This is a genomic window from Streptomyces sp. NPDC060184, from assembly GCF_042728795.1.
Lineage (GTDB): Bacteria > Actinomycetota > Actinomycetes > Streptomycetales > Streptomycetaceae > Streptomyces.
This window is the reverse complement of the sequence record NZ_JBHWYX010000003.1, coordinates 178,362-236,032: the sequence shown is the minus strand read 5'-3', so window position 1 is coordinate 236,032 and position 57,671 is coordinate 178,362. Positions and strand designations below refer to the sequence as shown.

45 protein-coding genes (1 of these 45 only partly in view) are annotated in these 57,671 nt (G+C 73.2%); 15 read left to right on the top strand and 30 right to left on the bottom strand.

Features of this window, described 5'->3' with window-relative positions; translation table 11 throughout:
• Nucleotides 1-876, bottom strand: partial view of a metallophosphoesterase gene (locus ACFWEE_RS03960; protein WP_386886112.1) — the 5' portion only. The gene continues 375 nt to the left of window position 1, outside the view; 876 of the gene's 1,251 nt are visible here — the first part of the coding sequence; it begins with the start codon at nt 874-876; the stop codon falls past the left edge of the window.
• A gap of 157 nt (nt 877-1,033) precedes the next feature.
• Here ACFWEE_RS03960 and ACFWEE_RS03955 point away from each other — a divergent pair, with 157 nt between their 5' ends.
• Nucleotides 1,034-1,807 (top strand): DNA alkylation repair protein, encoded by a 774-nt coding sequence (locus ACFWEE_RS03955; RefSeq protein WP_386886110.1) that lies wholly within the window; start codon nt 1,034-1,036, stop codon nt 1,805-1,807.
• Between the two features lie 25 nt (nt 1,808-1,832).
• On the opposite strand, the gene ACFWEE_RS03950 is transcribed toward ACFWEE_RS03955, so the two are convergent.
• On the bottom strand, nt 1,833-2,078 hold the full coding sequence (locus ACFWEE_RS03950; protein WP_386886109.1) for an SCO4848 family membrane protein: 246 nt from the start codon (nt 2,076-2,078) through the stop codon (nt 1,833-1,835).
• 229 nt (nt 2,079-2,307) lie between these two features.
• On the opposite strand from ACFWEE_RS03950, the gene ACFWEE_RS03945 reads away from it, so the two are divergent.
• Nucleotides 2,308-3,678 (top strand): D-alanyl-D-alanine carboxypeptidase family protein, encoded by a 1,371-nt coding sequence (locus ACFWEE_RS03945; RefSeq protein WP_386886108.1) that lies wholly within the window; start codon nt 2,308-2,310, stop codon nt 3,676-3,678.
• Here the strand turns inward: ACFWEE_RS03945 and ACFWEE_RS03940 are convergent.
• On the bottom strand, nt 3,626-4,573 hold the full coding sequence (locus tag ACFWEE_RS03940; RefSeq protein ID WP_386886106.1) for a YihY/virulence factor BrkB family protein: 948 nt from the start codon (nt 4,571-4,573) through the stop codon (nt 3,626-3,628). The genes ACFWEE_RS03945 and ACFWEE_RS03940 overlap by 53 nt on opposite strands.
• Before the next feature lie 170 nt (nt 4,574-4,743).
• On the opposite strand from ACFWEE_RS03940, the gene ACFWEE_RS03935 reads away from it, so the two are divergent.
• A complete protein-coding gene (locus ACFWEE_RS03935) occupies nt 4,744-6,099 on the top strand; it encodes an FAD-binding protein (protein WP_386886105.1) in 1,356 nt (451 codons plus the stop codon).
• 45 nt (nt 6,100-6,144) lie between these two features.
• A complete protein-coding gene (locus ACFWEE_RS03930) occupies nt 6,145-6,906 on the top strand; it encodes a decaprenylphospho-beta-D-erythro-pentofuranosid-2-ulose 2-reductase (RefSeq protein WP_386886103.1) in 762 nt (253 codons plus the stop codon).
• A gap of 63 nt (nt 6,907-6,969) precedes the next feature.
• On the opposite strand, the gene ACFWEE_RS03925 is transcribed toward ACFWEE_RS03930, so the two are convergent.
• The 3 genes from ACFWEE_RS03925 to trpS form a co-directional block, all read right to left on the bottom strand.
• Entirely contained in the window at nt 6,970-7,467 is a 498-nt protein-coding gene (locus tag ACFWEE_RS03925; RefSeq protein ID WP_386886102.1) for a hypothetical protein, read from the bottom strand.
• Between the two features lie 197 nt (nt 7,468-7,664).
• Entirely contained in the window at nt 7,665-8,261 is a 597-nt protein-coding gene (locus ACFWEE_RS03920; RefSeq protein WP_386886101.1) for a 2'-5' RNA ligase family protein, read from the bottom strand.
• Between the two features lie 132 nt (nt 8,262-8,393).
• On the bottom strand, nt 8,394-9,407 hold the full coding sequence (gene trpS / locus ACFWEE_RS03915) for a tryptophan--tRNA ligase (protein ID WP_386886099.1): 1,014 nt from the start codon (nt 9,405-9,407) through the stop codon (nt 8,394-8,396).
• A gap of 309 nt (nt 9,408-9,716) precedes the next feature.
• Here trpS and rocD point away from each other — a divergent pair, with 309 nt between their 5' ends.
• Nucleotides 9,717-10,925 (top strand): ornithine--oxo-acid transaminase, encoded by a 1,209-nt coding sequence (rocD, locus tag ACFWEE_RS03910; protein ID WP_386886097.1) that lies wholly within the window; start codon nt 9,717-9,719, stop codon nt 10,923-10,925.
• A gap of 42 nt (nt 10,926-10,967) precedes the next feature.
• On the opposite strand, the gene ACFWEE_RS03905 is transcribed toward rocD, so the two are convergent.
• The 7 genes from ACFWEE_RS03905 to ACFWEE_RS03875 form a co-directional block, all read right to left on the bottom strand.
• Complete coding sequence (locus ACFWEE_RS03905; RefSeq protein WP_386886161.1) at nt 10,968-13,574, bottom strand: glycoside hydrolase family 9 protein; 2,607 nt, start codon at nt 13,572-13,574, stop codon at nt 10,968-10,970.
• A 389-nt stretch (nt 13,575-13,963) separates the two neighbouring features.
• Complete coding sequence (locus ACFWEE_RS03900; RefSeq protein WP_386886096.1) at nt 13,964-16,864, bottom strand: polysaccharide lyase family 8 super-sandwich domain-containing protein; 2,901 nt, start codon at nt 16,862-16,864, stop codon at nt 13,964-13,966.
• Nucleotides 16,865-17,039: 175 nt separating this feature from the next.
• Nucleotides 17,040-18,068, bottom strand: a complete 1,029-nt coding sequence (locus tag ACFWEE_RS03895) for a Gfo/Idh/MocA family protein (protein WP_386886094.1) — start codon at nt 18,066-18,068, stop codon at nt 17,040-17,042.
• On the bottom strand, nt 18,065-19,429 hold the full coding sequence (locus tag ACFWEE_RS03890) for a substrate-binding domain-containing protein (RefSeq protein ID WP_386886092.1): 1,365 nt from the start codon (nt 19,427-19,429) through the stop codon (nt 18,065-18,067). The genes ACFWEE_RS03895 and ACFWEE_RS03890 overlap by 4 nt, the downstream gene beginning before the upstream one ends.
• Nucleotides 19,430-19,446: 17 nt before the next feature.
• Complete coding sequence (locus ACFWEE_RS03885; RefSeq protein ID WP_386886091.1) at nt 19,447-20,328, bottom strand: carbohydrate ABC transporter permease; 882 nt, start codon at nt 20,326-20,328, stop codon at nt 19,447-19,449.
• A gap of 64 nt (nt 20,329-20,392) precedes the next feature.
• Nucleotides 20,393-21,421, bottom strand: coding sequence for a carbohydrate ABC transporter permease (locus ACFWEE_RS03880; RefSeq protein ID WP_386886089.1), 1,029 nt, complete (start codon nt 21,419-21,421; stop codon nt 20,393-20,395).
• Complete coding sequence (locus ACFWEE_RS03875) at nt 21,418-22,752, bottom strand: ABC transporter substrate-binding protein (protein ID WP_386886088.1); 1,335 nt, start codon at nt 22,750-22,752, stop codon at nt 21,418-21,420. Before ACFWEE_RS03875 ends, ACFWEE_RS03880 begins: the two co-directional genes overlap by 4 nt.
• 481 nt (nt 22,753-23,233) lie before the next feature.
• On the opposite strand from ACFWEE_RS03875, the gene ACFWEE_RS03870 reads away from it, so the two are divergent.
• The 4 genes from ACFWEE_RS03870 (at nt 23,234) to ACFWEE_RS03855 (ending at nt 27,461) form a co-directional block, all read left to right on the top strand.
• Nucleotides 23,234-24,778, top strand: coding sequence for a sulfatase-like hydrolase/transferase (locus ACFWEE_RS03870; protein ID WP_386886086.1), 1,545 nt, complete (start codon nt 23,234-23,236; stop codon nt 24,776-24,778).
• A 319-nt stretch (nt 24,779-25,097) separates the two neighbouring features.
• Nucleotides 25,098-25,331, top strand: a complete 234-nt coding sequence (locus tag ACFWEE_RS03865; protein ID WP_386886085.1) for a hypothetical protein — start codon at nt 25,098-25,100, stop codon at nt 25,329-25,331.
• 260 nt (nt 25,332-25,591) lie between these two features.
• Nucleotides 25,592-26,554 (top strand): RimK family alpha-L-glutamate ligase, encoded by a 963-nt coding sequence (locus ACFWEE_RS03860; RefSeq protein ID WP_386886083.1) that lies wholly within the window; start codon nt 25,592-25,594, stop codon nt 26,552-26,554.
• Nucleotides 26,555-26,747: 193 nt separating this feature from the next.
• On the top strand, nt 26,748-27,461 hold the full coding sequence (locus ACFWEE_RS03855; RefSeq protein ID WP_386886081.1) for a GNAT family N-acetyltransferase: 714 nt from the start codon (nt 26,748-26,750) through the stop codon (nt 27,459-27,461).
• A gap of 130 nt (nt 27,462-27,591) precedes the next feature.
• On the opposite strand, the gene ACFWEE_RS03850 is transcribed toward ACFWEE_RS03855, so the two are convergent.
• Nucleotides 27,592-27,969, bottom strand: coding sequence for a VOC family protein (locus tag ACFWEE_RS03850; RefSeq protein ID WP_386886080.1), 378 nt, complete (start codon nt 27,967-27,969; stop codon nt 27,592-27,594).
• A 283-nt stretch (nt 27,970-28,252) separates the two neighbouring features.
• Between ACFWEE_RS03850 and ACFWEE_RS03845 the strand changes: the two genes are divergently transcribed.
• Entirely contained in the window at nt 28,253-29,077 is an 825-nt protein-coding gene (locus ACFWEE_RS03845) for an alpha/beta fold hydrolase (protein WP_386886078.1), read from the top strand.
• A gap of 90 nt (nt 29,078-29,167) precedes the next feature.
• Here ACFWEE_RS03845 and ACFWEE_RS03840 read toward each other — a convergent pair whose 3' ends face one another.
• Nucleotides 29,168-30,565, bottom strand: coding sequence for a PLP-dependent aminotransferase family protein (locus ACFWEE_RS03840; RefSeq protein ID WP_386886077.1), 1,398 nt, complete (start codon nt 30,563-30,565; stop codon nt 29,168-29,170).
• A 47-nt stretch (nt 30,566-30,612) separates the two neighbouring features.
• Here ACFWEE_RS03840 and ACFWEE_RS03835 point away from each other — a divergent pair, with 47 nt between their 5' ends.
• Nucleotides 30,613-31,119 (top strand): carboxymuconolactone decarboxylase family protein, encoded by a 507-nt coding sequence (locus ACFWEE_RS03835; RefSeq protein ID WP_386886075.1) that lies wholly within the window; start codon nt 30,613-30,615, stop codon nt 31,117-31,119.
• 62 nt (nt 31,120-31,181) lie between these two features.
• Here ACFWEE_RS03835 and ACFWEE_RS03830 read toward each other — a convergent pair whose 3' ends face one another.
• The 6 genes from ACFWEE_RS03830 to ACFWEE_RS03805 form a co-directional block, all read right to left on the bottom strand.
• On the bottom strand, nt 31,182-32,282 hold the full coding sequence (locus tag ACFWEE_RS03830; RefSeq protein ID WP_386886073.1) for a serine/arginine repetitive matrix protein 2: 1,101 nt from the start codon (nt 32,280-32,282) through the stop codon (nt 31,182-31,184).
• Nucleotides 32,283-32,285: 3 nt separating this feature from the next.
• Nucleotides 32,286-32,666, bottom strand: a complete 381-nt coding sequence (locus ACFWEE_RS03825; RefSeq protein ID WP_386886072.1) for a hypothetical protein — start codon at nt 32,664-32,666, stop codon at nt 32,286-32,288.
• A gap of 43 nt (nt 32,667-32,709) precedes the next feature.
• On the bottom strand, nt 32,710-34,629 hold the full coding sequence (locus ACFWEE_RS03820; protein ID WP_386886070.1) for a hypothetical protein: 1,920 nt from the start codon (nt 34,627-34,629) through the stop codon (nt 32,710-32,712).
• A gap of 263 nt (nt 34,630-34,892) precedes the next feature.
• A complete protein-coding gene (locus ACFWEE_RS03815) occupies nt 34,893-35,882 on the bottom strand; it encodes a malate dehydrogenase (RefSeq protein ID WP_386886069.1) in 990 nt (329 codons plus the stop codon).
• A 687-nt stretch (nt 35,883-36,569) separates the two neighbouring features.
• Nucleotides 36,570-37,313 carry a DUF3017 domain-containing protein gene (locus ACFWEE_RS03810; protein WP_386886067.1) on the bottom strand — a complete coding sequence of 248 codons (744 nt, stop codon included), beginning with the start codon at nt 37,311-37,313 and terminating at the stop codon, nt 36,570-36,572.
• Nucleotides 37,314-37,349: 36 nt separating this feature from the next.
• Entirely contained in the window at nt 37,350-38,228 is an 879-nt protein-coding gene (locus tag ACFWEE_RS03805) for a bifunctional methylenetetrahydrofolate dehydrogenase/methenyltetrahydrofolate cyclohydrolase (protein WP_386886065.1), read from the bottom strand.
• 229 nt (nt 38,229-38,457) lie between these two features.
• Between ACFWEE_RS03805 and ACFWEE_RS03800 the strand changes: the two genes are divergently transcribed.
• Nucleotides 38,458-39,102 carry an RDD family protein gene (locus ACFWEE_RS03800; protein WP_386886063.1) on the top strand — a complete coding sequence of 215 codons (645 nt, stop codon included), beginning with the start codon at nt 38,458-38,460 and terminating at the stop codon, nt 39,100-39,102.
• Between the two features lie 106 nt (nt 39,103-39,208).
• Here ACFWEE_RS03800 and ACFWEE_RS03795 read toward each other — a convergent pair whose 3' ends face one another.
• From ACFWEE_RS03795 to purN, 3 genes are all read right to left on the bottom strand, one after another.
• Nucleotides 39,209-40,861 carry a DUF2079 domain-containing protein gene (locus tag ACFWEE_RS03795; protein ID WP_386886062.1) on the bottom strand — a complete coding sequence of 551 codons (1,653 nt, stop codon included), beginning with the start codon at nt 40,859-40,861 and terminating at the stop codon, nt 39,209-39,211.
• A gap of 238 nt (nt 40,862-41,099) precedes the next feature.
• On the bottom strand, nt 41,100-42,653 hold the full coding sequence (gene purH / locus ACFWEE_RS03790; RefSeq protein ID WP_386886061.1) for a bifunctional phosphoribosylaminoimidazolecarboxamide formyltransferase/IMP cyclohydrolase: 1,554 nt from the start codon (nt 42,651-42,653) through the stop codon (nt 41,100-41,102).
• The gene (gene purN, locus ACFWEE_RS03785; protein WP_386886059.1) at nt 42,640-43,311 is read right to left on the bottom strand and encodes a phosphoribosylglycinamide formyltransferase; all 672 of its coding nucleotides are present in this window, start codon (nt 43,309-43,311) and stop codon (nt 42,640-42,642) included. The genes purH and purN overlap by 14 nt, the downstream gene beginning before the upstream one ends.
• 256 nt (nt 43,312-43,567) lie before the next feature.
• Here purN and ACFWEE_RS03780 point away from each other — a divergent pair, with 256 nt between their 5' ends.
• Complete coding sequence (locus ACFWEE_RS03780) at nt 43,568-44,656, top strand: hypothetical protein (RefSeq protein ID WP_386886057.1); 1,089 nt, start codon at nt 43,568-43,570, stop codon at nt 44,654-44,656.
• A gap of 766 nt (nt 44,657-45,422) precedes the next feature.
• The gene (locus ACFWEE_RS03775; RefSeq protein WP_386886056.1) at nt 45,423-46,433 is read left to right on the top strand and encodes a glycoside hydrolase family 11 protein; all 1,011 of its coding nucleotides are present in this window, start codon (nt 45,423-45,425) and stop codon (nt 46,431-46,433) included.
• A gap of 133 nt (nt 46,434-46,566) precedes the next feature.
• Here ACFWEE_RS03775 and ACFWEE_RS03770 read toward each other — a convergent pair whose 3' ends face one another.
• Entirely contained in the window at nt 46,567-48,510 is a 1,944-nt protein-coding gene (locus ACFWEE_RS03770) for a DUF6350 family protein (protein ID WP_386886054.1), read from the bottom strand.
• 108 nt (nt 48,511-48,618) lie between these two features.
• Here ACFWEE_RS03770 and ACFWEE_RS03765 point away from each other — a divergent pair, with 108 nt between their 5' ends.
• Nucleotides 48,619-49,977: a helix-turn-helix domain-containing protein gene (locus ACFWEE_RS03765; protein WP_386886052.1), complete on the top strand. Its 1,359-nt coding sequence runs from the start codon at nt 48,619-48,621 to the stop codon at nt 49,975-49,977.
• A gap of 185 nt (nt 49,978-50,162) precedes the next feature.
• Here the strand turns inward: ACFWEE_RS03765 and sucD are convergent, their stop codons facing one another.
• The 5 genes from sucD to ACFWEE_RS03740 form a co-directional block, all read right to left on the bottom strand.
• Entirely contained in the window at nt 50,163-51,047 is an 885-nt protein-coding gene (sucD, locus tag ACFWEE_RS03760; RefSeq protein ID WP_266708217.1) for a succinate--CoA ligase subunit alpha, read from the bottom strand.
• A gap of 21 nt (nt 51,048-51,068) precedes the next feature.
• Nucleotides 51,069-52,250 carry an ADP-forming succinate--CoA ligase subunit beta gene (gene sucC, locus ACFWEE_RS03755; protein WP_386886051.1) on the bottom strand — a complete coding sequence of 394 codons (1,182 nt, stop codon included), beginning with the start codon at nt 52,248-52,250 and terminating at the stop codon, nt 51,069-51,071.
• 490 nt (nt 52,251-52,740) lie between these two features.
• The gene (locus ACFWEE_RS03750; RefSeq protein WP_386886160.1) at nt 52,741-53,952 is read right to left on the bottom strand and encodes a VWA domain-containing protein; all 1,212 of its coding nucleotides are present in this window, start codon (nt 53,950-53,952) and stop codon (nt 52,741-52,743) included.
• Nucleotides 53,953-54,044: 92 nt separating this feature from the next.
• Entirely contained in the window at nt 54,045-56,498 is a 2,454-nt protein-coding gene (locus ACFWEE_RS03745) for a DUF5682 family protein (protein WP_386886049.1), read from the bottom strand.
• The gene (locus ACFWEE_RS03740; RefSeq protein WP_386886159.1) at nt 56,495-57,619 is read right to left on the bottom strand and encodes an AAA family ATPase; all 1,125 of its coding nucleotides are present in this window, start codon (nt 57,617-57,619) and stop codon (nt 56,495-56,497) included. The genes ACFWEE_RS03745 and ACFWEE_RS03740 overlap by 4 nt, the downstream gene beginning before the upstream one ends.
• Nucleotides 57,620-57,671 lie beyond the last annotated feature (52 nt).

Below are 57,671 nucleotides of genomic sequence, written 5' to 3'. Positions count from 1 at the left end.
CACCCGGGCGTTCTCCAGCGGGTGCAGCCCCAGTTCGCGCACGTGGGCGACCCACTCGGCGGCGCCGGAGAAGTACTCGTGGTTGCCGGTGACGAAGAAGCTGCCGTGCCGGGCTTCCAGCTCCGCCAGCGGTTCGGCGGCGGGGCCGAGGTCCGCGACCGAACCGTCCACCAGGTCGCCGACGACCGCGATCAGGTCGGGCCGTGTGGCGTTGACCGCGTCGACCACGCGCCGGGTGTGGGCGCGCCCGAGGATCGGGCCGAGGTGGATGTCGCTCACGACCGCGATCCGGAAGCCGTGCGCGGAGCGCGGCAGCTTGGCCAGCGGCACGGTGATCCGCTTGGTGCGCGGGCCCCGCAGCACCCCGTAGGTGCCGTACCCGACCGTCCCGAAACCGGCGACGGCCGCCGCACCGCCGACCGCCCGCGCGACGAAGAGCCGCCGGGACGGGGCGGGGGCGGACGAGGCCGGGGCGGTGGGGGCGGTGGGGGTCTCCGCCGCCGGGGCCACTGCCTCCGGGGCCGCAGGGACGGGAGCGGCGGCGCGCTCCGGCCGGCGGCGGTCGAGGACCCGGCGGAGCACCGGCCGGACCGCCTCGCCGACGAGCAGCGCGAGCGTCAGGTAGAGCAGACAGGCGAGCCAGAGGTACCCGGGCCAGGCGAGCGCCCGTTGCAGCCGGAACGGGGCGTGGGCCTGGCCGGAGACGAGCGCCCCGACGCTGAGCAGCGGCAGTACCCAGGCGGCGGCCGTGCCGAGGCGCCGGAGCGCCGAGCCCGGGGCGGTGGTGTCACCGACGAAGCGGCGCCACAGGTAGCGGTGCACCCCGGCGAGCAGCGCCACCACCACGATCAGAACCACCGCGAACACCACGGCCACCGCCACTCCCCCGCCCGATGCCGCCGCACGCGTGCTCCGCGCGGCTCGTCCAGCGCATGCTAGAGCGTGGTGCGAGAGCCCCGTCCGGCGGGCGCCGTCCGGCCGAACGCCGACGCGCGAAGAGGCACCCCGAGGTGTCGTGAACAAGGAGGAACGCATGTCCGTGGACGGCACCCCGCCCCTCGGCGGCGCGGCCGAGGAACTGCGCGGCGCGGCCGAGGAACTGCGCGGTGCGCTGCGCTCGGCGGCGGACCCGGTCCGGGCCGGGCAGCAGCGCGCGTACCTGCGCAGCGAACTGTGCCACCTCGGGGTCGGGGTGCCGGAGCTGCGGGCCACGGTGACCGCGACCCGGCGGAGGCTGGGCGCCCTGCCCGGCCCGGAGGTACGGGCGCTGGCCCGGGACCTGTGGTCCGCGCCGGGCGGGTCCGCGGAAGCGGCCGGCCCCGTCCCGGTGTACGAGTACCGGCGGGCCGCCGTGGAGGTGCTGGTGCAGTACGCGGCGGCGCTGGACGCGGGCGACCTGGGAGAGGTCGGGGAACTGCTCCGGGAGTGCGGGACCTGGGCGCTGGTGGATCCGCTGGCCGTGCACTGCGCGGGGGCGGTCGCCCTGCGCGATCCGGCCGCCGGTGCGGTGCTGGACCGGTGGATCGAGGACCCGTGCTTCTGGCTCCGCCGCTCGGCGCTCCTGGCGCTGCTCCCCGCGATCCGCGCCGGGCGCCCGGACACCGCCCGGCTCCTGCGTCATGCGGACGCCCTCGTGGACGAGCGCGAGTTCTTCCTGCGCAAGGCGCTGGGCTGGGTGCTGCGCGAGACCTCGCTCCGCGACCCGCGGCTCGTCCTGGAGTGGCTGGAACGGCACGGTTCACGGGTCGCCCCGCTCACCCGGCGGGAGGCGCTGCGCCGCATCGGTCCGGACGCGGCGGGCGGCTGAAACCGCCCGCCGGACGGGTCGCGCGTTACGCGCGTGCGGTGCGGAGCGCCTTGAGTCCGCGGAACCCGATGAAGCCCACAGCCGTCCCCAGGATGAACGAGGTGATCGCGAGGAGCAGGTGGACCCAGAAGTAGGCGGTCGGATCGCCCGCGTCGTCGAACGCGAGTCCGCTGCCGTCCTTCCATAGATTCTTGGCGAAAGTCACCCAAATCACCCACGACCAGACACCGAACGCGAGCAGGAACCAGGAGACGGGACGGCTGAGCTTCATGGACCCAGTATCGCCGCCCGGCACCCGTTCCCCCGCCGGGGGTGCCCCGGCCCCTCCCGCTCCCGGGGCGGGCCGGACGGCGGATCGGCGGACGTCTCGTTCCTGGCGATACGTCAGGAACGGCACCCCCGGCCGACCCGGTCGCGGGGGTGGGCTGTCCTGGCGGTACGCACGGCGGGTCAGGGGCTCCGGGTCCCCATTCACACCCACGCCCTGTACGTTTCCGACCGTGCCTGCTCTGAAAAAGACCGCGCTGACGGTCATCTGCGCCACCTTGATGTCCACTTTTGCCCTGGGTCCGGTGGCCTTCGCCGCGGACAAGGACAAGGACGACGACAAGCAGCCGAGGCCGACCCTGCCGATGTCGAGCATCGGCGGGCCGCAGCTCGCGAAGGAGGGCACCCAGGTGAACCTGGGGCCGGGCGCCCCGGCGTTGCCCACGGAGCTGACCGGCCGCTCCTGGATCGTGGCCGACGCCGAGAGCGGGGACGTCCTCGCGGCGCACAACGCCCACTGGCGGCTGCCTCCGGCGTCCACGCTGAAGATGCTCTTCGCGGACACCGTGCTCCCGGCGCTCCAGCCCTCGACGCTGACCCACAAGGTGACCGACGCCGAACTGGCCGGCCTCGGCGACGGCAGCAGCCTGGTGGGCGTCAAGGAGGACCAGACCTACACGGTCCACGACCTCTGGCTCGGTGTCTTCCTGCGCTCCGGCAACGACGCGGTGCACGTCCTCGCCTCGATGTACGGCGGCGGACAGAGCGACGGCGGCACGGCCGAGGACGGTACGGCCGACGGGGAGAGCGGCGCCGAGGAGCCCGGCGGCGAGGAGGCCGCCGTCGCGAAGACCGTGGCCGCGATGCAGCAGCACGCCGAGGAGCTCCAGGCCCTCGACACCACCGTGGTCACACCGGACGGCTACGACGCCCCGAACCAGGTGTCCAGCGCGTACGACCTCACGCTCTTCGCCCGCAGCGGCATGCAGAAGAAGGACTTCCGCGAGTACGCGGCGACCGCCACGGCCGACTTCCCGGGGGAGGAGAAGGACGGCAAGCGCGAGTCCTTCGAGATCCAGAACACCAACCGGCTGCTCACCGGGGACGCCGGCATCGACCCGTACAAGGGCATCGCGGGCGTCAAGAACGGCTACACCAGTCACGCGGGCAACACCTTCACCGGAATCGCCGAGCGCGACGGCCGGGTGCTGCTGGTGACCGTCATGAACCCGTCGTCCGACGTGAGCCACGCCGTCTACAAGGAGGCTGCCTCACTCCTGGACTGGGGCTTCTCGGCGAGCGGCAAGGTGACCCCGGTCGGCGAGCTGGTACCGCCGAAGTCGGCGGACACCGGCAGCGGTACGGACTCCGGATCGGACGCCGGTAGCGACTCGGGCACCGGTGCGGGCAAGGGGCCGCAGGCCGCCGCGGGGGCGAAGCCGCAGCAGACCGCGGCGAAGGCCGCCGCCGACGCGCCGTCCGGCGGCGTCGGCATCGCCCTGGCCGTGGTCGGCGGGGTGCTGGTGGCGCTCGCGGCGGGCGTGTTCCTGGTCAACCGGCGCTGGCCGCTGCCGGACCTGGTCCGCCGTCGCCCCCGCCCGTAGCGGGCCCCTCCTTCTCCTTCCGCTCCTCCTTCTGCCCCTCCTCCTCCTTGCTGCCGGTGGCGGTCCAGGCGGCGCAGACCAGCAGCAGCTTGGCGGTGAAGTTGATCCACAGGAGCAGGGCGATGGGCACACCGAAGGCGCCGTACATGCTCTTGGAGGCGACGCCGCTCATGTAGCTGCCGAGCAGCAGTTTGAGGAGTTCGAAGCCGACCGCGCCGACCAGGCAGGCCACCACCAGCCGGCGGCGCGGCGGTTCCACTCCGGGCAGCAGGGTCAGCAGGTAGAGCAGCAGCAGGAAGTTGGCCACCACCGCGACCGCGATGGCGGCGGCCTGGAGCAGGACACCGCCCGCGCCGTCCTCGGGGATGCCGATCCGGTCGGCCGTCCAGCCGACCGCGGTGGAGCCGACGGTGGAGAGGACGAGGCTCAGCAGCGCGGCGCCGCCGAGGCCCACCAGCAGTCCGGCGTCCTTCAGCTTGCGGACGACCGGGTTGCCGTCGTCCTGGTCGTCGATGCCCCAGACCGCGCGCAGGCAGTCGCGGAGCGAGCCGACCCAGCCGACGCCGGTGAAGAGGAGCAGCGCACCGGCGACGACCCCGACGGTCCCGGCGTGCGCGACGAGGTTGTCGATGCCGAGCTGGTCGGAGATGCCGGGCACCTGCTCGGCGGTCTTCTGCTCGATCGTGTCGAGCTGGTCGTCCGTCAGCAGCGCGGCGCCGATGGCGGCGCCGACCGCGATCAGTGGGAAGAGCGCCAGGAAGCTGATGAAGGTGATGGCCGCCGCGAGCCTCGTCCAGTGTTCCCGCTCCAGCGTCTCGTAGGAGCGCCACGCGTGCGTCTCCATCAGCCGGGCGAGCGGCGGGCCGACCACGGGGAGTCTCTTCAGCCAGTCCATGACGTACGCGTACCCTCCGGGACCCCGAAAACCTGTGGACGGGACGCACACTTCCGTGCGGCGGGACAAGTTCGACGCCCGCGCGTGCTGACACTCGCTCCACCACCCGTTCCGGTGAGTCCTGTAACAAATGCCCCAAAGAGGTTTTCTCGGGCGATACGGTCATTCGCATGTCCGTCGACACGGTGTCCTTGAGCGGCTCCGGCCGCACCGCCCCGACCACCGCCGTACGGTTCTCTCCCCGTACGTACGAGGAGGCGGCCGACGTCGTGCGCGGGCGCGGGCCCCGGGGAGCGATCGCCCGGGGGCTCGGGCGCGCGCCGGGGGACGCGGCGCAGAACGCCGGGGGCTCCGTCCTCGACATGGGCGCGCTGGACCGGGTCCGCTCCTTCGACGCGGCCACCGGCACCGTGGTCTGCGACGCCGGTACGCGGCTGGACCGGCTGGCCGAAACGCTGCGGCCGTCCGGCTGGTACCTCCCGGTGGTGCCCGGCGACCGCAGGATCACGGTGGGCGGCGCCATCGGCTCCGACGTGCACGGCCACGACCACCGCACGGCCGGATCCTTCACCCGGCACGTGACGGCGATGGAGCTGCTGACGGCGGACGGTTCGGTCGTCACGGTGCTGCCGGGCACCCCGCTCTTCGACGCCACGGCGGGCGGCCTCGGGCTCACCGGGGTCGTCCTCGCCGCCACCCTGCGCTGCCGCCGGATCTCCACCTCGCTGATCGCCGTGGACACCGAACGGGCCGCCGACCTCGACGACCTGCTCGCCCGGATGGCGGGGAACGCCCCCCGCCCTCCGTACGAGAGCGCCTGGATCGACCTGATGGCGCGCGGGCGGGCCACCGGCCGCGCGGTGCTGGTCCGGGGTGCGCACGCACCGCTCGCCGCGCTCCCGGTCCGCGACCGGCGGGCCCCGCTCGGCGCGCCCGCGCTGCTGCCGCCGCTGCCGCCCGTGCCCGCCTTCGCGCCGACCGGTCTGCTCGGCCGCACCGCGATGGGGCTGGTCAACGAGGTCCGCCACCGCACCGCGCCCCGCGCCCGTACCGGGGTGCTGCGGAGCTTCGACGCCTTCTTCCGCTCCCCCGAGGCGCTGCCCCGGCTGCCCGCGCCCGCCGGGCGGGGCGGCTTCGTGCGCTACCAGTTCACGGTCGGTCCCGGCCGCGAGGAGACCCTGCGCCGGGTGGTGCGCCGGCTCTCCACCCGGGCCTGCCCGTCCTCGGTCGCGGTGCTGGAACGGTTCGGGGCGAGCGGGCCCGGCTGGCTGTCGTTCCCGGCACCCGGCTGGTGCCTCGCCGTGGACGTACCGGCCGGGCCGCCCGGCGTCGGCCGCTTCCTGGACGAGCTGGACGACGAGGTCGCCGCCGCCGGAGGACGGGTCGGCCTGGCCCGGGACTCCCGGCTGCGGCCGGAGCTGCTGGCCGCGATGTACCCGCGAGTGGCGGAGTTCCGCGCGCTGCGGGCCGAGACCGACCCGACCGGCGCGTTCCGCTCCGACCTCGCGCGCCGGCTCGGGCTCTGAACCTCCCCGCCCCCTCCCGCCCCAAGACCAGCCAGGAGTGTTCCCGTGAAGGACGCCTTCGGTGCCCCGCAGTCCCTGCTCGTGCTCGGCGGCACCTCGGAGATCGGGCTGGCCACCGCCCGTCGGCTGATCGCCCTGCGCACCCGCACGGTCCGGCTGGCCGGACGCCCGTCGGCGGCGCTGGAGGCGGCGGCGGACGAGCTGCGCGCGCTGGGCGCCCAGGTCTCCACGGTGGAGTTCGACGCCCTGGACCCGGAGTCGCACGCCCCGGTGCTCGGCAAGGTGTTCGCGGAGGGCGACGTGGACATGGTGCTGCTGGCCTTCGGCATCGCGGGCGACCAGGCGCGCGACGAGGAGGACCCGGCCGCCGCGGCGCTGGTCGCGCGTACCAACTACGCGGGAGCGGTCTCCGCCGGTCTGGTGTGCGCGGGCGCGCTCCAGGCGCAGGGCCACGGGTCGCTGGTGGTGCTCTCCTCCGTCGCCGCCGAACGCGCCCGGCGCGAGGACTTCATCTACGGCTCCAGCAAGGCGGGCCTGGACGCCTTCGCGCAGGGCCTCGGCGACGCGCTGTACGGCAGCGGGGTGCGGGTGCTGGTGGTGCGGCCCGGGTTCGTGCGTACCGCCCGTACGGCCGGGCAGCAGGAGCCGCCGCTGGCCACCACCCCGGAGGAGGTCGCCGACGCGATCGTCACGGGGGTGCGCCGGGGCTCGGAGACGGTCTGGGTGCCGGGCGGGCTGCGGGTGGTGATGGCCGCGCTGCGCCACGTCCCCCGCCCGCTCTTCCGGCGGCTCCCCGCCGGGCTCTGAGGGCCGAGGGCCTGAGTCCGGGCCTGAGGTCCGGGGCCTGAGCCCCGGGGCCTGCGGGAGCGGTCAGTACCCCTGTCTGCGGGACCAGGCGAGCATCCGGGCCGCGCCGATGAGGAAGGTCGCCGACCAGGTCACCACGAAGGCGACCACCACCCAGAGGTTCCCGGTGATCATGCCGGCGCCCAGCAGGACGAACGAGACGACGGCCAGCAGGACGAACGTCCGGCGGGACCTGACCAGCCGGCCGAACCGGCCGGGGCGGTGCGGGGTGTCCGGGAACCCGGTACGTCCGCCGGGTGCGTCCGCCGCGGTCGGTGCGCGCAGCGGTTCGCGGCGGGCAGCTGCGGCGGGGCCTCTTCCGCGGGGACTTTCCCGGCCGGTGCCGGGGCCCTCCCGCGGCGGCTTCTCCAGGAGGTCGCGCTCGCCTCCCCTCTCGCGTTCGCCCTCGACATCGCGCCCGAACTGGACGACGGGATCGTCGGGGAAGTCCCGCGCGAGCGAGGCTTCCAGTTGCGCCAGGATCTGACGTTCACGGCTGGAGAGCGGGACCACGCGGACCACCTCCGCGACAGTGACGGATGACGGAACGGCGGCGGGCCGTCGCTCCTCCCTGTGGAAAAATTTTCCCACTCGAACGGCCCACTGTCCCTCCGGCGCCGGAGGCCCCAGGTCAGGACGGTTCAGGACGGGTCGGGACGGCTCGGAGGACCGTGGGAGGCAGGACGGGCCGTGGAGGTCAGGACCCCAAGGCCTGGAGGTCAGGACGGGCCGTGGAGCGAGGGCTCGTCGGCACAGAACCCGCTCTGGACGGGTACGGCGGGCGTGCCGCCGCCCGCGCCGAACGGGAACTCGTTGATCTTGCGCCAGACGCTGTCGGAGCCCTGCTCGTACAGCGCGAAGGAGGTGCAGGTCCAAGCCGCCTCGAACGCCGCGAGCTCCTCGTAGGCCCGGTCCATCGCCGCCTCGTCGATGGAGTGCGCGACGGTGACGTGCGGGTGGTACGGGAACTGGAGCTCACGGGTCAGCGGACCGGAGGCGTCCCGGACGCGCTGCTGGAGCCAGGCGCAGGAGGAGACGCCCTCGACGACCCGGACGTAGACGACGGGCGAGAGCGGGCGGAAGGTCCCCGTTCCGCTCAGCCGCATCGGGAAGGGCCGGCAGTCGGCGGCGATCCGGGCGAGGTGCGCCTCGGCGGCCGGCACCTCGTCCGCCTTCGCCTCGGTCGGCGGCAGCAGGGTGACGTGGGTGGGGATGCCGTGCGCGGCCGGGTCCCCGAAGCCGGCACGTCGCTGCTGGAGCAGGGTGCCGAAGGGCTCCGGGACCGCGATCGAAACGCCGAGCGTTACGGTCCCCACGTCGTGTCTCCTCTGTCGTCGATCGATGGTGCTCGATGACCGCGCGCGCCGGGCGCCGCGGCACCGGCGGTCGCACGGGGCCGTCGCCGCAAGTGTGCCGCGCGCCCCGTGCTCCCGCCAGGGTCCTTCGACTCAGTGCTTGGCGGGCAGGAGGCCCATCCGGTCGTACGCCTGCGCCAGCGTCTCCGCGGCGACCGTCCGGGCCTTCTCCGCGCCCTTGGCCAGCAAGGAGTCCAGCGTCTCCGGGTCGTCCAGGTACTCCTGGGTGCGGGTACGGAACGGCGTGACGAACTCCACCATGACTTCGGCGAGATCCGTCTTCAGCGCGCCGTACATCTGGCCCTCGTACTTCTGCTCCAGCGCCTCGACGGAGGTGCCGGTGAGGGTGGAGTAGATGGTCAGGAGGTTGCTGACGCCCGGCTTGTTCTCGGCGTCGTACCGGATCACCGTGTCGGTGTCGGTGACGGCGCTCTTCACCTTCTTGGCGGTGGTCTTCGGGTCGTCCAGGAGGTTGATGAGGCCCTTCGGCGTGGACGCCGACTTGCTCATCTTGATCGACGGGTCCTGGAGGTCGAAGATCTTCGCCGTCTCCTTGAGGATGTACGGCGCCGGGACGGTGAAGGTGTCGCCGAAGCGGCCGTTGAAGCGCTCGGCGAGGTCGCGGGTGAGCTCGATGTGCTGGCGCTGGTCCTCGCCGACCGGGACCTGGTTGGCCTGGTAGAGCAGGATGTCCGCGACCTGGAGCACCGGGTAGGTGAAGAGGCCCACGGTCGCCCGGTCGGCGCCCTGCTTGGCCGCCTTGTCCTTGAACTGGGTCATCCGGGAGGCCTCGCCGAACCCGGTCAGGCAGTTCATCAGCCAGCCGAGCTGCGCGTGCTCGGGGACGTGGCTCTGCACGAAGAGCGTGCACCGCTCGGGGTCGAGGCCGGCGGCCAGCAGCTGGGCCGCGGCGAGGCGGGTGTTGGCCCGCAGCTCCTTCGGATCCTGCGGCACGGTGATCGCGTGCAGGTCCACCACCATGTAGAAGGCGTCGTGGGACTCCTGCAACGCCACCCACTGGCGCACCGCGCCCAGGTAGTTGCCGAGGTGGAACGAGCCTGCGGTGGGCTGGATTCCGGAGAGCACGCGAGGTCGGTCAGAGGCCATGTGCCCATTGTCTCAGGTGCGCAACCGATCCCGGGCAGCCGGTACTCGGGAATCCCGTACGGCCCCCGGGGCGGCCCTGCTCAGCGGTGCGCGGGCCCGGTGGGGCGGGTGGTGAGAGGAGAAACACGTTGCCGGGGGCGGGCCCGGCGTGCGTGGCGCGCGGGCACGCCGGTGCGGCGCGGGTTTCCCGGGCCGTACGGCGACGGAACGATACAAAGTGGGCGAGACCCCGCCCGCAGCCCCCGACCCGGGCGCGACCCGCCCGGTCCGCACCGCACCCGCCCGCGCCGCACGACGAACGGAGACCCCGTGTCGACCACGGAGAACACCCTCGCCTCCACCGAGGCCCACAGCGCGCACAACTACCACCCGCTGCCCGTCGTCGTCGCGACGGCGGACGGGGCCTGGATGACCGACGTGGAGGGGCGCCGCTACCTCGACCTGCTGGCCGGGTACTCGGCGCTCAACTTCGGCCACCGCAACCGCCGGCTGATCGACGCGGCGAAGGCGCAGCTGGACCGGGTGACGCTCACCTCGCGGGCGTTCCACCACGACCGGTTCGCCGCGTTCTGCACGGAGCTCGCCGAGCTGTGCGGCATGGAGATGGTGCTGCCGATGAACACCGGCGCCGAGGCGGTGGAGACCGCGGTGAAGACCGTGCGGAAGTGGGGGTACACCGTCAAGGGCGTCCCGGACGGCATGGCCAAGATCATCGTGGCGGCGGACAACTTCCACGGCCGCACCACCACGATCGTCAGCTTCTCCACGGACCCGGAGGCGCGCGCGGACTACGGGCCCTACACCCCCGGGTTCGAGATCGTGCCGTACGGCGACCTCACCGCGATGCGCGACGCGATGACGGAGAACACCGTGGCGGTGCTGCTGGAGCCGGTCCAGGGCGAGGCGGGGGTACTGGTGCCGCCGCCCGGCTATCTCGCCGGGGTCCGTGAGCTGACCCGGGAGCGGAACGTGCTCTTCGTCGCGGACGAGATCCAGTCGGGCCTCGGCCGCACCGGGCGGACCTTCGCCTGCGAGCACGAGGGCGTGGTGCCGGACATGTACGTCCTGGGCAAGGCGCTGGGCGGCGGGGTGGTGCCGGTGTCGGCGGTGGTGTCCTCGGCGGCGGTGCTGGGGGTGTTCCGGCCCGGCGAGCACGGTTCGACGTTCGGCGGCAACCCGCTGGCGTGCGCGGTGGCGCTGGAGGTGCTGGCGATGCTGCGGACCGGCGAGTACCAGGCGCGGGCGGCGGAGCTGGGCGCCCATCTCCACCGCGAGCTGGACCGGCTGGTGGGCGGCGGCGCGGTGGACGCGGTGCGCGGCCGGGGACTGTGGGCGGGGGTGGACGTCGCCCCGGCGCTGGGCTCCGGGCGGGAGATCTCGGAGCGGCTGATGGAGCGGGGCGTGCTGGTGAAGGACACCCACGGTTCCACGATCCGGATCGCGCCGCCGCTGGTGATCGAGCGGGAGGACCTGGACTGGGGGCTCGACCGGCTCCGCGCGGTGCTGAGCGGGAAGTGAGACCCGGCACCGCCGCCCGGGAGCGGCGGTGCCGGGGCGCGGTCAGCCGGTGGAGCAGGCGTGGCCGCCGAGCTTGAACACGGCCGGATCGGGACCGGTGTTCGCGGTGGTGGTGTTGAACCCGAAGTCGGCGCTCGCACCGGGGGCGAGGCCGCGGTTCCAGTCCAGCGGCTTCGCCGTGACCGTACGGCCGCTCTGGGCGAGCTCGGCGCTCCAGGTCTGGCCGATCCGCTGTCCGCCCGGGAAGAGCCAGCTCAGCTGCCAGGCGGGGAGCGGGGCGGTGCCGGTGTTGCGGACCCGCACGGTGACGGTGGAGCCGCCGGTCCAGGCGTGCGAGGCGTAGGAGACCGCGCAGACGCGGTCGGCCCGGTCCGCCGCCGTACGGCCGTCGCCCGCGTCGTCCAGGTAGGACGCGATGAAGGCGAGCGGGGCGTTCCAGTTGATGGTGACCTCGTTGGTGGCCCAGGAGCCGTTGTCGTCGAGGTAGCACATGGCCGGGGCGCAGCCGCCGAGCTTCTCGGCGGCCACCGGGTCACCGGCGGCGACGGCGGTCAGGTTGGGTCCTCCGGCGACGGTGCCGGGAGGCGGGTGGGGCAGGTCGGGGTTGCTCTGGTGGGCCCAGAACCGGTGGTGCTGGTTCTCGGAGTACCGCTCGCCGTACCCGGTGACGTACGACAGGCCCAGCGGGTTGCGGCCGAAGAGGTAGTCCGCGCCGCGCAACACGGCTTTTTGGTAAGCGGGTTCGCCGGTGAGGTCGTGGGCGACGGCGAGCACCACCATGTTGTTGAGCACCTGGCTGTTGGAGCCCCAGACGTAGTCCTCGCCGGGCGGCGCGTAGGGCACTCCGTAGAGCTCGGCCGCCGACTGCGCGGCGTAGCGGTCGGCTCCGGCGGTCACGACCGCGCGGACACCGGCGAGTTGGGCGGCGGTGAGGTCGTTGGGGACGGTGGCGAGGGTGAGCACGCCGAGCCCGGCGGTGGAGCCCCAGGAGATGCCGCCGCCCGCGGGGAAGATCTTGTCGGCGTCCCCGTGCAGCGGGGAGGCGAGCAGCGCGGTGCGGTAGGCCGACTCCCCGGTGGTGGCGAAGAGTTCGGCGGCGGCCCAGTAGAACTCGTCGGTCACGTCGTTGTCGCTGTACGTCCCGCCGCCGGTGCCGTCCGCCGGGTCGGCGTAGACGGCGGGGTGGGCCAGGGCGGCCTTCCAGGCGGTGGTGGCGGCCCGGAGGCAGCGGTCGGCGAACTCCTGGTCGTACGGGGCGAAGAGGCGGGCGCACTGGGCGCCGGTCGCGGCGACGTTGAGCGTCGCGGCGGTGGACGGGGCGTGCAGTTCGCGCGGTTGGGTGTCCTGGTCCGGGCGGGTGGGGATGCCGGTCCAGGCGGCGTCGTGCACCTTGTGGTGGACCATGCCCGCGAGCGGCTCACCGGCCGGTACCTGCATGCGGAGCAGGAAGTCCAGCTCCCAGCGGGCCTCGTCGAGGATGTCGGGCACGTCGTTGCCGCGTTCCGGGACGCGCAGGGAACCGTCGGCGAGCTGGGCGCCCTCGGCGTCGGCCGCCGTCAGGGTCCGCTCGTACGTGTCCATCAACTGGGCCACCGCGATACCGCCGTTGACCACGTACTTGCCGTGGTCGCCCGCGTCGTACCAGCCGCCCTGGACGTCGAGGCGGTAGTCGCAGACGCCGGGGACGCAGGGCACGTCGGTGTCGCCCTGGTTGGGGGCCGTACCGGCGTGTCCGGCGGGGCGCGCGTACTCCTCGCCGACGAGGTCCGCCTCGATCGGGATGCCGCTGCGGTTGTGGTAGAAGTACGCCAGCGCGTCGGAGCGGAGCCCGTCGTAGAGGTCCGCGCGCACCGAGAAGGGCTCGCTGACCTGCCCGTCGACGTCCACGGTGTAGCCGTCGCCGACGGTGGTGAGGGCGCTGAAGTCGAAGGTGTGGACGCGCTGCCGGGAAGTCGGGTCCTCGCCGCCGGGGACGGTCGTGCCGGTGGCGGCGGTGGTGCCGTCGGCGGCCTTCACCGTCCAGGTCAGAGGCGCGTCGGCGTCCGTCACCACGGTGCCGCTCTTGGTGCCGTACGGGAGGTAGCCGACCTGGTTGACCCGGACCGGGGAGCCGGTGTCGGGGACGTACACGGGCGGTTCGGCGCCGCCGCGCAGGGAGACGTCGTCGAGGCAGAAGGTGGTGGCCCGCCCGCCGCCGATCTGGAGGGCGACCTGGGCACCGGGCCGGTCGGCCGTGGCGGTGAACGCGTGGGTGACCGTGACCGGTTCGGCCCCGACCGGGTCGGCGGTGGCGAGTTCGGTGGTCCAGGGCTCGACGGCCTCCTGGACGCGGGTCTGCACGGTCAGCGGAGCGGTGGAGGTGGCGGTGTAGCTCAGCAGGTACGTCTCCCCCGCCACGAGAGGGACGTCGTTCTGCCCGACGATCACGTCCCAGGCGTTGGCCGTACCGGCCGGGACGTCGGCGCAGAGGCGCCCGTCGACGACCGTCCCGGAGGTGTTCGCCGTCCACCACCAGGGCGCGGTGCCGTCGGAGAAGTCGCCGTTGGTGATCTGCTCGACGCCTTCGGCGGGTGCGGGCTCGTCGGCGGCGGCGCCGGGTGCGGCGAGGCCCACCGCGAGCAGGGCCGCGACGGCCGCGGCGGCGGACAGGCGCGCGGCGGACCGGGCGCGGGGGCGCGGCGGGAGGAGGCGCGAGGTACGGAGGCGTGGGGGTGGGGCGTTCACCGGGACACCTTTCGTCGTGCGTCGGCGGGGTGCGGGCGCGGGCAGCGACCCGGGGTGGGAGCGCTCCCATGGACCGGACCCATTCTGGAGTCCCGTCTGCACTTCCGCCAGGGTCATGACAGGGCCAAGTCTCAGGTGGCGCGCATCCGCCCCTCGCGGGACACGAGGCCGCTCCGGCGGGCCGGCCTGTGGATCGGCGACCCGGTGGGGTGGAAGCGCCACCGCCCGCCGGTGCGCCGCCGCGGCGCACCCCCTTCTCCGGACCGTACCGCCGCGTCCCCGTATCGCTCCGGGTACGCGGCGGTTCGTCGACCTCACCCCAGCGTCACCGTCAGCACCGGCGGGTACGCCGTGTTCTCGCGGGAGTTGATGACGACGGCGAGGCCGGGTGCGTCCTGGGCCAGGGCGAGGGAGACCGGTCCGGGGGCCGCCGCCGTGACGTGGGCGGTGACGTCGAAGGCCAGCCAGGACGGTACGGCGGTGGCGGCGGCGTCCGCGCGGGCCGTGCCGAGGGCGGGGCGGGTGTTCCAGGTGAGGGCGGATTCGGTCCAGGCGGTGTCGGCGACCCCGTGCGCGGTGACGACGGCGTCGGTGCCGCCGGAGTCCGAGACGAATCCGTGGACGGAGAGGGTGGCGGACGTGATCCGGCCGGCGAGCGCCGAGGTGTCGAAACGCAGGTACGACTGGCGGTTGTAGCCGCTGCCGGTGGCGTTCTTCACCACCAGGGTGGTGGCGGTGCCGTAGGAGGTGCCGGCGTACGCGCCGTCCCGGACGTACCCGTCGGCGACGGGAGCGAGGACCGCGCCGGTGACCGTGAAGACGGCCTCGGCGGTGGCTCCTGCGGCGCCCGCCGTGTTCACGGTGAGGGCGAGGGCGGGCGCGGCGGTGTCGACGGTGATCCGGGGGTCGGTGCGCACCGCCGTACCGGTGTGGACGAGCCGTACGGAGACCGAGGACGCGGTGTGCGTGGGGTCGGAGACCGCCACGGTCAGCGTGGACCCGGTGCGGCGCAGGATCACCGAGCAGGGCGCGCCGACGGTGATGCCCGCCGCCGTTCCGGCCGTGAAGAAGTTGGCGGCGACGATCCCCGAGCCGTTGTCGCGGATCGCCTGCACGGCCGGGGTGTTGGCGAGGACCTCCACGGTGGGAGCGGCGGCGCGGGCCGCCGTGCGGGCGGCGTCGGCGCCCGGCAGCAGGACGTAGGCGTACGCGCCGTTCGCCGGGGCGGTGCCGTGGGAGAGGCCGAGGGAGAGGTAGCGCCGGGTGGTCGCGGCGGTGGTGCCGCCGGTGTTGATGTCGTGCCAGGAGCCGGTGCGGTCGGTGCGGTCGGCCTTGACGGTGGCGCCGCCGGGGAAGAGGTAGCCGCCGACCCCGGCCAGGTGCGCCCAGCCGGTGACGGCGAGGGTGGCGGACCAGCCCGGAGTGATGGGCTGGGCGGTGCCGTCGACGGTGAGCTTCGGGGTGCGGGCCCCGGGGGCGCCGAGGTTGCGGTGCTCGACGGTGGTGGTGACCTCGGCGCCGCTGCCGCCGGTGATGCCCGCGCCGAGGCAGACGACGGAGTCGTCCAGGCAGAACCACGACTTCTTCGCGGTGAGGGTCGAGCCGTGGGCGCGGAAGTCGAGGCCGAGGCTGCCGTACGCGCCGCCGAGGCTCGCCCCGCCCGCCCAGGTCGCGGCGGGGCGGGTGCCCGTACCGGCGGCGTCGGCGAGGGCGAGGGCGTCGGTGGTGGTGCCGGGCATCCGCTTCGGGTCGGCGGTGGGCCAGAAGTCGTCGGTGAAGTGGCCGGGGTCGTCGGCGAGATAGAGGTAGGCCATGCCGTCGCCGGTGTGCCAGCCGTGCAGGTTTTCGCCGTTCATCGACTCGTACCGGGCGATGCGTGCGGAGGAGAGGGCGAGCGCGAGGGCCCAGTTCTTGCCCCGGTGCACGGCCCGGTCCATGTTCGGGAACTGCGTGTGCCCGACCGGTTCGGGGAGGGCGTCGATGTCGCTGTCGTTCAGCACGGGGGCGGCGAGGGCGACCCCCGCGATTCCCGCGGTGGCGCTGTAGGGGGCGTACGCCTCGCCCCGGGTGATCCACCCCTTCGCCAGACCCTTGAAGCGGGTGGCCTGGGCGGTGGTCGGGGCGGAGAGCGCGGCGCGCAGGACGGCCTGGGCGGTCAGGTTGCCGTCGTAGAAGTCGGTCTCGGCGGCACGGCTGACGGCCCGCCCCCGGACCGCGTCCATGCAGAGGCCGTTCCAGATCCAGGGGGCGAAGGCGGTGTCGACCGAGGTGTGGATGTGCGCGGCGGCCGGGTCGGTCACCTCGTGCGGGGAGCCGTGCAGCAGTTGGAAGAGGTTGGTGAGCCCGCGCAGCAGCACCATGCCGTACGTACCGGTGTACGGGATGTACGAGTGCTGGACGAAGGACCCGTCGGCGTAGAGCCCGTCGTCCGAGGTGACGTACGGGAACACGTCGGAGAGGCCCGCGACGGCGGCGGCGAGGCGTTCGTCGCTGCGGCCGAGGACGCCGCGCAGGGCGACGACCTGGCAGAGGTCGACGCGGTTGGCGCCGGTGGAGGTGGTGCGGTCGGCGCCGTAGCGGTTCTGGGTGGGGTCGGGCACGAAGTGGTCGATCGCCGCCGTCCAGTCGGCGATCCGGTCCTCGGTGAGCAGCGGGTGCACGAGGGTCATGGCGTTGGTGAGGGCGACCGGGCAACCGATCTCCCACTCCCACCAGTTGCCGCTCTCCACGGCGGTGGCGTGGTACGCCTGGGCGTGCAGGAAGTCGAGCCCCGCCACGATGTCGGCGCCGAGCGACGCGGAGCCGTACAGCGCGCGCCCGGTGCCGTCGGTGGCCGTGGTGCCCTCGGTGGCGTAGGCGGTGGCGAGCGAGGCGAGCGCCTTGTACCCGGCGGTGATGTTGGCGGGGACGGTGAGCGGCTGGCCGGGCCAGAGGGATCCGGCCGCGGCGTCCGGCGCCATGGTGTTCCACAGGCCGGTGGCGGTGGTCGAGAGCACGGCGAGCGCGGGGGCGTAGTCGGCGTCGCCGGCGTCGATGTCACCGCCGGTCAGCAGGGCGGCCCAGGTCGCGCGCAGGACGTCGAAGGCGTCGCCGTCGGCTGCCGCCGGGGTGGCGCCGGGCAGCAGCTGGAGGCCGCCCGCGGCGCCGGCCGCGGCCAGCGCCAGCGCGGACAGGAAGCCGCGGCGGCCGAACGGTACGGCGGTGATCTCGTGCACTGAATCCTCCTGGGGCGTGTTCCGAAAGGAGCGGAGCTTCGAAAAGTGCCGTGGTGCGGACCTCGGTGGTGCCGTGGGAGCTGTGGCGCGGGCATCTCGGTGGTGCGGCCGGTGCCGTGAGGAGCGGTGCGGGGATCAGGGGCGGGGCCGGGCGGCGGGGGCCGGGCGGCGGGGGTCAGGCGGCGGGGGCACCGACCGGGGCGGGGGTCTCGGCGCGCTCGCCGGTGGCGCTGGAGCGGTAGACGGCCTCGACGACCTCGACGACGTGCCGCCCGTGGTCCGCCGACACGGCCGGGGGCTGTTCGCCGCGTACCGCCGCACGGAACGCGGCGAGCTGCGCGGCGAACGCCCGGGGCACGTCCTGGGGGGATTCGGCGGCGAGCACCGTGGGAACGCTGCCGGGCGCGTGCTCGGTGTGCAGGGTCGCGCCGGAGCCGCGCGCCACCCGGATCGCGCCGCGCTCGCCGATCAGCAGCAGTTCGTCGCGGGAGGGCAGTCCGGTGCTGGTGACCCCGATGTGCCCGACGAGGCCGCCTTCCAGCTCCAGCCGGGCCATCATGTCGGTCTCGATGCCGGGCAGCGCACCGGCCCGGTGCACGGCGTTGGCGCTGACCGCGCGGACCCGGCGGCCCGCCAGCCAGACGAGCCGGTCCACGCAGTGCGTACCGATGTTGACGAAGACGCCGCCGCCGGACACGGCCGGGTCGAAGAACCAGGCGGGGCGGCTGCCCGGCCGGTAGTCGGTGGAGCGCCAGTCGCTGACGGCGAGGAGTTCGCCGATGGCATCCGCGTCGAGGGCCGCGCGGGCCGCCACCATCGGGGGCAGGAAGTGCTGGATGTGCCCCACGAAGAGCACCACCCCGGCGTCCGCGCAGACGCGCTCCATGAGCGCGCACTCGGCGGAGTCGGTGGCCATGGGCTTCTCGACCAGGACGTGCAGAGCGGCGTCCGCGCTGTCGGTCACGATCGCGGTGTGCAGCGCGTGCGGGGTGTTGACCACGACGGCGTCGACGGTGCCCGAGGCGATCAGCGCGCGGTGGTCGGTGAACACGGCGGCGCCCAGGGGCTCGGCGACCCCGCGCGCGGTCGCCTCCACCAGGTCGCAGACGGCGGTGACGCGCACCCCGGGGGTGGTCGCGGCGGCCTGCGCGTGCAGGACGCCGACCGCGCCGGCGCCGATCAGACCGAGCCGAATGTCCGTCACGAGGTGATCTCCCGTTGCTTGGGTGAGGGGGTGGGGGTGGGGGTGGGGGTGGGGGTGATGGTGGTGGTGGACGTGGATGTGGGGATGGGGGTGGCCCCGGGGCGGGTGGCCGCTTCGTGGCCTGTGGGCCGGGGGCCGGTGGCTCCGGGACCGGAGGGCCGCGCGCCGCAGGACTGGCGGACGGTGATGCTGGGGCGCAGCAGGATGCGCCGGCGTGCCGATCCGGGTTCGCGCAGCCGCCGCAGCAGCGTCTCGGCGGCGGTGCGGCCCAGCAGGTGCTTGGGGGGCGCCACGGCGGTGAGCGGGATGTCGGCGAGGTCGGCGATCTCGTCGTCGTACGCGACGAGGGCGAGGTCGCCGGGGACGGTGAGCCCGGCCCGGCGGGCGGCGCCCTCCAGGAGGGCGGCCTGCCGGTCGCCGAAGCAGACGGCGGCGGTGGCTCCGGCCGTACGGAGCACGGCGAGGGCACGGTCGGCGGTGGCCGGGCTCCACTCCTGCCGGGACGCCTCGAACTCGACGGTCGCACAGCCGAGTTCGGCCGCCGCCTGCCGGTACCCCTCGGTCAGGGGCGGGGCGGTCGGGGCGGGGGCCCGCAGCACGAGGCCGATCGAGCGGTGGCCGAGTCCGGCGAGGTGCCGTACGGCGTCGTAGGCGCCCGCCTCGTGGTGGGTGCAGACGTACTCACTGATGTCGCCGAGCGAGGTGCCGCGCCGCTCGATCAGGACGGCGGGTACCGGCAGGGCGGCGATCCGCTCCAGGTAACTCGCACGGTGCTCCGCCCCGTTGAAGGTGGGGACGAGCAGCAGCCCGTCCGCGCCGCCGTCGAGGAGGTCCGCGATGTCCCGGGCCTCGCGCTCCTGGTCGTACCCGGAGCAGGTGAGCAGCAGGCGGGCTCCCGCGGCGGAGAGTCCCTCCTCGATGCCCTGGAGGACCTGCGGGTAGTAGAAGGTGGTGTCGGGGACGAGTACGCCGATCAGGGCGCGGGCGGCACGGGGGACGTCGGGTGCCAGGACGAAGGTGCCCGAGCCCTGCCGCCGCACGACGAGCCCTTCGGCGATGAGTTCGTCCACCGCGCGGCGCACGGTGGAGACCGACGACCCGCTGCCGAGCGCGAGTTGCTTCTCAGTGGGCAGGCGTCCGCCGACCGGCCACACGCCGTCCCGCACCCGCTGCCGCAACTCCTGGGCGAGCACGCGGAACTTGAGGTCCTTGGGCCCCTCCGCACCGGCCGGTCCGGCCGCGCCGGCCGTGCGGTCGGGCTGCCCCCCGGACGGGCCACCGGGCACCCTCCCGTCCGGCAGGTCGCCGGACATGTCTCCGGGCATGCCTCCGGGCATCTCGGCGGCGGTCTCGTCGGGCATGTCGTCTCCCTCGCAGGTCACTTGACGGAGCCGACGGTCATGCCTTCGATGATCCGGCGGCCCAGCCATACGTAGCAGGCGAGGACGGGCAGTACGACCACGGCCACGCCCGCGAACAGGCCGCCCCAGTCTGCGCCGTTGTACTGCATCTGCTGGAGGAAGCCGAGGAGGGCCAGGGAGAGCGTCTGGTGGTCGGTGTTCTGGATGAAGACGAGGGAGAACACCGTCTCGCCCCAGTGCTGGATGACGTTGAGGATCAGCACGGTGACCAGGCCGCCGCGCGCGAGCGGCAGCATGACCTGCCAGAAGGTGCGGAAGGCGGAAGCCCCGTCCAGCGCGGCGGCCTCCTCCAGCTCCACCGGCAGGGTCGAGAAGAACCCGGTGAGGAAGAAGACGGCGAAGGGAAGTGAGGTCGCGACGTAGACCACGACCAGGCCGAACAGGCTGTCGACGAGGAGCAGTTTGTTCATGACGACGAAGAGCGGCAGCATCACGACCTGGGCGGGGATGCCGAGCCCGAGGGCGAAGAAGAGGATGAATCCGCCGTTGAACCGGGTGGTGACCCGGCTGAGGACGTACGCGGCGGGCGCGGCGAACACGAGGGTGATCACGGCGGTGCCCGCCACCACGACGACGGTGTTGAGGGCCGCCGGTCCGAAATTTCCCTCGCTCCAGGCCCGCGCGTAGTTGTCCCAGTGCAGGGAGCGCGGCAGATGCCACGGGGAGCTGAAGATCTCGTCGCCGCTCTTCAGCGAGGAGAGCAGCAGCCACAGCCCGGTGAGGACGTTGAAGCCTGCGACGATCCAGACCACGGGGACGCCGAGGACCTGGGTGGTGGTGAGCCGGCCCCTCATGCGGGCGAGGCGGCCGGGGGGACGACCGGACGTGGTGACGGCCATGGCGGCGGGGCCTCCTGTGGTCTGGGGTGCGGGGTGTCCCGGGGGTGCGGGGCAGGGGGACGGGTCAGAACTGCACGGTGTCGCGCCGCATGACGCGGCGGATCAGCACGACGAGGACACCGACCAGGGTCACCATCACGACGGCGCTCGCCGCGGCGGAGCCGTATCGGGGTACGCCACCGGAGGCGAACGCCTCCCCGTAGGTGTAGAGCGCGGTGTTCCACACCCCGGCGTCGGGCATCTGTCCGGCCGCTCCGGCGAAGGCGTAGATGAACTCGAAGACCTTGACGGCGCTGATGGTCCAGAGCACCGCGCAGACGCCGACGACCTCCCACATCAGGGGCAGCGTCACATGGCGGAACTTCTGCAGGGCGTTGGCTCCGGCCAGCTCGCAGTCCTCGTACAGCTCCGGCGGGATCTGGTCCACGGCGGCCATCAGGATGGTGGTGTAGAAGCCGGTCGACGTCCAGACCAGGCCGACCATGATGACCCGGAAGATATTGCCCTGGCCGAGCCAGTTCGGCGGGTGCTCCATGCCCAGGGCGCCCACCAGCGCGTCGGCGAGCCCGTCGTGCTGGAAGAGGAACCCCCAGAGGATCGAGAGCACCACGCTCGGGACGATGTTGGGGAAGAAGAGGATGGAGCGGGCGGCCTTGCGGCCCTTCATGTCCCGGAGCACCATCGTCAGCCCGAAGGAGACCAGGAAGGTCAGCCCGCCGACGCCGAGGATGATCCACAGGGTGTTGGTGAAGGACTGCTGGAAGGTCGGATCGTCGAACAGACGGCGGTAGTTGTCGACGCCGACGAAGGTCATGGGGCCCGCCCCGGCCCACTTGTTGAAGCTGAGCCACACCGTGTAGAGCGACGGTCCGGCGAAGAAGACGACGTAGACGAGGACGGCCGGCGCGAGGAGCGGCCAGAACAGCTTGCGGCGCCGCGCGGCGAGCGGGCTGGTGCGGGTGGCGGTGGGGCGTACGGCTGACGGCTTCCCGCCGGTGCGCGCTCCGCCCACCGTCCCACCGCCGGTGCGCGGGTCGGCGGCTTTCGCTTCGGTGGCCGTCGGTTCGGTGGCCGTCATCTCGGTGGCCGTCACGAGGCGTTCTTCCAGTAGTCGGCGGTGCCGGACTTGAGCTTGCCCGCGAAGGACTCGGCGCTCAACTTTCCGGTGATGAAGCTGGTGTTGAGCGGCTGGAAGACCTTGGTGTACCACTCGGCCGCGGTCTCCTTGACCCCGTCGAGCGTCTTGACGGGTGTACCGGCGGCCAGGGCCTTCTGCGCGTCGGCGAGTTCGGCCGGCGCGGGGATGTCCGCACGGGGGGTGATGTTCTTGGCCTCGGTGGAGATGCCGGAGAGCTGCTGCTTGGCGAAGAAGTAGGCGATGAACTTGCTCGCGGCGGTGGTGTTCTTCGCCTTCTTCGGGATGGAGAAGCCGATGAGCGAGATGTCCTGCGCCTGCTTCCCGCCGTCCGTGTTCACCGCCGGTACGGGGAACGAGCGGTAGGTGAAGCCGGGCGAGGCGAACTCGGCGGTCTCGCTGGGCGCGAAGGTGCCCAGCAGCAGGAAGTCCGACTTGCCCTTGGCCCACTTCTGCTGCACGGCGGGCCACTTGGAACCGTCGTAGCCCCCGGTGAAGTCACCGGCCTCGACCAGGTCCTGAACCCGCTTCAGCGCGGCGACGAACTCCGGCGCCTCGAAGGCCTTTCCGGTCGGGTCGGTGGCCGCCTTGCCGAAGGCGCCGGGGCCGAGTGCGCGCAGGACCGCGTAGTACGTCCAGTAGGCGGAGTAGTCCGCGATGTCGGCGTCCAGCGCGAGCGGGCCGTCGCCGCGCTCCTTCTTCCGGTCCGCGAGCAGCGCCGTGAACTCTTCCCAGGTGGCCGGCGGCTTGGCGGCCATGGCGGGCAGGGCCTTGCCGTCGTACCAGACCTGGGTGGTGAGCACCTCGTAGGGGATCTGCCAGAGGGCGCCCTTGTCCGTGTTCAGGTCGCGGTAGGCGGCCGGTACGACGCTGCCGACGGTGCTGCCCGTCTCGCCGGGTATCTCCTGGTCGAGCACGGACGTGAGGTCGAGCGCCTGGCCGGTGGCCTGGAGTTGGGCGTAGGCGAAGCGGTCCGCCGAGTCGACCAGGTCGGCGGGGACGTTGGCGGTGTTCAGGGTGGGAGCCAGCTGCTGGACGACCTGCCGGCCCTTCCACTGCACCCGGACCTTGATGCCGGTGTCCTTGGTGAACGTGTCGATCGCGGCCTGCAACACCTTGGCCTGCGGTTCGTTCTGCTTCCACATCGACCAGTAGGTGAACGAGTCGCCGCCCCCGCCGGCCGAGGAGGCGCCGGACGAACATGCGGATGCCGTGAGGCCGAGGGTCGCCGCCAAGGCGACGGCGAGAACGGTGCGGCGCGAAAGGCGCGCGGATCGGTCGGAAGGCATGGCTCTCCTCGGAGACGGGGGTCTGAGGCGGGGCGTGCGAAGTGGCCCAATGATTTCCAGCCATTCATAGAGCGGTCAATCGCTCTTGAAGCGCATGAATTACATATGAATTTGGGACCCCTCGGCAGCCGATCCGGCACACGCCCTAGAGAGCAGGTAGTAGCGGGTGACCGGCACGGGACGCGTAGGCGAACCCGATCCCAAGACATCAGCAATTCATTCGCCTGAAACAGTTGACTTATTCGGCCACCAGACCCCACGCTCTGCACAGTCCGGCGTACGCGCCGTGTGGCTGCCGGGAGCCGGTGGTGCCACCACCACCACCGCCCGGCCCACCGGGTCCGACCCCGCACTCCGGCGCCCGGCCCCGGACCCGGCGCCCGGCTCCGTACCCGCGCGCCCGGCCCCCGTACCGCGGCGCCGGTCCGGGCCCCCGCCGGGGCGGCCCGCCTCACGTCCGGTCCAACCGAGGAGGACCCCCATGGCCAGCCGCGACCCGTACCGCCCCAACGTCCTGCTGATCCTCTCGGACGACCAGGGGCCGTGGGCCATGGGCTGTGCGGGCAACGACGAGATCCACACCCCGCACCTCGACGCGCTGGCGGACCGCGGGGTCCGTTTCAGCCGCTTCTTCTGCACCTCGCCGGTCTGCTCGCCCGCCCGCGCCTCGCTCTTCACCGGCGAACTCCCGTCCCAGCACGGGGTGCACGACTGGCTCTCGTACCATCACGCCGGGCGGACGGGCATCGACTTCCTGTCCGGAAGGACCCTGTTCACCGACGTCCTCGCCGACGCGGGTTACCGCCTCGGCCTCAGCGGCAAGTGGCATCTGGGCGCCAACGACCGCCCCCGCAAGGGCTTCGTGCACTGGTACGCGCACGAGAGCGGCGGCGGCCCGTACTACGGCGCCCCGCTCTACCGGGACGGCGTGCGGACCGAGGAGCCCGCGTACCTCACCGACGCGCTCGCCGCCGACGCGCAGGACTTCCTCACCGCCGAGTCCGACCGGCCCGAGCCCTTCCACCTCTCCCTGCACTTCACCGCCCCGCACAAGCCGTGGAAGGGCCACCACCCGCCCGAGTACACGGCGTTGTACGAGGACTGCGCCTTCGACAGCTGCCCGCAGGGCCCCGCACACCCCTGGCAGCCCGTGGACGAGAACGGAGCCCCCGTCGGCGGCGAGAGCGACACCCGCGAGGCCCTGATCGGTTATTTCGCCGCCACCACCGCGATGGACGCGGCCATCGGCCGGGTGCTCGACCGGCTCGACGCGCTCGGGCTCAGCGAATCGACGCTGACCATCTTCACCAGCGACAACGGCTTCAACGCCGGGCACCACGGCATCTGGGGCAAGGGCAACGGCACCTTCCCGCAGAACATGTACGACAGCTCGGTCCTGGTCCCCTTCCTGATCGCGCAGCCCGGCCGCATCCCGGCCGGCCGCCACAGCGAGGCGCTGCTCTCCCAGTACGACGTACTCCCGACGCTGGTGGAACACCTCGGCATCGGCCACCGCCACGACCCCGCCCTCCCGGGCCGCTCCTTCGCGGACATCCTGGCGGGAACGGACGGCGGCACGGACCGCACGGACGCCGCCGCGCACCCCGGCGCGGACGCGGATGCCCACCCCGGCACGGACCGTACGGACGCCGGTGCGCACCCCGGCGCGGACGACAGCGCCGGGGCGTCCCCCGACCGCGAACGCGTCGTCGTCTACGACGAGTACGGCCCGGTCCGCATGATCCGCACCCGGGACCTCAAGTACGTCCACCGCTACCCGCACGGCCCGCACGAGTTCTACGACCTGGCCGCGGACCCCGGTGAGGAGTACAACCTCGTCGACGACCCGGCCCGCGCCGCCGAGCGCACCGATCTCGCCGCCCGCCTGGACGCCTGGTTCGCCCGGTACGTGGACCCGGCCCAGGACGGCGCCCGGCTGCCGGTCACCGGCTCCGGCCAGCGGACCCCGGTCACCCCCGGCTCGCTGCCGACCGCCTTCGAACCGGCCCCCGGCAGCGCCTCCTGAGACGGCGGTGCGGGGCGCGTCGGGTACGCCCGCGCCCCGCACCGCCGGGCCCGCGCGCCACGCCCGCGCGAGCCGATCGCGCCCCGGTCAACCTGCCTCCCGGATTTCATCCCCCCGCTCCCGACCGGCGGTCCGGCCATCCGGAGCGGGCGCCGTGACGACGCCGGTAGGGCCCGGACGCATGCACCCGGATGACCCCCGCGCAGGTCGGTCTCCGTTTCCATACCAACCGGCCCGTTTCTGCCTCACTCTTAGGGATGCCGGGACGCCCACCAGGCGTACCGAAGAGCACCACCAGGGTGCGGAGAGGACGAGAAGAGTGAACGCCAAGAGAAGCGAACCCGCCGTCGGGGCGCTGGTGGTGGACGCGTCACGCCCGGGGGTGATCGGCGAGTTCCGGAGCGTCGCGGGCACCCACTGGCAGCTGCGGCCGGTGGCCGGAGGGGCCGAATGGCAGGCCGATCCGGAACAGGTCAGGTTCGCGGACCCCGCCGAGCGGCTGCGCGCCGAGAACGCGCGGTGCAACGCGCGGAGCCGGGGCGAACGGCTGTGACCCGCGAGGGCACGGGTCCACCCCCCTTGGGCCCGCGCCCCGCGACCGGCGACTCGGGGCCCCCGACCGGCGACTCGGGGCTCCCGACCGGCGCCTCGTGGGCCCCCGGCCGGCGCCGGGCCGGCCGGGCGCCACTGCGGCTCCCCTCCGCCCCGCGGACGCTCTTTGGGATGCAACATCCCCGTTCCCCCCAGGAGTTCGCGCTTGCCACGCTAAGTTCCTGCCGGTCCCGTTGCCGAACCCGGAGAGGCGAACAGACGATGCAGCGTACGGAGTTACTGCCCCCCACCGACGTGTGGCTGCTGGTACGGGCGCTCCCCGTACCGCTGCAGGGCGCGACGCAGAGGCTGGCGGACGCCCTCGCGGAGATCCACGGCCCGAGGTTCGCCGTCTGGCACACCAACGAGTTCGTGTTCGGCGTCCACCAGGGGCGGCTGTTCCTGCGGACCCTGGGCGGCGCGGAGGTACCCGCCCCGAAGGTCGTCCTCATACGCCAGACCCCCGGCTCCATGCACTACGACCGCGAGGTGACCCTGCTGCGTCATCTGGAACGCATGGGGGCCACCCTCGTCAATCCGCTGGCGGCGCACCTCCTCTGCCGCAACAAGGTCTGGCAGACGCAGGAACTGGCCCTCGCCGGACTTCCGGTGCCCGACACCCTCTCGTACGGGACGGCGCCGCTGGAGGGCGTGGTCCGCACCACCGGCCTCGACACCCCGTGCGTGGTCAAGTCCGTCACCGGCCACAAGGGCAAGCAGGTCTTCCTCGCCCCCGACACCCACCTGCTGCGCGGCATCGCGGGCGCCCTGGCCCAGGAGACCCCGCACCTCTTCCAGGAATACGTCTCCCACTCCCACGGCCGGGACCTGCGGCTGATCGTGGTCGACGGGGAGACCGTGGGTGCCGCCGTCCGCACCGCCCGCAACGGCGGCCTCGCCTCGAACATCGGCCAGGGCGGCTCGGCCACCATCTGCCCGGGCGAGTTCCCGGAGGCGGAGGCGCTGGCCGTACGGGCGGCCGAGGCGATGGGGCTCGCCATCGCCGGGGTGGACCTCCTCTTCGCCTCCGAGGACGCCTTCACCGTCTGCGAGGTCAACGCGGTGCCCGGCTGGCGCCCGCAGATGACGGCGGTCGTGCCCGCCGTCACCGCATGCGTCGGCCGCCGCTTGAAGGCGGCCGACGAGTCCGCCGGAAGACCTCTGCCCGAGCCGACCACCCCCTGACCGGCCACGGATGACACGCACCGGCCGGACGGGCGGCCCTGCCGGTCCGCGCGCCTCCGTCTGCCAGGCTGAGCCCTGACACCGGCGGGTATGCATCCGGGGCGCCCGGTCAGGTACTCGGCACGCCTGCACCGCGGTCCCACCGCCCGGGTGGGACCGCGGCGCAGGCGCAGGAAAGGGACGGACAGACGACATGCAGGTGACCGACATCGGGCTGGACAGCCCGCTGCTGGACGTGGTGTACGACGAACTCCTCGTCCCCAACTTCCCGAACCACGAACTGATCACCCGCGAGGAGCTGCGCGCAGGGCTGAAATCGGGGGCGCAGTGGATCTCGGCCGTCGTCCGCGAGGGCCGCCCCGACGGTGCCGCCATCGCCGAGTGGTCACCGGCCGGCAGGGTGCTGCTGCTCTCGTACATGGCGGTGCGCCGGGACCTGAGATCCTCGGGCATCGGCGGGGCCCTGATGGCCGAGATCCGCAGCGGCTGGCAGACCCGGGTCCACCCGCTGCTGACCCTCGCCGAGGTCGAGCACCCCGCCGCGCACACCCCGGACGGCGAACACGGCGACCAGACCGCCCGTCTGCGCTTCTACGCCCGCCACGGCGCCCGTGTCCTGGACGTGCCCTACTTCCAGCCCTCCCTGCGCCCCGGCGCCGCCAGGGTGCCCGGCATGGTGCTGGCGCTGCTCGCCACCGCGCCGGAGCTCGCGGACGCGGCCGACAGCGCGGCGGTCGTTCCGTCCGAGCCGGTCCGGACGTACATGAAGGAGTACTTCGAGGAGGCCGAGGGCGCCGTACCCGACGACCCGGCGACCACCGCCCTGTTCGCCGCGATGCCGCCCGCCGGCATCGCCCTGCTGCCGATCGACGACATCGCGTCCCTGCCGTGCACCAGGGACGTGTGACCTCAGGACGAACCCGCACGCGTGAACGCACACCGCCCCGGCTCCGTCGTGGAGCCGGGGCGGTGTGCCGGTCGCCGGTTCGCCGTGGACCCGGGCGGGCCGGTCGCCGGTTCGCCGTCGTGGCGGCCCCTCAGTCCTGGGGGCGATTGCGGCAGAGGCAGAACGGGTGCCCGGCCGGGTCGGTGTAGACCTGCCAGCCGTAACCGGATTCGCCGACGAAGCTCTTCAGGAACGTCGCCCCCAGCTCGACCACCCGCTGGTGCTCGGGCTCGAACTCGTCCACCTCGAAGTCGAGATGGAACTGCTGCGGGTGCTCCTGGCCCGGCCAGACGGGCGGCTGGTAGGACTCGACCCGCTGGAACGACAGCTCGATCCCGTCGTTGCGCAGGTTGACCCAGTCCTTCTGACTGATCTCGGTGTTGATCTCCCAGCCCAGCAGCTCGGCGTAGAACTCGGCCAGCTTCCAGGGATCGGGGCAGTCGAGGATGACGTCGGTGAACTTCAGCATCGGAGCATCATAGGCCGCACCGGCGCACACCCCCGGTGAATAAGTGTGCGCGTTCCGGGGGCTGTTCGGGGCGGACGGGCGGTGATTCCGTGGCGCCCCGGCGACCGTCCGACGACCGCTCCGGAAACCGCTCCGGGGCCCGGCCGCGACGCTCCCCGGAGCAGGTCACCGCGCTCCACGGGAGGGTGGTGCCGGGGCTTTTCCGGGGCAGACGCCCACTCTCCGGGAATACCGGCCAACGGCTCGGTATCGCCGGCCACCGTCAGAGAGAGGGAGGTCCACCGTGGAGTGGAAGCTGGACGAGGAGTTCGGGACGCCCGGCGGGACGATCCGATGGAACCGCTTCGGCGGCGGGGACCCCGTCGTGCTGGTGCACGGCACCCCGTACTCCTCGTACCTCTGGCGGGACATCGCACCGGCCCTCGCCCGCACCCGTACGGTCTACGTCTTCGACCACCTCGGCTTCGGCCGGTCGGACCAGCGCGAGGGACAGGACCTCGGCCTCGCGGCCCACGCGCGGAACTTCGCCGCGCTCCTCGGTCACTGGGGGCTGGAACGCCCCAGCGTCGTCGCGCACGACATCGGCGGCGCCGTGGCCCTGCGGACGCTGTTGCTGGAGAAGCGGGACTACCGGGACCTGACCTTCATCGACGCGGTGAGCGGGGGCGACTGGGAGCGGGGTCTCTTCCGGCTCTTCCTGGAGCACGCGGACGTCTTCGGCCGACTTCCGGGGTACGCGCACGAGGCCCTGGTCGCCGCCCATCTGCGTCACGCCACGCACTCCGGCTTCCGGCCGGGCGTCCTCGACGCGCACCTCGCCCCGTGGCGGGGAGCCGAGGGGCAGGCCGCCTTCTACCGGCAGTACCGCCAGATCCGGCAGGCGGACACCGCCGCGTACGAGGATCTGCTGGGCGACGTCTCGATTCCGGTACGGATCGTCTGGGGACGGGAGGACCGCATCCTTCCCCCGGAGTACGCACGATGGCTGCACGAACACGTCCCGCACGCCGAACTCCACTGGATCGAGGACGCGGGCCATCTCCTCCAGGAGGACGCGCCGGGGCAGCTCATGGCCCATCTCACCGCCGGATTCCCTCCGGGTGCGTGAGGCGGAGTCGGAGCGGTCGGCTGGTGAGGGTGCGCGGCGGTTCACCCGTCCCGGCGGTGGTGGCGGACCAGGACACGGGCCGGGCGCACCTCACGGCAGCACCCGGCAGAGCGCGTCCAGGGTCCCCTTCCAGGCACTGTCGGGCGGGGAGCCGTAGCTGATGACCAGTGCGTCGCGCTCCCGTTCGGCGTCCGGGTGGCGGAAGAAGGAGAGGCCTTCCAGGGCCAGTCCCTGGAAGGCGGCGGCGGAGATCACCGAGCGCTCGGTGCCTTCGGGGAGTTCGAGGACCGCGTGCAGACCGGCCGCGATGCCGCTGATCCGGATGTCCGGGGCGCGTTCGGCGAGGGCGGCGACGAGCTGGTCGCGACGGCGCCGGTAGCGCAGCCGCATCGCGCGTACGTGACGGTCGTACGCGCCCGAGGCGATGAACTCCGCGAGGACCAGCTGCTCCAGGGAGCCGGTCCAGTCGGAGAGGCCCTTGGCGTCGACGACTTCGTCGACCATGCCGGCGGGCGTCACCATCCAGCCCAACCGCAGCCCCGGGGCGAGGGACTTGCTCGCGGTGCCGATGTAGACGACCCGGTCGGGGTCGAGCCCCTGAAGGCTGCCGACGGGCTGGCGGTCGTAGCGGAACTCGCCGTCGTAGTCGTCCTCGACGATCACCCCGCCCGTCGCGCGCGCCCAGTCGACGGCCGCCGTCCGCCGGTCCGGATCCAGCGGGACGCCGGTCGGGAACTGGTGGGCGGGTGTCAGCAGTACGGCTCCGACCCCGCGCGCACCCGCCAACGCGTCCGTCACCGAGCCCCGTTGGTCGAGCGGGAGACAGGGGGTGCGCAGTCCGGCGTCGGCGAGGACGCCCCGGTGGAAGTCGAGCCCGTACGACTCGACGGCGACCTCGCGCACCCGCCGATTCCGCAACACCGCACCGAGCAGGCGCAGTCCGTGGATGAACCCCGAGCAGATCACCACCCGCTCCGGGTCGGCGTACACCCCGCGCGCCCGCCCCAGGTACTCCGCGATGGCGGTGCGCAGTTCGATGCGACCGCGCGGATCCCCGTACCCGAAGGCCTCGTTGGGGGCTTGGGTGAGCGCGCGGCGGGAGGCGCGGAGCCAGGCGGCGCGCGGGAAGGAGGCCAGGTCCGGCTGGCCGGGCATCAGGCTGTACGTGGGCAGCCGGCGGACGGGCAGGGTCCTGCGGGCGGCCGGGGTTCCGCCGCGCGGCTCCGACCGCCGGGCCACCCGGGTCCCCGAGCCCTGGCGGGCGGTGAGCCAGCCCTCGGCGACCAGCTCCGCGTACGCGTCCGCCACCGTGTTCCGGGCGATCCCGAGGTCCGCGGCGAGCGCCCGGGAGGACGGCAGCCGGGCGCCGGGCGCCAGCCTCCCCGTGCGTACGGCGTCCCGCAGCGCCTCCATGAGCCCGTCGCGCAGGCCCCCGGCGTGCGGCTCCAGGTGCAGGTCGGCCCCGAAAGTGGCCCAGGAATCCGTCATGGAAATGGACCATAGCCGGGCACCACCCGCGCCGTAGCGTGGTGGGCATGACGACACCGACCCACACCCACGCCACGTCCGAGTTCACCCCCGAGCACACCCCGCGCCTCAACTGGGCGGAGCTGGCCCCCGACGTCTACAAGGCCATGGTCCGGCTGGACGCGGCGGCCCGTAAGGGACTCGACCCCGTCATCGGCGAGCTGGTGAAGATCCGCTCCTCGCAGCTCAACCACTGCGCGTTCTGCCTGGACATGCACACCAAGGACGCCCTCGCCCAGGGCGAGACCGTCCAGCGGATCGTGCAGCTCAGTGCGTGGGAGGAGTCGAAGCACTTCTACACGGAGAAGGAGATCGCGGCGATCGAGCTGACCGAGGCGATCACCGTGGTGACCGACGGGTTCGTGCCGGACGAGGTCTGGGAGAACGCCGCCAAGCACTTCGACGAGACCGAGCTGGCCCACCTGGTCGCCGCGATCAACGTGATCAACGGCTGGAACCGTTTCGCCGTGAGCACCCGCATGGTCCCGGGCCACTACACCCCGGGCGCGCACTGACCCCGGCCGCTCACCCACCCGCGTGCCCGCCCGGCCGACCCGGCCCGGCGGGCACGCGGCGGTCAGAACGCCGAGCCGTCCGGGTCGAAGCCGGCCACCGCCTGGGCGAGGATCTCCTCGTGGAGCGGCCACGCCGTGTCGGGGGCGGCGACCAGCAGGGCGTACAGCCTGCCGTCCGACGCGGTGAACACCCGGTCGACCACCTGGCGGCGGGTACCGGTCGCCTCGTGGTCGTACGCGTAGACCAGCTCGGCGGCGTCGCCGCCGTCCGGGGAGTCCACCGCTTCGACGCTGATCTCCTGGAACCCGGGGCTGGCGCTGCGGCTCTCGGAGGCGGCGTGCACCGCGTCCATGGCGCTGGTGACCCCGGTGACCTGCCAGATCTGGAGCAGCGAGGTTCCGTCGTCGGAGGTGTAGTAGACGCCGTGGTCGTCCTCGGTGCGGTGCTGCCACTCCTCGGGCACGAAGACGGTGAAGCCGCGCTGGTCCGCGACGGTCGCGTATCCGGGTTCGGGCGTCGCCGTCGCGGTCTCCTCGTCCGTGGGCGCCGGGCCCTCACCGGTCGGTTCGGCGGCGGGCTCCTCACCGGTGTCCTGCCCGGCGGCGCCCTCCGCCGCCGAGGCGGACTCGGACACGGACGCGGAGGCCGACGCCCCCTGGGCGGTGGGGTGGTGGTCGTCGTCCTTCGCGAGCGTGAACCAGAGGGCGGCCGTGCACGCGGCGAGCACACCGACGGTGAGCCCGGCGGTCAGCGGGGTGAACCGCTGCCAGAGAGTGCCGACGCCTTCCTCCCGCACGCCGTCCCCGGGCTCGATCTCGCCGACGAACCCGCCGACGAAGCCACCGCCCGTCCCGCCGGCCGTCCCACCGCCCGTCCCGCTGTGCGCTTCGCCGCCGGACCCGGGCCCGAACCCGCCCGCGGCGCCGGCGCCGCCGCCCGCGAACCCGCCCCGCCCGTCGGGGCCGTAGACGTATCCGCCGGGTGCCGCGTCCGGTGCCCCGTCGGGCGGCGGCGGTACGTACGGTCCGGGCGGGGTCGCCGGCCGGGCCGGGGCCACCGGCGGGGAGGCGGGGAGCGGGGGCAGTACGGCCGCCGGGGGCCGGTCGCCCGTCTCCCACCTCTGTGTCTCGTCGTTCCAGCGCGGTGCGCCGCCGCCCGTCATCGGTCAGCCTCCCAGCAGGGCCGAGAGCTCGTGGCCGACCGCGACGCCCGACGCCAGGGTCGCGACGAAGGAGCCGGCCGCGTCCAGGGCCTCGCGGAGACGGGCGAGCCGTCCGGGTGCGACGGCGCCTTCCGTCTCGATCTCCTCGGCGACTGCGGCAAGTTCGGAGTCGAGCGCCCCCGTGGCGTCGGTGGCGACGAAGCGGGCGAGGTCGGCACGCAACTCCCGCACGGTACGCAGAAGTTCCGCATACTCGTCGGAGACCGGAACCGAACCCTGGTTCAGCGTGACCTTGTTGTGGTTGCCGATGGCGAGCGGGCTGCCCGTCACGGAACCGATGTACACGCCGGGCGGGGGGTTGCGCCGTCCGTCCGTGCTCTCCATGGTGATGTCCCTCCGGTGGTGCTGGGTCACTGGTGGTGCCGGGTCACTGGTCTCTCGGGCCCGTGCCGGGGCCGAACGGCGACGAGGGCGGGGCCGAAGGGGACGACGGTCCGGAGCCCCGCTGCGGCGGAGTACCCGAGGAACCCCGGCCGCCCGGGGAGCCGGGCTTGCCGGAGGAGCCGCCGCCGCGCCGCTCGGCGCGCAGCCGGTTGCTGGTGACGGTGTTGTTGTCGCCGATGCCGATGGCGCTGTCGGTCGCGGACTCGATGAAGACCCCGCCCGCGCCGATGTGGACGATCTTCTGCTCGAACTCGTCGGTCTGCCAGCCCGCTTCGCGCAGGGCGAGGCGCACCCCGCCGGTCACCCGGTCCTCGATGCTCTTGAGATAGCGGTCGATGTCCATCTCCTGGAAGAGCGTGGCCCGGGTGTCCGAGGCCAGCTCCCGGACCGACAGCGCGGGCCCCTCGGGCAGCGCGCCGCCATGGCCTTCGGTGAGCTGCTTCCCGCTGCCCACCCCGCCCCTGCCGAGGGTGATCAGGGAGCCCATCAGGGAGCCCGGCACCCGGGTGACCGCCCAGTACGCCTTGCCGAACCAGCTGTTGTTGCGGTGCTGGTGCGCGATCTGGTCCAGCTCCCGGAAGAGCGGCAGCAGCGGCTTGAGGATGTGCGGTGCGACCTCCAGCATCAGCATCCCGCCCTGCGTGTGGACCCGGACGTAGACGGTGACGACGACCTCCTCGCCCCAGCCGCCGACCCTGATCCTCAGGAAGTGCCTGCGGCTCTCTCCGCCCTCCTCCACGGCGGCGAGCCGGTGCGCCTCGAACCCCTCCGGTCCGTACGGCGCGTCCTGGCGCCTCGGCAGCCCGCGTACGGGAAGGAACACGCACTCGTCCACCTGGAGTTCGCGCAGCCGGTCGCGCACGGCGGCGGCGGCCTGCGGCGAACCGTGCGGGGACGGCACCCGGAGCCCTTCGAGGAGGGGCACGATCCGGCGGAGGATCGCCGCGTTGTCGATGGGCTCGGCCTTGGCGTCGGTGCGCGGCCGGAGCTCCACGGAGAGGTTCCATGCGCGGCGGGTGTCCCCGCTCCCGCAGAACGGATCGTCCTCGTTGTACATGATCAGCGGGGAGCTCTGCTCCACGCGGATGCGGTCGCGGAGCCACCGGAACCGCCCGCCCGCGTACCGTTCCGCCGGGTCGGCGGCGAGGTCGGCGAAACGCCGCGGCGAGAGTTCGGCGCCCATCACCCGGGAGAACTGGCCGCGCTGGAGGCCCACCAGGGCGGCGAGCCCCGCGAAGGCCAGCAGGCAGAGCCAGGGCACGGAGGTGGGCATCCCGTCGGAGAGGCCGCCCACGAGGGACGGCCCCAGGGCGAACACGCCGCCGAGGCCGTCGAGGAAGCCCTCGTCCGAACCGCTGGAGCCGTAGCCGCCGTAGCCGTCGTAGGAGTCGTACGAGTCGCCGCTGTCGAGGAACCCGACGGTGCCGCCCAGCACCGTCACGAGGACGGTGAGCACGAACAGGCCCAGAACGAAACGGGCGTACCAGCGGACCACCAGGGCCGGGACGACGCGGTAGAAGGGCGGTTCGGCGTCGGAACCCCGTATCAGCCGCGCGACACCGAGCCAGAAGGACGCCCCGGCGAGGACGGCGAAGAAGCCCTGGGTGACGACGACGGCCAGCACCCAGAACGCCAGCGTGCCCGCCGCCCACTGGAGTTGGGTCTTACGGGCCCACAGTGCGTGGGCCAGGACGCGTGCCGCGTCGAAGCCCGCGGAGGGGGCGACGATCCGGTTCTCCTGGACGTACAGGTGGTCGATCACCGCGCTCCGGAAGCCCTCGTGGTGGTGGACTCCGGCGCAGAGCAGTCGGCACGCTTCGCTGCCCGCGGGGTGAACGGGCGGCCTGCCACCCGGTTCGTCCCCGCCGTGCGGTTCCTGCGGCGGCACGGAAGTCACGGTCACCTGCACCCTTTCGGAGAGCAACCCGGCTCGTTCGCACAGGAGTTGCATGGGAAAGGACGCCAATGTAGCGGCAGCGGAGCGGCGAAGCGAGGCGATTGTGCGCCAGGGGCGTTGCCGCGCACGCAACCTTCACGTCGCGCGCCGGGCCCTCCCCCGGAAGGGCGCCCGGACACGCCGGAGCGCCCGCACGGCTGGTGCCGTACGGGCGCTGCGGGGTGACGAACCGACCGGTCGGGCCGCCGGACCGCGGACAGCCCCCGGGATCAGATCAGGCCGAGCTCGCGGACCGCGTCGCGCTCCTCGACGAGCTCCTTGACCGACGCGTCGATGCGCGCGCGGGAGAACTCGTTGATGTCCAGGCCCTGGACGATCTCGTACGCGCCGTTCTTCGTGGTGACGGGGAACGACGAGATGATGCCCTCGGGGACGCCGTAGGAGCCGTCCGACGGGATGCCCATCGAGGTCCAGTTGCCCTCGGCGGTGCCGTTGACCCAGGTGTACACGTGGTCGATGGCGGCGTTGGCGGCCGAGGCGGCGGAGGAGGCGCCACGGGCGTCGATGATCGCGGCGCCGCGCTTGGCGACGGTCGGGATGAAGGTGTCGGCCAGCCACGCCTCGTCGTTGACGACCTCGGCGGCGTTCTTGCCGGCGATCTCCGCGTGGAAGATGTCCGGGTACTGGGTGGCCGAGTGGTTGCCCCAGATCGTCAGCTTCTTGATGTCGGAGACGGCGGCACCGGTCTTGGCGGCCAGCTGCGAGATCGCGCGGTTGTGGTCGAGGCGGGTCATCGCGGTGAAGCGCTCGGCCGGGACGTCCGGGGCGGCGGCCTGCGCGATGAGCGCGTTGGTGTTGGCCGGGTTGCCGACGACGAGGACCTTGATGTCGTCCGCGGCGTTGTCGTTGATGGCCTTGCCCTGGGGCTTGAAGATGCCACCGTTGGCGGAGAGCAGGTCGCCGCGCTCCATGCCCGCGGTACGCGGACGGGCGCCGACGAGCAGCGCGACGTTGGCGCCGTTGAACGCGGCGTTGGCGTCGTCCGTGATCTCGATGCCGCGCAGCAGCGGGAAGGCGCAGTCGTCGAGCTCCATCGCGGTGCCCTCGGCTGCCTTGAGACCCTGCGGGATCTCCAGGAGACGCAGGTTGACCGGCACGTCCGGGCCGAGCAGGTGGCCGGAGGCGATGCGGAAGAGCAGCGCGTAGCCGATCTGGCCGGCCGCGCCGGTCACGGTGACATTCACGGGAGTGCGGGTCATGGCGATCTCCGTTAGACAGCTGGCGGTGGGGGCTCATGGCCCCTGGAGCTGGACATCTCCTGAATCTTGATGTGAAGAGATATCCGTCGGTCAGGCTATCCGACCCTGGCCGTGCCGACGGCCCGCCCCCCTGTGTCACGGCCCACAGACTCCCCGTACCGGTGGCCGTCGGGAGGCGGCGGGACCCGGGGGCGGGGGCTTGCGTGCGGACTCTTCGGACCGACGCCCGACTCCGGGAGCGGATTCCCGTACACCCCCCGAGAGCGGGGACGACACGGTGTTCGGGGCCGGTCGTACAGCAGTCGGTGAATCTTCACGCGAAGCCGAAGCGGGCGCCGTTGTCCGCACAGGACAGGCGGACCAGCGACCGGTATCCGGTGAGCGCGACGGTCACCCCGTGGTGGCAGGGCAGTCGCAGAGCGGTCACACGGTGCCGGAATGGTCACTTCCGTGCCACAGGCGCAGGCCCTTCCTTGCCCCGCCTGATCGTGTCCATGACTCTTGGAGCGGGCCGCGGACGGCGCTCGCGCAGCCGTCCGCCGGGGCCGCACCGCCCCGCCGCGCCCGCCCCGGGTGTCCGTCCCTGTCGGGGGAAGGGACGGACACCCCACGGGCGCCCGCACGGCCCGTCACACCGGTCGTCCCACGGGCGCAAGCGGCCCGTCACGCCGGTCGGCTCACGGGCCGTCAGCGGATCGTGAAGTGGACCGCGTCCTCCAGCACCGGGATGTCCAGCCACGGCTTCGGCTGCGCCATCAGCGCGAGCAGCACGATCAGCGTGCCCATCACCCCGTACGTGACCAGGTCGGTGAACCGGGACCGTACGGCCAGCATGCCCACCGACGGGACCACCCAGCGCAGTACGGCCCCGATCAGCAGGGCCACGCCGATCAGCAGGGACCCGATCCGGAACGCCTCGGCGAACGGGTCGGTGGCCACGAGCAGCAGCCCCAGGGCCGCCGTCACGAGCACCGTGAGCAGCGGCCACTGGCGGGCCGGGGCGGGGGCGTCGCCCGACGCCGCCCGCCCGCCGCCTTCGGGGCGGGCGGTGTCGCGGGTCAGCGTGAACCGCCAGGACCGCTGGGGCGCCTCCGCGGAGACGTCCTGCGGTTCCGCGGAGGTGTCCTGCGGTTCCGCGGAGGTGTCCTGCGGTTCCGCGGAGGTGTCCTGCGGTTCCGCGGACGTGTCCTGCGGTTCCGCGGAGGTGTCCTGCGGTTCCGCGCCCCCGGTGGACTCCGCGGAGGACACGGAAGCGGGCCCGGCGGACTCGGCAGCGGCCTCCGTCGAAGGCTCGGCAGCGGCCTCCGTCGAAGGCTCGGCAGAGGACCCCTCGGAGGGTCCCGGCGCGGGTTTCCCGGTGGGACCTCCGGCCGGTTCACCGCCTCCCGCGTCGCTGCGGGCGGGGTCGGCCGGGCTGGTAGCAGCAGCCATCGGTTTCCTTCCGGGCGCTGGTCGGTTGCGTCGGGGTCAGCCGGCTGCCTGGGCGTCCGCCTCGGCGGCGTCGCGCTCGGCGGCCTCGACGACGTTGACCAGCAGCTGCGCGCGGGTCATCGGGCCGACACCGCCCGGGTTCGGGGAGATCCAGTCCGCGACCTCGGCGACGCCCGGGTGGACGTCTCCGACGATCTTGCCGTTCTCGTCGCGGCTCACGCCGACGTCGAGCACGGCGGCGCCCGGCTTCACGTCCTCGGGCTTGATGATGTGGGCCACCCCGGCGGCGGCGACGATGATGTCGGCCTCCTTGAGGTGGGCGGAGAGGTTCCGGGTGCCGGTGTGGCACTGGGTGACCGTGGCGTTCTCGGACTTGCGGGTCAGCAGCAGCGGGATCGGGCGGCCGATCGTGACACCGCGCCCGACGACCACGACGTGCTTCCCGCTGATCTCCACGCCGTGGTGGCGGAGCAGCTGGACGACGCCCTGCGGGGTGCAGGGCAGCGGGCCGGTCTCGTTGAGGACGAGGCGGCCGAGGTTCATGGGGTGCAGCCCGTCGGCGTCCTTGGCCGGGTCCATCAGCTCCAGCACGCGGTTGGTGTCGATGCCCTTGGGGAGCGGGAGCTGCACGATGTACCCGGTGCACTCCGGGTTGGCGTTGAGCTCGCGTACGACGTCCTCGATCTCCTCCTGGGTGGCGGTGTCGGGGAGTTCGCGCTGGATCGAGCCGATGCCGACCTGGGCGCAGTCGCGGTGCTTGCCGTTGACGTACCACCGGCTGCCCGGGTCGTCCCCGACGAGCAGGGTGCCGAGGCCGGGCGTGATGCCCCGCTCCTTGAGAGCCGCCACGCGGACGGTCAGTTCGGACTTGATCGCGGCTGCGGTGGCCTTGCCATCGAGAATCTGGGCAGTCATGCCCCCATCCTCGCGGATGAACCCTCCCGCATACCAATTCGGGTCCGGCGGCGACCCGTACGCGTTGCACTTGCACAACAGCCGGCGCCCCGCTCTGGACAAACCGATGATCTGCTTATAACGATGAGCGTGCAGTGCCGCGGTGGGTATGGGGGGCGGACCGCTGATGCACTGCCTCCTTTCTTCCTCGCGGCAACGTCCCTCGCGCACAGGTTGAAGGAAACACCCCATGAGCTTCGGCGAACCGACCAACCCCTACGGCCAGCAGCCGGGCCAGAACCCGGGTCAGCCCGGTCAGCCCGGCTACGGCTACCCGCAGCAGCCCCCGCAGGGCGTCCCGCCGCAGGGCGGCCCGCAGGGGTACGGCTACCCGCAGCAGCCCGGCCAGCCCTACGGCGTTCCCCCGCAGCAGCCGTACGGCTACGCGCCGGTCCCCGGCTACGGCCCCGGCAGCGGTCGCCCCGAACTGGCCAACTGGGGCTGGCGGTTCCTCGCCACCCTCGTCGACGGCCTGGTCCTCCTGGTCCCGTACATCGTCGTCATCGTCGGTGCCGGGCTGTCGAGCGGTGACTCGTCCGCCCTCGGCGGCATCCTGAGCATCGTCGGATTCCTCGGCATCATCGGCGTGATCATCTGGATGCTGGTCCAGGAAGGCTCCACGGGCGCGACCATCGGCAAGCGGGCCGTGGGCATCAAGGTCCTGCGCGAGGCGGACGGGCGCCCGCTCGGCTTCGGCATGGCCTTCGTGCGGCGCGTCGCCCACACGCTCGACTCGTTCGCCTGCTACCTCGGGTGGCTGTGGCCGCTCTGGGACTCGAAGAAGCAGACGTTCGCGGACAAGGTCTGCTCGACGGTCGTCGTCAAGGCGAAGTAGTCCCCGCCCCAGGCCGTGTCGGACCGCACTTCCCGGAGGCCGTGCCCGCACAAGCGGGGCACGGCCTCCGCGCGTTCCCCCCGGAGAGCGTCCCCGTCCCGGGGGCTCAGCCGGTCGCGGGGGCCGGGCCCGGGGAGGTCCGTTCCACCACGACGATGCTCCCGGTGCGCAGCTTGAGCCGGTACGTCGCCTCCGGGTGCAGCTGTTCCGCGTACGCCGCCGGGTCCTGGATCGAACGGGCCCAGCCGGCGCCCTGGTCGAAGGCGACGATGTCGGGAGCGATGCCGGGGGCGCCGCCGATCCAGTAGACGGTCCGGTCCGCGGTGAGGTGTGCCATCAGGGTGATGTCGGTCTCGACGCGGACGCCCGCCGGGATCGCCGCCATCGCCTCGCGCGCCGCGTACGTCCCGGCGTCGGCGCGGTAGGTCTCCGGGCGCAGCAGTTCGCGCAGCGGCAGGTGCTGGGTCATCGCGAAGGCGATGCCCACGGTCACCGGGACGACGGCGCCCGCGAAGGAGGCGAGCCAGGGCCTCGGTGACGTACGGCTGCGGCGGATGCCGTCCGCCATGGCGAGGAAGACGATCGGCATGAGGACGGCGCTGTAGTGCCAGACCATGCCCCAGTGGTTCTCGTCCCGGGAGAGCAGCCGCCAGCCGAGCGTGGGCAGCACGAGCAGCACGAGCGGTGAACGGAGCGCCATGAACGCGGTGATGCCGAAGAGGAAGACCAGCATCTCGATCTTCACCGGGGAGTTGAACGCGCCGAGCACCACGTCGAGCGTGGAGACGTGCTGCTGGCCGTCGGTGTCCATCTTCTTCCAGTAGTCGTACGAACCCGCGCTGCTGGCCGCCGGTATGAGGACGAAGACGGTGAGCACGAAGGCGCAGACGCCGGTGACGGCGAGCAGCGCGCCCTGGAACCGCTGTCCGAGGACGAAGAGGACGAGCCCGACGGCGGCCACGGTGATCCCGAGGTCCTCCTTGACGAGGACCAGCGGCAGCGCCCAGAGGACGGCGGCCGTCCAGCGTTCGGTGAGCAGCGCCCGGCAGACGAGGGCGATCAGCGGGACGGCGAGGGCGATCTCGTGGAAGTCGGACTTCACCGCTTCCTGGAGCCCCCAGGAGAGCCCGTACGCGACCGTGACCCAGGGGCCGAGGCGCCCGCCGAGGACCTGCTGGACGGTACGTCCCACGATGACGGCGGAGAGCGCGAAGAGGGCGGCCTGCGCCAGCAGCAGGGCGACGGCCGACGGCCAGATCCAGTAGACCGGGACGAGCAGCGCCACCGCCGGGGAGAAGTGGTCGCCCAGGATCAGGTAGCCGGGGCCCTTGATGTCGACGATCGGCGCGTGGAACCCGGCGTACGCCCGTACCTCCTGCTCGAAGATGCCGAGGTCCCAGGAGGGCGAGTCGAAACGGGCGTACTGGAGGTAGGAGTAGAGGAAGTACAGGGCGCAGAGGACCGCGCCGACGATCAGGTACGGGCGCAGCGGGACCCGGCCGTCCGGCGCCCCGGGAGCGGGGGCGTCGAGGGCGGGCTCGACGGACGTCGGCTCGTCGGACCTGGAGTCGGCTGGCGTGGAGTCGTCGGGCGTCGGCTCCTCGGGCGTGGGCTTCTCGGGCGTGGGCTCCTCGGGCTGCGGACGGCCGTCGCCGTGCGGACCGGGGTCCGCGTCGCGCGACTGCTGCGCCGGGACGGACCAACTGCTTCCGGTACGACCCCGCTCGTCGCCGCCCGGACCGAGCGCGGCTTTCCCCATCCGCAATGCATTCACCCACCGGTTCGCTACGAGTCGTGCGCGCGCACGCCGGGATCGCGCGGCCCGGCGCACCCTTCGGACAAGCGATCCATTAGAACAGAGAGCCGGGGCCCCGGGGAGACCTCGGTTCCGTCCCGTTCACCGGCGGTCGCGGGCGGGTGCGCGTGCGGCCCGCCGGGAAGTCCCGACGGGCCGCACGGCCGTCACCTCCGGGCGGCGGAGCGCCCGGCCCTCGCGATCAGTGGAAGAAGTGGCGCGTACCGGTGAAGTACATGGTCACGCCGGCCTTCTTCGCGGCCTCGACCACCAGCTCGTCACGGACGGAACCGCCGGGCTGGGCCACGGCCTTGATCCCGGCGGCGGTCAGGATCTCCAGACCGTCGGGGAAGGGGAAGAAGGCGTCGGAGGCGGCGTACGAGCCCTGGGCGCGCTCGGCGCCCGCGCGCTCGACGGCGAGCTTGGCGGAGTCGACGCGGTTGACCTGGCCCATGCCGACGCCGACCGAGGCGCCGTCCTTGGCGAGCAGGATCGCGTTGGACTTGACCGCGCGGCTCGCCTTCCAGGCGAAGGCGAGGTCCTTCAGCTCGTCGGCGGAGAGCGCCTCACCGGTGGCGAGGGTCCAGTTGGCCGGGTCGTCGCCGTCGGCCTGGAGCCGGTCGGTGACCTGGAGCAGCGCGCCGCCGTCGATCGGCTTGACCTCGACCGGGGCGGTCGGGGCGCCCTCGCAGCGCAGCACGCGGATGTTCTTCTTGCGGGCGAGGACCTCGACCGCGCCGTCCTCGTACGCCGGGGCGACGATGACCTCGGTGAAGATCTCGGCGACCTGCTCGGCCATCGCGACGGTCACCGGGCGGTTGACGGCGATGACGCCGCCGAACGCGGAGAGCGGGTCGCAGGCGTGCGCCTTGCGGTGCGCCTCGGCCACGTCGTCGGCGATGGCGATGCCGCACGGGTTGGCGTGCTTGATGATCGCGACGCACGGCTCGGCGTGGTCGTACGCGGCCCGGCGCGCGGCGTCGGTGTCCGTGTAGTTGTTGTAGGACATCTCCTTGCCGTGCAGCTGCTCCGCCTCGGCGAGGCCGCCGTTGCCGGAGGTGTAGAGGGCCGCGGGCTGGTGCGGGTTCTCGCCGTAGCGCAGGACGTCGGAGCGCTCGTACGTGGCGCCGAAGAAGTCGGGGAAGCCGGAGTCGTCCGCGGCGGCGTAGTCGGCGGCGAACCAGGAGGCCACGGCCACGTCGTAGGCGGCGGTGTGCTGGAAGGCCTCGGCGGCGAGCCGCTTGCGGGCGGTCAGGTCGAAGCCGCCGGCCTTCACCGCGGCGAGGACGTCGGCGTACCGCTCGGGGCTGGTGACGACGGCCACGGACGGGTGGTTCTTGGCCGCGGCGCGGACCATCGACGGGCCGCCGATGTCGATCTGCTCGACGCACTCGTCGTCGGAGGCGCCGGAGGCGACGGTCTCCTTGAACGGGTACAGGTTGACGACCACCAGGTCGAAGGGCTCCACGCCCAGCTCGGCGAGCTGCTCGCGGTGGGCGTCCAGGCGGAGGTCGGCGAGGATGCCGGCGTGCACGCGCGGGTGGAGGGTCTTCACGCGGCCGTCGAGGCACTCGGGGAAGCCGGTGAGCTCCTCCACCTTGGTGACCGGGACTCCGGCGGCGGCGATCTTTCCGGCGGTGGAACCGGTCGAGACGAGCTCGACGCCCGCCTCGTGCAGACCGCGGGCGAGGTCTTCCAGCCCCGTCTTGTCGTAGACACTGACCAGGGCGCGGCGGATGGGCTTATTCACCGACATGACCGAGATGAACCTTTCGTCCCTCAATGCGATGACCGTCACGGGCGATCCGCCCCACGGCCTCGACGAGCAGCTTGCGCTCGACTTCCTTGATGCGTTCGTGGAGAGCTGCTTCGCCCTCCGGGGTGTCCTCTTCGGTCACCTCGACCACGCCCTGCGCGATGATCGGACCGGTGTCGACACCGTCGTCGACGAAGTGGACGGTGCACCCCGTGACCTTCACGCCGTACGCGAGTGCGTCACGCACTCCGTGGGCGCCGGGGAAGCTGGGGAGCAGGGCGGGGTGGGTGTTGACGAACCGGCCGCCGAACGCGGCCAGGAACTCCTTGCCCACGATCTTCATGAAACCGGCCGAGACGACGAGATCCGGCCGGTGCGCGGCGGTGGCGGCGGCCAGCGCGGCGTCCCACTCCTCACGGGTGGCGTGGTCCTTCACCTTGCACACGAACGTGGGGATACCGGCACGCTCGGCACGCTCCAGACCGACGATGCCCTCGCGGTCGGCGCCGACCGCGACGACGCGGGCGCCGTACCCCTCGGGATCGGCGTCGATGGCGTCGAGCAGGGCCTGGAGGTTCGTACCGGAGCCGGAGACCAGTACGACCAGACGGGCAGGACCGGCGGGACGGGCCGGAGCGGCGGAGGTGGGCGAGGCCACGGACGGGCCCTTTCTCGCGTGGTGACGCGCCTGCGACGTGCGGGCGGATCTCTTGGTGCTGGACGGACTCTTTGTGCGGTCCTACGAACGAAGATCGCCCTCGGGTACGGGGGACCCTACGAACGGACCGGTCGTCGGCAACGATACCGGCACACCCTGCGGCCCCCACGGGACGGGGGCGTGGCCGGGAGGTAGCGTCAGGGGACGCGAACCGTCCGACGGGCGGAAACGACGAGATGGGGAAGACGTTCACCACATGCCGGACCGACGCCGCCGCACCGACTCCCGCCCTTTCCAGCCATCGCACCTTTCGCGCCATTCGCGCCTCTCACCGCTGACCGAGGGCGCCCCGGCGGCGTCGTCGGTCGCACCGTCGGCGCTCCTGCTGCGGGAGCGCCGGCCCGGCTCCACCGGTTCCGCCGACGGCTCGGGCACGCCGGGCACGTCAGGCGCCTCGGGAGCCCCGGGTGCGCCGGGCGGTCCCGGTGAGTCCGGCGGGCAGGGCGCGCCCGGCACCCCGGCCGGCACCCCGGTCGGCTCCCCGGCCGACGACAACCCGTTCGCCGCACCCCCCGAGGGGCGTCCCGACCAGCCCTGGCGCCCCCGCCACCCCTCGGCCCCCAACGGCCAGGGCGACGGCACCGGCCAGGGCGGCGGCGGTCACGGCCAGGGCGGCGGGAACGGCCCCGGCCCCTCGGACGGGCGCCCGGTCTGGGGCAGCCAGTGGAGCGACCGGCAGCCGGGCCGGGAGAACGGCGAGTTCGGCCGCCGCCCCGGCGCGGGCGGCGGACCGGAGCAGCCCGGGGGAGGCCGGGGCGGCATGCGGTGGGACCCCACCGACCCCGCCCAGCGCCGCGCCCGCTACGCGGTGCTCAGCGGCATGTGGGCCTTCTTCTTCGTGCTCTTCGGCTTCCCGGAGATCGCCCTGCTGCTCGGCGCGCTCGGCACCTACTGGGCGATCAGCTCGCTGCGCGCGGAGCCGAAGCCACCGGTCCCGGCCGACGGTACGGCGCCTTCCGGCCGTGCCGGAGCGGCCTCCGCCGCCGGAGCCCACGCACCGGGTGGCGCCCCCGCCGGGCAGCCCGCGCCCGGTTCCGTTCCGCCGGGTGGACAGCCCGGGCGGCCCGTACCGGGGATCGGCGGCAAGCCGCAGACCACGGCGGCGGTCAGCGGACTGGTGACCGCGCTGCTGGCGCTGGTGATGGTGGCGGGGACGTTCACGGTCGAGCTGGTCTACCGGGACTACTACACCTGCGTGGACGACGCGCTGACCCGTTCCAGTGCGCTGGCCTGCAACGACCTCCTGCCGGACCCCCTCGAACCAATCTTCGGCGTCAAGAACTGACCGCCACCCCCTGGCTGTCGCCCCCTCAGCTCCACCCACGGACCGTCACCCACTGAGCTCCACCCACGGACCGTCACCCACTGAGCTCCACCCACCGACCGTCACCGTCCGACGGTCGTCGACCGGCCGTCGCCGGTCCGCGTCACCGAACGGCCCGGCTCCCGCCCTGGGAGCCGGGCCGTTCGCACGCGGCGCGACCCGGGCACGCATCACGAGGGCGAAATCCGGCCACACCCGGCCGCACCAGGCCGAGCCGAGTCGGGGTGCGCGTACCTCCGTACCTCCGCAACCCCCACACCCCCACCGCTCCGATACCCCCTCGGACACGTATTCCGAAACGCCTTTGCACGCCCGAAAAACTTTCGAAATGTTTCGAATTCCTGGCCTTTCCCCGACTGCTTATCAGTTCTCGGATCCGGGGAATCCCTCAACGTCATCCATGCCCTCCCGCACGACACTTGCACTGAGCTGGGAAAATACCCTCACCCCTCCCCCTCGGCTCAAAAAAGTTTTTCGCGATGCGTGCCGAAACCATTGACACCCCTGAACGCCGAATCAACACTGACGTCGCTGACAGACCTCAAAGGCCGTCGATTTGAGGCACCCGCACGACCCGCCCCACCGGCTCCGGCCGCTTCAGGAACGCACCACCCCGCCGCGTCGGCCGCTACTCCGACACGACCCCTCTCCTGACGCGTCCATGACATGTCCGGCCGGGGAGGTCTTCCGCCACCTGGCCTCCGGCCAGTCCGCACAAGGAGGAAGCATGTTCACGAAGGAAGGCACCACTCGTTCGAGGAGCCGCGGTCTCGGCCGCTTCCGGCTCCTCGGGCGGGCCTTGGCCCTGGCCGCGGCAGCGACCGCGCTGATCCTGCCGGGCACGGCCAACGCCGACACCACGATCACCACGAACCAGACCGGCACCAACAACGGCTATTACTACTCGTACTGGTCCGACGGTGGCGGATCGGTCTCCATGAACCTCGGCTCCGGCGGGAATTACAGCACCAACTGGAGCAACGTCGGCAACTTCGTCGCCGGCAAGGGATGGAGCACCGGCGGGCGCCGGAGCGTGAACTACACCGGCACCTTCAACCCGTCGGGCAATGCCTATCTGGCGCTTTACGGGTGGACCACCAACCCGCTCGTCGAGTACTACGTCGTCGACAACTGGGGCACCTACCGTCCTACCGGCACCTTCAAGGGCACGGTGACCAGCGACGGCGGCACGTACGACATCTACGAGACGACCCGGACCAACGCCCCGTCCATCGAGGGGACCAAGACCTTCAAGCAGTACTGGAGCGTCCGTCAGTCCAAGAAGACCGGCGGCACCATCACCACGGGCAACCACTTCGACGCCTGGTCGAGCAAGGGCATGAGCCTGGGTTCGTTCAACTACATGGTGCTCGCCACCGAGGGCTACCAGAGCAGCGGTAACTCCAACATCACGCTCGACGGCTCCGGCGGCAGCACCGGCGGCGGCAGCACGGGCGGCGGCGGTACCAGCGGCGGCTGCACCGCGACGCTCTCCGCCGGGGAGAAGTGGAGCGACCGCTACAACCTCAACGTCTCGGTCAGCGGTTCCAGCAACTGGACCGTGACGATGAACGTGCCCTCGCCCGAGAAGGTCCTCTCCACCTGGAACATCGGCGCCACCTACCCGAGCGCCCAGCAACTCGTCGCCAAACCGAACGGCAGCGGCAACAACTGGGGCGTGACGATCCAGGCCAACGGCGCCTGGACCTGGCCGACGGTCACCTGCACGGCGAGCTGACCCGCACGGACGGCAAAACCCGTACGGAGAGCGGTTCCCCTGCGGACGGCGGTCCCCTTGCGGACATCGCTCCCCGTACGAACAGCACCACCGCACACCGGGAGTACCCGGCGGGCGCGACGGCGCGGCAGCCTCAGGTTGCCGCGCCGTCCGTCGTCGGCGGGGGGCCCTGGCCCTCCGTCGGCCGGGGGCCCACCTCCGGCCTCGGCGCTTCCGCCTCGGGACGGCTCGCGGGCTCCGACCTGGGCAGGAAGTCGTACTGCTCGGCACCCGGTTCGACGGGAGAGACCGGCAGGACCGGCAGGACCGGCAGGACCGGCGTACCGGCGGATGCGGGACCCATGGGCGCGGGACCTGCGGGGGCGTCCACAGGCCGTTCCGGATCCGCGGTCTCCGTCCCCTCCGCGGCGGTCCGCGCCGCCGAACGCGCGAAGAGCGGCGGCGCAGGTGGCACCCGGGCCTGGTCCGCCCCCGCGTCCGGCGTCCCGGACTTCCGCCGGGGAAGGCGCGGGATCCACCGGGCGCGCGCGTCTCGCCCACCCTCTTCCCCGGACGGCTGCGCGTCCGGAGTTCCAGTGGATTCTTCGGCGCCCGCGTCCGGGGACGCCGCCCCGGTCCGCCAGGAGCCGAGGCCGCGCGCGGACCACGACGGCCGCTGCGGCACGGCCGCCGCCTCGGGCACCGCCCTCGCCGCTCCCACCCGGACGGCCCCCGCGGCCCCTGCCACCTGCGCCTCTTCGGCCGTCTCCCACCGCCAGCCCCAGGCCCGTTCCCGCAGGCGCCAGGTCCGCATCAGCAGCGCGAGCGGGACACCGAGTACGACGGTCCAGATCACCGTGGCGGCGCCGGTCAGCCACCAGACGGGACCGAACTCGGCCAGCGCCCTAGTGCCCATCGGCCCACCGGAGAGAGCGGCGAGGGCTGCCGTGCCCGCGCCGCAGCCGAGCGCGGCGAGCGCCGTGACCAGCGCGGTCTCCCCCGGACTCCAGGCGTCCTCGGGGGTCCCACAGGACGGCGCCGCTCTCCGTACGGTGAACCAGGCGACGGCGACGGCCGCCATCAGCGGGACCACGCCGGCCGCTCCGTTCACCGCGGTTCCGGGGCCCCGGTCCGGCAGGGCGGCCAGCAGGGGGAACCCGGGCAGTGCGGGGTCCCCGTAGAAGCCGAGGGGGGCGACCGTGGCCGCCGTACCGAGCGAGAAGCCGGGCCCGAGTCCGTACGAAGCCGCCCACACCGCCGCGTTCGGCACCAGCGCCAGCGCGAGCAGCAGGACGGCGACCTGCCCGGACACCTCGCCGGAGAGCGCCAGGAACGATTCCTCCGTCGCGGCCCTGTTCCGTACGAGCCCGATCGCGACGAGCAGCGCGCCGCCGCCGAGCAGCACCGCGATTCCCGCGACCGCCGACCGGGTCGCCGCCTCGGCCCGGTCGCGGAAGAGGGTACGGGCCACCGCCTCCTGGACCCGCAGCGGCGCCCAGGACGGGGTGGCGCCGACCGGCCGGCCGGACGCCGTCCACACCCCGGCCGCCGCAGCTCCCGCCACCACGGCCACCAGGGGGAACGCCAGCGTGGCCGAATCCCCGGTGTCCACGCGGAGCGGAGCCGACCGCACGAAGGCCACCGCTCCCGCGACCACCAGCAGATAGCCGGTCACCACCGCGCAGCAGACGGCGGCGGCCGACGGCGGCCGGTCCTCCGTCGCCTCCACCGGGCCCACCGGGTCCGCCGCGTCCAGCGCGTCGCGGGCGGCCCGGTGGAGCAACCAGACGGGCAGCACCGTCAGCAGCAGGGGGACGGTCGCCACCGGCGCCGGGATGCCGCTGAGGGTGTCGGTCCTGACGAGCTCGGCGCCGTGCGAGAGCAGCCACAGGGCCGCCGCCGTGCGGACCGCGCGGCCGGGTCCGGCGTCGGAGTACGGCGAGCTGATCCACAGTCCCATCAGCAGGACGGTGAGCGTGCCGAGACCGAGTCCGGCCGCGATCGCTCCGCGCAGGAGTGCGGAGGCCAGGGCGGCTGCCCTGCCGCGTCCGGAGGACAACATCGGGCTGCGATCGGTCACTTGGGTCACGCCCGCCATGCTGCCAACGACACGCGCTGAATCCGTGTAACGGGCGAACGGGCGCCGTGTCGCCCAATATACGTTTATGTACTTTTTCACCCGGTGTAGTGCTACGGGGGGCCATCCGTGACGGAGAGTACGACCGGCGCCGCCGACGTCCCGCTGCCCGCCCCCAAGGAGCGGCGGCGGCTGCGTGAGGCGAAGTCACTGAGCGAGGAGCAGGTGGCCTCCGCGGTCGGCGTCACCCCGGCCACCGTCCGGTCCTGGGAGTCGGGGCGTACGGCCCCGCAAGGACGCAAACGCCTGGCGTACGCCCAGCTCATCGGGTGCGCCGACCAGCGGCCCGCCCGCCGGGGCTCTTCGGGCCGTTCACGGGGCCGCCGCCCGAAACCGGCCACCGCGGAGGCGACTGCCGTCGAGGCCGCCGCTGCCGCAGCCCCCGCCGCCGAAGCCCCCGGGAGCACCCCCATGTCCCCGACCGAGCCCGACCCCACCCGGGCCCAGGCCCCGGCCTCAGCCCCGGCCCCGGCCCCGGCCTCGACCCCGGACGAGACGGCACCGGGCGGGGCCGCCCCGGCGCCCGCTCCGGCTCCCGCTCCGGACGACGCCGTTCCGCCCGAATCCGAGGCGTCCGACCCGTCCGACCCACCCGACGCACCGTCGGGGCCCACTCCGGAGGGGGCGTTCGACGCGCTCTACCAGCGGACCGCCCCCGGACTGGTCGGCCAGGCCTACGTGCTGACGGGGCGCCGGAACCTCTCCCAGGAGTCCGTGGAGCGCGCGTTCCACACGGCGTGGGAGCGATGGCCGGAAGTGGCCGTGGACCGGGACCCGGCGGGATGGGTGCGGGCCGCCGCCCACGAGTACGCGCTGTCGCCCTGGCACCGGGTGCGCCGTGCCCACCGCCACCCGGACGCGCCCCCCGCCGATCCGGAGCGGCGGGCGCTGCTGGAGGCCTTCCTCGCGCTGCCGCCGTCCTCCCGCCGCACGGTGCTGCTGTACGACGGGGTCGGGCTCGACCTGCCGGAGACGGCCGCCGAGACGGAGGCGAGCACGCCGGCCGCCGCCGGGCGGCTGGTGAACGCGCGGGCCACCCTCGCCGAGCGGCTGCCCGACCTGGCCGAGGCCCCGTCGTCCACCGAGCTCTCCGACCGGCTGCGCGAGCGACTCCACTCCTTGGCCGCCCTCGAACCGCCCCCCGCCCTGCCCGCGCCGAAGGCCGTACGCGCCGGGAGCGAGCGCAAGGCCCAGCTCTGGACCAGGGCGGCCATCGCGTTCGCCGCCCTGCTCATCGGCGCGACCGCCTTCACCCTGCACACCGCGCCGACGCGGTACGAGGAACCCCTCTCGCCCGCCCAGCGCGTCGGAGGCGTACCCCCGCGCGGCGGCCCGCAGCGCCTGACCGAGCAGGACCTGGAACTCCAGCGGTCACTGCGCCAGCAGCTCACCCACGGCCCGGAGCGCCTGGTGCCGCTGATCCACTGACGCCCCGGGCGTACGCGTCTTGGGTCGTACCCTTCTCCGGTCGTGCGCGTCTCCGGTTGTGCGCGCTCCGACGGCCGTACGAAAACGGCGTGGGCCCGTACTCCTGGTGCCAGGGGTACGGGCCCACGCCGCTGTGACGCGTTCACGCGGGGTGCGACGGCGGGGCGCCGTCGCGGTGCCCGTGATCAGGCGCCGAGGATCTCGCGCGCCAGCTTGGCGGTCTCGGTCGGCGTCTTGCCGACCTTCACGCCGGCGGCCTCGAGGGCCTCCTTCTTCGCGGCGGCGGTGCCGGAGGAGCCGGAGACGATGGCGCCCGCGTGGCCCATGGTCTTGCCCTCGGGCGCGGTGAAGCCCGCGACGTAGCCGACGACCGGCTTCGTGACGTTCTTCGCGATGAAGTCGGCGGCACGCTCCTCGGCGTCGCCACCGATCTCACCGATCATGACGATGAGGTCGGTCTCGGGGTCCGCCTCGAACGCCGCGAGGGCGTCGATGTGCGTCGTGCCGATGACCGGGTCGCCACCGATGCCGACGGCGGAGGAGAAGCCGATGTCACGGAGCTCGTACATCATCTGGTAGGTCAGCGTGCCGGACTTGGACACGAGACCGATGCGACCGGGCTTGGTGATGTCGCCCGGGATGATGCCGGCGTTGGACTGGCCGGGGGTGATCAGACCCGGGCAGTTCGGGCCGATGATCCGGGTCTTGTTGCCCTTCGAGCCCGCGTAGGCCCAGAAGGCGGCGGAGTCGTGGACGGCGATGCCCTCGGTGATGACGACGGCGAGGGGGATCTCGGCGTCGATCGCCTCGACGACGGCGGCCTTCGCGAAGGCCGGCGGCACGAAGAGGACGGACACGTCGGCGCCCGTCTTCTCCATCGCCTCGGCGACGGAGCCGAAGACCGGGACCTCGGTGCCGTCGAAGTCGACGGTCGTGCCGGCCTTGCGCGGGTTCACGCCACCGACGATGTTGGTGCCGTCGGCCAGCATGAGCTTGGTGTGCTTCATGCCCGTGGCGCCGGTCATCCCCTGGACGATGACCTTGCTGTCCTTGGTGAGGAAGATAGCCATGGTGTTGGAGTCCCTCGTCCCTTACTTCGCAGCCGCGGCGAGCTCGGCGGCCTTGTCGGCCGCGCCGTCCATGGTGTCCACGCGCTGGACCAGCGGGTGGTTGGCGTCGGAAAGGATCTTGCGACCCAGCTCCGCGTTGTTGCCGTCGAGACGCACGACGAGCGGCTTCTCGACCTTCTCGCCCTTGCTCTCCAGCAGCGCGAGGGCCTGGACGATGCCGTTGGCGACCTCGTCGCAGGCGGTGATGCCACCGAAGACGTTGACGAACACGGACTTGACGTCGGTGTCGCCGAGGATGATCTCCAGGCCGTTCGCCATGACCTCGGCGGAGGCGCCGCCACCGATGTCGAGGAAGTTGGCGGGCTTCACGTTGCCGTGCTTCTCACCGGCGTACGCGACGACGTCCAGGGTCGACATGACCAGACCGGCACCGTTACCGATGATGCCGACCTCACCGTCGAGCTTGACGTAGTTGAGGTTCTTGGCCTTCGCGGCGGCTTCGAGGGGGTTGGCCGCGGCCTTGTCCTCGAGGGCCTCGTGCTCGGGCTGGCGGAAGTCGGCGTTCTCGTCGAGCGAGACCTTGCCGTCCAGCGCCAGGATGCGGCCGTCCTTGGTCTTGACCAGCGGGTTGACCTCGACGAGGAGCGCGTCCTCGGCGACGAAGGTCTTCCACAGGGTCACCAGGGCCTCGGCGACACCCTCGGCCACGTCGGCCGGGAACTTCGCCTGGGCCACGATCTCGCGGGCCTTGGCGATGTCGACACCGTCGACGGCGTTGACCGGGACCTTCGCAAGGGCCTCGGGGGTCTTCTCCGCGACCTCCTCGATGTCCATGCCGCCCTGCACCGAGGCCATGGCCAGGAAGGTGCGGTTGGTGCGGTCGAGGAGGTAGGAGACGTAGTACTCCGCCTCGATCTCCGGAGACAGCTCGGCGATCATCACCTTGTGGACCGTGTGGCCCTTGATGTCCATGCCGAGGATGTCGGTCGCCCGGGCGACTGCCTCGTCCGGGTCGGCGGCGAGCTTGACGCCGCCGGCCTTGCCGCGGCCTCCGACCTTGACCTGCGCCTTGACGACGGACTTGCCGCCCAGCCGCTCGGTCGCCTCGCGGGCTGCCTCAGGCGTGTCGATGACTTCACCGGCCAGCACCGGTACACCGTGCTTGGCGAAGAGGTCCCTCGCCTGGTACTCGAACAGGTCCACGCGCGTCCGTCCCTTTTAGTGGTCTCGCGGTTGGTTTGATGCGTGGGCGTGCCGCGAGGGGCAAACGTGACTGCGCTGTCACCAAGGAATGCGTACACGGTGTCCAGTACGCGGCATGTCCACCCGGCAGGTTATCCCCGCGCTCCGCCCGACCATAAATCGGAGATCCCGCACGGGCGGTGATTACGGTCACAGATGCCCCTGGTGACCGGGGTGCGGGGGACAAATCGGCACGCCGGGGGCCCGGCGAGGGCGCTGGTCAGCGGGGTTGCGGCGGAACGGGCGGGGCGCCGGGCGGACGGGACGGCCGGCGAGCGGACCCCGGGCAACCGTCGGAGCGGTGAGAGATGAACCACCCGGAGACCGCACGGGGAACCGCACCGGAACCACCCGGAGACCGCGGGGGGAACCGCACCGGAACCGCCCGGGGACCTCACAGGGACCGCCCGGCCCGGCCGGGGCTCGTCACCGGGGCGGGCGGTGGACGTCCCTACCGCTCCGGGACCGGCAGGGGACGCTTCTCCAGGGCCGCCGCCATCACCTCCGGGAAATGGTCCGGGGTGCAGGCGAAGGCGGGGACCCCGAGGGCGGCCAGCGCCGCCGCACGGTCGCGGTCGTAGGCGGGCGCTCCCTCGTCCGAGAGCGCGAGCAGGGCCACGAACTCCACTCCCGACCGCTTCATCGCCGCGACCCGCTGGACCATCCCGTCGCGCAGCCCGCCTTCGTAGAGGTCGCTGATCAGGACGACGACGGTGTCGGCGGGGCGGGTGAGGCGCGCCTGGCAGTAGGCAAGGGCCCGGTTGATGTCCGTACCGCCGCCGAGCCGGGTGCCGAAGAGCACGTCGACGGGGTCGTCCAGCTGGTCGGTGAGGTCCACGACGGCGGTGTCGAACACGATCAGCCGGGTGTCCAGCGAACGCATCGAGGCGAGGACCGCCCCGAAGACGGCCGCGTGGACGACGGAGGCGGCCATCGAACCGGACTGGTCGACGCAGAGGACGACCTCCTTGCGCACGGCCCGGCCCGCCCGGCCGTAGCCGATGAGCCGCTCCGGGACGACGGTCCCCGCGCCGGCCGGGCCGCCGGAGCCGCCAGTGCCGCCTTCGCCGCCGGAGCCGGCCGCGCCGTCCGCACCGTCCACGCCGTCCACGCCGTCCACGCCGGGGAGCGGAACCCAGTGCTTGAGGTTGGCGCGGATGGTGCGGTTCCAGTCGATGTCGCCGTGGCGCGGGCTGCGGGTGCGCGCCGACCGGTCGAGGGCGCCGGTGAGGGTCGCCCGGGTGTGGCCGGCCAGTCTCCTCTCCAGGTCGGCGACGACCTTGCGCACCACGGCGCGGGCGGTCTCCCGGGTGGTCTCCGGCATCGCGCCGCCGAGCTGGAGGAGGGTGGAGACGAGGTGGACGTCGGCCTCGACCGCGTCGAGCATCTCGGGTTCCAGCAGCAGGGCGGCGAGGCCGAGCCGCTCGATGGCGTCCCGCTGCATGACCTGCACGACCGGGGCCGGGAAGTACGTACGGATGTCGCCGAGCCAGCGGGCGGCGGCGGGAGCGGACGCGCCGAGTCCGGCCCCGCGTTCACCGGGCGTCCGGGTGCCCGGGTTCCTCCCGCCGCCGTAGAGCGCGGTGAGCGTGCGGTCCATCGCCGCGTCCCGGCCCTCGGGGGCATGGCCGGTGGACTCCGCGCTGTCGGAACCCAGCACCAGCCGCCACCGCCTGACCCGCTCGTCGCCCCAGGCCCGTGCGGGCCGGGGTTGCCGGGGCCTCGGGGCCCGGCCCGGCGCGGGAACGTGTTCCGTCACGGTCGATCAACTCCTGTACGCGGAAGGACCGGTCGGGCCCGGTCGGAGGCGCGCTCCACGTACTCCGGGAGCGCCGGGTGCGTTGGGTGCGCCGAGTGCGCCGGGTGCGTTGGGTGGTCGAAGTGCTCCGGGTGGTCGAAGTGCTCCGCTACGCGTTCGGGGCCCAGGACCAGGCGGAGCAGCGGGAGTACGGCGTCGGCGCGGGGCCCGTCCAGCTCCGGGCCGAAGCCGGGCGGCGCCGCCCCGGTGCCGGGTCCCCGGGCCCGGCCGGCTCCGGCCGGGCCCCGGCGGGCCAGCTCCCCCAGGGTGCGCCGGACTCCCGGTTCGTAGGCGGAGAAGGTACGGCGGAGCAGCGGCAGCACGTCCGTGAAAGCGTCGTCGGGTACGCCGGTCAGCCAGCCGTCCACGAGGGCGAACAGGCGCTCGTCGTGCACGAGGAGCATCCCGCCGCCGGAGGCTCCCCCGAGGAAGCCGTCGATCCACGCGGCGGCGTGCGCGGGCGGCGTACCGGGCGAGAGGGCGAGGCTCATGAGCCTCGCCGCCTCGCCGTCCCCGAGCCGGCCCTCGTCCAGCAGCAGCCGGGTGGCGCGGCCCCGCACGACCCCGGCGACCGTGTCCCGGGCCGACAGCTTGCCGAGCACCGCCGCCCAGCGGTCCCGCAGCCCGTGCGCGGGTTCGTCCGGGGGCGCCAGCAGGGCGATCGCGCCGTGCACCTCGTCCACCGCGCGGCGCATCGCCTCCGCGCCGTCGGCGTCCAGGGCCGTGCAGGCGGCGGGCAGCCCGACGCAGATGCGTGCCGCCAGTCCCGCGGCGACCTCGCCGAGGGCGGCGGTGTCCGTGGCGCGTACGTCTCCGTACCGCAGCGAGCGGGCCAACGCGGGCAGGGCCTCGGCGAGATGGGAGACGTCCGCGTCGAGCGCGGCGCGGTCCGCCAGGGCCCGCATCACCACGGGCAGCGCGCCGGGCAGACCGGCGAGGAGGCAGTGTTCGGCGAGGGCGGTGACCTCGCCGAGCGTGGCCGCCGCAAGAGCCTCGGACTCGGCCTTGGCGGTGGCGGCGGTGAGCACGGTGGTGCCCCAGGTCCCCGCCTCCGCGATCCGTACCGAGAGCTCGGGCTCCCAGCGCAGCCGCCAGGTCTCCCGGAACGTGCCGGTGCTCCCCCGGCCCGCCACCGGCTCGCCCCAGTCCACGGCGAGCAACCGCAACCGGTGCAGCAGCAGGCTCCTCGCGGCGTCGTTCTCCCGGCGGAGGTCGAGCTCCACCTCCCGGTCGGCCGGTTCCGGCTTCAGGCGCAGGGTGCGCTGCTGCCGGGTCAGGTCCCGCTGCAGCGGCACGGCCGGTGCGCCGTCGGGGACTTCGCCGAGCGCGGTGCCGACGACGAGTCCGTCGTGGACGAGCCCGAGGGGCACGTCGGACCCGTCGCACAGGACGGCCCGGACCGCGTCGGTGGCCTCGGCGAGCCCGGCGAGCGGGCGCCCGCGCAGGGCGGCGAGCGTCCCGGCGAGGCGTACCGCCTCGATGACGTGGGCCGGGGAGACGAACCGGTCCTCGTCGCGGAGCAGCCCCGCGACCTTCGTCATCCAGCGCTCGACGGGCCGGTCCGGGGCGTGGAAGAGGTGGGCGTACCAGCCGGGTGCCTCGATACCGGCGCCGTATCCGCTGCGCCGGGCCAGCCGCCGGTGCGTCCAGGGCACCCAGGTCATGCCGGTCTTCACCTTGGGCAGTCCCCTCACCAGCGCGCGGTCGGCGGTGAGGGTCGTCCGGGCGGCGAGGGCGGGCACGTGCCAGGCGCCGCAGACGACCGCGACCTCGTCGCCGAACTCCTTCCGCGCCGCCCGGAGTCGGATGCGCATGAACGCCTCGCGCACGGCGTCGCGGGGGTGGCCGCCGTCGCCGTACGTCTCGCGCAGGGCCGCCATCGCCTCGGCCAGCGCGGTGAACGGGGCGACGGGGTCGGCGCCGGGTGCCGAGGACCGGTGTTCGACCACGTCCTCCCACCACCGCTCGGGGTCGTCGTATCCAGCGGCTTCGGCCAGCAACGCGACCGGGTCGGGCGGGGCGGGCGGGGTCTCCCACTCCCCTTCGCCCTGGGCCGCCGCCGCGAGCGCCAGTGAGTGGGCGGCGGGCAGGTCGACGAAGTGGACGGCCGCACCGTGCGCGAGTGCCCAGCGGATCGCGACCCACTCCGGCGAGAACTCCGCCATCGGCCAGAACGACGCCAGACCCGGATCGTCCTCGGCGTGGGCGAGCAGCGCCACCGGGGGCCGCATCCCGGGGTCGGCGGCGAGGGCGAGCAACGCGTCGGCCTCCGGCGGCCCTTCGACCAGCACGGCCCGCGGTCGCACCGCGTCCAGCGCGGCCAGCACCGCCCGCGCCGACCCCGGACCGTGGTGCCGCACGCCCAGCAGCAGGGGTCCTGCGGGCTCCGGGGTGGCGGGCGTCGGGATCATGACGCGACCTCGCGGCAGGCGCGGTAGAAGTCCTTCCAGCCGTCCCGCTCGCGGACGACCGTCTCCAGATACTCCTGCCACACGGCCCGGTCGCCCGCCGGGTCCCGGACGACCGCGCCGAGGATTCCGGCGGCGACGTCGTCCGGGCGCAGGGTGCCGTCGCCGAAGTGGGCCGCGAGCGCGAGGCCGTGGGTGACGACGGAGATCGCCTCGGCGGTGGAGAGCGTGCCCGAGGGGGACTTGACCCGGGTGCGGCCGTCCGCGGTGACGCCGTCGCGGAGTTCCCGGAAGACGGTGACGACGCGCCGGATCTCGGCCATCCCCTCGGGGGCGGCCGGCAGGTCCAGGGCGCGGCCGAGCTGGCCGACGCGGCGCGAGACGATGTCCACCTCGTCCTCGGGCGTCGCCGGGAGCGGCAGCACGACGGTGTTGAAGCGGCGGCGGAGCGCACTGGACAGCTCGTTGACGCCCCGGTCGCGGTCGTTGGCGGTGGCGATGAGGTTGAACCCCTGGACCGCCTGGACCTCCTGGCCCAGCTCGGGGACGGGCAGCGTCTTCTCCGAGAGGACCGTGATCAGCGAGTCCTGCACGTCGGCCGGGATGCGGGTCAGCTCCTCCACCCGGGCGGTCAGCCCCTCCGCCATGGCACGCATCACCGGGCCGGGCACCAGGGCCTCCCGGCTCGGGCCCTGGGTGAGCAACCGCGCGTAGTTCCAGCCGTACCGGAGCGCTTCCTCGGGCGTGCCCGCGGTGCCCTGGACGAGAAGCGTCGAGTCACCGCTGACGGCCGCCGCCAGGTGTTCGGAGACCCAGGTCTTGGCGGTCCCGGGCACCCCGAGGAGGAGCAGGGCGCGGTCGGTGGCGAGCGTGGACACGGCGACCTCGACGAGCCTGCGCGGGCCCACGTACTTGGGGGTGATCACCGTGCCGTCCGGGAGGGTGCCGCCGAGCAGATAGGTGGCGACGGCCCACGGCGAGAGGCGCCAACGGACGGGCCTGGGACGGTCGTCGGCGGCGGCCAGCGCCTTGAGCTCGTCGGCGAAGGCGTCCTCGGCGTGCGGGCGCAGCGCCCGCACCCCCCCACCCGGCCGCACCGTGTCCGGCAGCGCGCCCTCCCGCAGCGCCCCGTCCGGCGGCGCGCCCGCGGACCCCCCCCCCCCCGGCCCCACCGCC

Coding starts and splice junctions, on each gene's coding strand:
- ACFWEE_RS03825 (WP_386886072.1), bottom strand. CDS start 32,666: ATGGAGAGCACGGACGGACGGCGCAACCCCCCGCCCGGCGTGTACATC.
- ACFWEE_RS03870 (WP_386886086.1), top strand. CDS start 23,234: ATGGCCAGCCGCGACCCGTACCGCCCCAACGTCCTGCTGATCCTCTCG.
- ACFWEE_RS03745 (WP_386886049.1), bottom strand. CDS start 56,498: ATGATCCCGACGCCCGCCACCCCGGAGCCCGCAGGACCCCTGCTGCTG.
- ACFWEE_RS03850 (WP_386886080.1), bottom strand. CDS start 27,969: ATGCTGAAGTTCACCGACGTCATCCTCGACTGCCCCGATCCCTGGAAG.
- trpS (WP_386886099.1), bottom strand. CDS start 9,407: ATGGCCTCTGACCGACCTCGCGTGCTCTCCGGAATCCAGCCCACCGCA.
- ACFWEE_RS03840 (WP_386886077.1), bottom strand. CDS start 30,565: ATGACGGATTCCTGGGCCACTTTCGGGGCCGACCTGCACCTGGAGCCG.
- ACFWEE_RS03955 (WP_386886110.1), top strand. CDS start 1,034: ATGTCCGTGGACGGCACCCCGCCCCTCGGCGGCGCGGCCGAGGAACTG.
- ACFWEE_RS03780 (WP_386886057.1), top strand. CDS start 43,568: ATGCCGGACCGACGCCGCCGCACCGACTCCCGCCCTTTCCAGCCATCG.
- ACFWEE_RS03810 (WP_386886067.1), bottom strand. CDS start 37,313: ATGGCTGCTGCTACCAGCCCGGCCGACCCCGCCCGCAGCGACGCGGGA.
- ACFWEE_RS03835 (WP_386886075.1), top strand. CDS start 30,613: ATGACGACACCGACCCACACCCACGCCACGTCCGAGTTCACCCCCGAG.
- ACFWEE_RS03775 (WP_386886056.1), top strand. CDS start 45,423: ATGTTCACGAAGGAAGGCACCACTCGTTCGAGGAGCCGCGGTCTCGGC.
- ACFWEE_RS03830 (WP_386886073.1), bottom strand. CDS start 32,282: ATGACGGGCGGCGGCGCACCGCGCTGGAACGACGAGACACAGAGGTGG.
- ACFWEE_RS03875 (WP_386886088.1), bottom strand. CDS start 22,752: ATGCCTTCCGACCGATCCGCGCGCCTTTCGCGCCGCACCGTTCTCGCC.
- ACFWEE_RS03950 (WP_386886109.1), bottom strand. CDS start 2,078: ATGAAGCTCAGCCGTCCCGTCTCCTGGTTCCTGCTCGCGTTCGGTGTC.
- ACFWEE_RS03855 (WP_386886081.1), top strand. CDS start 26,748: ATGCAGGTGACCGACATCGGGCTGGACAGCCCGCTGCTGGACGTGGTG.
- ACFWEE_RS03940 (WP_386886106.1), bottom strand. CDS start 4,573: ATGGACTGGCTGAAGAGACTCCCCGTGGTCGGCCCGCCGCTCGCCCGG.
- sucD (WP_266708217.1), bottom strand. CDS start 51,047: ATGGCTATCTTCCTCACCAAGGACAGCAAGGTCATCGTCCAGGGGATG.
- purH (WP_386886061.1), bottom strand. CDS start 42,653: ATGTCGGTGAATAAGCCCATCCGCCGCGCCCTGGTCAGTGTCTACGAC.
- ACFWEE_RS03935 (WP_386886105.1), top strand. CDS start 4,744: ATGTCCGTCGACACGGTGTCCTTGAGCGGCTCCGGCCGCACCGCCCCG.
- ACFWEE_RS03885 (WP_386886091.1), bottom strand. CDS start 20,328: ATGGCCGTCACCACGTCCGGTCGTCCCCCCGGCCGCCTCGCCCGCATG.
- ACFWEE_RS03815 (WP_386886069.1), bottom strand. CDS start 35,882: ATGACCCGCACTCCCGTGAATGTCACCGTGACCGGCGCGGCCGGCCAG.
- ACFWEE_RS03860 (WP_386886083.1), top strand. CDS start 25,592: ATGCAGCGTACGGAGTTACTGCCCCCCACCGACGTGTGGCTGCTGGTA.
- ACFWEE_RS03800 (WP_386886063.1), top strand. CDS start 38,458: ATGAGCTTCGGCGAACCGACCAACCCCTACGGCCAGCAGCCGGGCCAG.
- ACFWEE_RS03795 (WP_386886062.1), bottom strand. CDS start 40,861: ATGGGGAAAGCCGCGCTCGGTCCGGGCGGCGACGAGCGGGGTCGTACC.
- ACFWEE_RS03770 (WP_386886054.1), bottom strand. CDS start 48,510: ATGGCGGGCGTGACCCAAGTGACCGATCGCAGCCCGATGTTGTCCTCC.
- ACFWEE_RS03805 (WP_386886065.1), bottom strand. CDS start 38,228: ATGACTGCCCAGATTCTCGATGGCAAGGCCACCGCAGCCGCGATCAAG.
- ACFWEE_RS03890 (WP_386886092.1), bottom strand. CDS start 19,429: ATGCCCGACGAGACCGCCGCCGAGATGCCCGGAGGCATGCCCGGAGAC.